Raw genomic sequence first — 52,298 nt, 5'->3', positions numbered from 1 at the left:
GGACGTGGCCGGCTCGAACCGGCGACCGGCGGTCAGCTCCCGTCGGCCCGTTCCAGCACCCGCTCGGCCTGCCGGATCTGCGGGGCGTCTATCATCTCGCCGTCGACGACGAACACGCCGCCGTCGGCCGCGGACTCCGCCGCGAGAATCCGCTCGGCCCGGGCGACGCGGTCGGCGCTCGGCGTGAACGCGTCGTTGATGACTGCCACCTGTGCGGGGTGGACGGCGAGTTTCCCGTCGTACCCCAGTTCGACGGCTCGTTCGGCCTCCGCGCGGAGGCCGGCGTCGTCGGTGTAGTTCGGGAAGTGCGTGTCGATGGGCGAGACGCCGGCGGCCCGCGCGGCCAGCACCACGTGCTGGCGGGCGTGTTCGACCTCGCCGCCCGCCGGCGTTCGGGTGGCCCCGACGTCGGCCGCGAGGTCCTCGGCGCCGAACAGCACGGCGTCAGTGGCTTCGTGGGCGGCGATGGCCTCGGCGTGGAGCACGCCCGCGGCCGACTCGACGAGCGCCAGTGTCGGGCAGTCGACACCAGCCTCGGAAAGAAGCGTCCGCAGTCGTGTCACGTCGTCGGCCCCGCCGGTCTTCGGGAGCAACACCGAGTCCGGCCGCGCTGTCGAGAGCGCCACCCTCACGTCCTCGGTCGCCCCGGAACCGACCGGGTTGACGCGGACACACACCTCACAGTCGGTGGCGCCGACGTCTCCCAGCGCGTCGCGGACGACCTCGCGGGCGGCCGGCTTCCGGTCGGGGACCACGGCGTCTTCGAGGTCGAAAACGACGACGTCAGCGTCGAAGCGGACTGACTTCCGCAGCTTCTCGGGGTCGTCCCCCGGCGAGAACAGGATGCTTCGGCGCGCCATGTCGGCCGTTGGGCGGGCGCCGTGGTAAGTGGTGTGTTCCCACACCGCTAAGGTCCGGGGGTCCCTCTCGTCGGTATGGGCGGGCTGTACTACGAGGAGTTCACCGAGGGCGAGACTATCGACCACGACCGGCGCCGGACGGTGAGCGAGAGCGACAACCAGCGGTTCTGTGACCTGACCATGAACGGGCAGCCGCTCCACCTGGACGCCGAGTTCGCCGCCGAGACGACGTTCGGCGAGCGGGTTGTCAACGGGCTCTACACCCTGTCACTGGCCGTCGGGCTGACGATACCGGAGACGACCGACGGCACCGTCGTCGCCAACCTCGGCTACGACGGCGTCGAACACCCCGCACCGGTGTTCCACGGCGACACGATTCGGGCCGAGACCACAGTGCTGGACAAACGGCTCACGAGCGACGAACAGCGTGGCGTCGTGCGGATGCAGGTCGACGTGTACGCGCGCGAGGGGACGCTCGTCTGTACGTTCGAGCGGACGGCTCTGGTCGAGCGCGCCGAGGCGTAGGGCCGGCTCAACGCCCGAGCAGCAACGTCCCGTTGACGCAGACGGCGACCACCCACGGGATGGCCACTCCGAGGGGAATCGTCGGCGCCTGACGCTCCGGCACCAGTTCGCGAACGACGCCGGCCAATCCCACTACCCCCACTTTGAGCGCGGCGAGAGCGCCGATGCCGAACGCCTCGATGAGGTGCCGTGCGAGCGGGTTCCCCTCGCGGAGCCCGTACTGGAGCCCCAGCTGTGTCAGGTAGACGTCCGCGACCAGCGCCGCCGCGACGACGACCCACAGCTCGCGCTCGACGCTCGCCAGCAGATCGAGTGCCCGACGCCCCACCGTCTCGATGGTCCCGTGACGGACCGTGCGGTCAGATAGCCACATCTCACGTCCCCGGACCACCCCCTTCCGTGCCGCTGTGGCCCTGTTATTTCAGGCTTTTTCCGGCATCAAATAACTGTTCCGATACCGTCGGACACCGGCCCCGACAGCCCCTTCGGCGGCCGGCGGCTAGAGCGTGCTATGATGCCACCACTCCGGCGGCGCTGTCCGCGGTGTGGCCACCGGGACTGGACGACCCGGTTTCCCGTCGACACGGACGAGGGCGAGCGCCGCGTGACGTGTCCGGCCTGTGGTCACCGGTTCGAGCCCGCCGAGCGACCCTGGCTCCTGTGAGCTACAGGATGGTCCCGTGTTTCTTCTCGGGTCGGTCCTTCTCGACGGTCTCGTACAGCTCGAACCGGGCGGCCAGCTCGGCCCGCAGGTCGCCGGGCGGGACGATTTCGTCGATGACGACCTCGCTCGCCATCCGGTGGGCGTCGATGTCCTCGCGGTACTGTTCGCGCAGCTCCCGCTCGCGTTCGGCCCGCTCCTCGGGGTCGTCGATGGCGTCGAGCTTGTTGGCGTAGACGGCGTTGATAGCCGCTTCGGGCCCCATGATGGCGATTTCGCCGCTGGGCAGCGCGAGCGTCGCCTCCGGGTCGTAGGCCGGGCCGGACATGGCGTAGATGCCGGCGCCGTAGGCCTTCCGGACCACCACGCACTGTTTCGGGACCGTGGCGGCGGACGTGGCGTAAATCATCTTCTTGCCCGCCTCCAGGATGCCCTCCCGTTCGACATCCGAGCCGGCCATAAACCCGGGCGTGTCACAGAGATACAACAGCGGGACGTTGAACGCGTCGCACTTCCAGACGAACTCGGCGGCCTTGCGGGCGGCGTCCGGAAAGATGGCCCCGGCGCGGTGGGCGGGCTGGTTGGCCACGACGCCGACCGAGCGGCCGTCGACGCGGGCGAAGCCGGTGAGTATCTCCCGGCCGTATTCGGGCTGGAGCTCGAAGAAGGAGTCCCCGTCGACGACCCGCTCGATGACCCGGTGCATATCGTACCCCTTGTTCGGTTCCTGCGGGACGACGCCGTCGAGGCCGTCGGCCGGTTTCGACGGCTCGACCGGGTCGGCGGTCGGCGGTCGTTCCTCGCAGTTGTCGGGCAGGTAGCCGATGAGCGAGGCCACGAGCTCGCGGGCGTGGGCCTCGTCGTCGGCCACGAGGTCCGCGCTGCCGGAGTGGCGAGCGTGGACGTCCGGCCCGCCCAGTTCCGCCAGGTCGACGTCCTCGCCGGTGACCATCGCCACCATCCGCGGGGAGGCGATGGCCAGCGCGCTCATCCCCCGCACCATCACCGTGAAGTCCGAGAAGACGGGCGTGTAGGCCGCGCCGGCGATACAGGGGCCATACAGCACGCAGATCTGTGGGACGACGCCCGAAATCCGCGAGTGGTTGAAGTAGAACTTCCCGATCCCCTCCCGGTTGGCGAAAAAGCCCCGTTGCTGGTCGATGCGCCCGCCGGAGGAGTCGACGAGATACAGGGCGGGGCGACCGGTCTTCAGTGCGCGCTCCTGCAGTCTGATGAACTTCTCGACGCCGTGTTTCGCGACGGAGCCCGCTTTCACCGTGAAGTCGTTGGCCCCGACGTGGAGCCTGCGTCCCGCCAGTGTCCCGGCGCCGGTGACGAGCCCGTCCGCGGGGAGCCGGGTGTCCGGGTCGTACTCGTCCACGTCGGGACTCGACCCGTGCCAGCTGTCGAAGTTGGCAAAGCGCCCGTCCTCGAAGTCGAGACCGTCCTCGCCGAACCAGTGTTCGAGCCGGTCCCGGACGAACAGTTTGCCCCGGTCGGCGAGGCGCTCGCGGTACTTCTCGGGCCCGCCGCGCTCGATGTCGGCGATCTCCTCGCGGAGTCGGCGCTCGCGGTCGGTCGGCGCTGGCTCCTCGGCCGCCGGTGTCGACTCCGTGTCGTCCGTCTCGGCAACCTCCCGCACGAGCTCCGGCTCGTCGCCGTCGCCGACGTACACCTCGACGGTCTCGCCGACGTGTTCGGCGACGGCCGCGGCGATGGCGGTGGCCTCGTCGCGGGTGGCGTCGGCGGCGATACGCACCTTCATACCGTACCACACGGTCCGCGGGGTGACAGGTGTTCCCCCCGAACCGGGTGATTATCATCGGCTGTAATGGTGCCGGGCCATTGATAGTCAGTGGCGAGCAACTGGACCGTATGCGAGGGGGCAGCCGGCACCGAGCGCCACCAGCGGACCGGCGGGTTCGAGTCGCCGGCTGGCTCCTGTTATCGCTCCTGTGTCTGGTGCTTGTGCTTTCGAGTAGCGGCGCTGTGTCGGCGGCCGAGACACAGGAACTCGACGCGGAGAACGACACCGACGCGCCGGAGTGGACCAACGCCACGATGGCCGGGTCGACGGAAATCGAGCTTACCTTCACCGATAACAGCACCATCGACCGGCAGTCGGTAACGGCCGGTGATTTCGCGCTCAGTAGCGGGAGCGTCTCGAACGTCACCGTCGACCCGACCGGGGACGGCGCGACCGTCACGTTGCTCCTCGGCGAACGGCAGAACGTCGACAACGTCACGGTCAGTTTCGCCGACGGCGGCGCCATCGCCGACGGGGCCGGCAACCGACTGACCAGCGGCACGATGACAGTGACCGGCATGGACACCCTCGTTCCGGATTTCAGGTACTTCGTGCTCACGCGGCTCAACGACTCCACCGTCGAGGTGCGTCTCGCCACGACGGAGCCGCTGTCCGGGCTCCGACTGGCCGTCACCGGGCCGGCCGAAGACCGGCTCACGATGGCGAATTTCACCGCCGAGGACGACTCGAACACGAGATTCAGGACCCGCTACACCGTCCCGGAGTACGGCGCCTACAGCTTCGTCTGGGAACGGGCGATCGACCGGAACGGCAACATGCGCGTGCTGTCCCGGATGCGGCAGTTCCGCTACGAGGACTCCGCGCCCGACATCGTCCTCGACGGCCCGGAGACGACGACGGTCGGGACGGCCGTGAACTTCAGCGCCGCCGAGACTGTCGATACCGACGGCATCGAGAGCTACCGGTGGTACATCGACGGCGGTACGCTCCTCACTGGGCCGTCCGTCCATGTGGCGTTCGCGACGGCGGGGCGCCACGACATCACCCTGGAAGTGACCGACAGCGAGGGCCACACGGCCGTCGCGACCAGACAGCTGACCGTGCGAGCGACCGCTGACGAGCCCAGCGCCGTCACCGTGGTGCGACAGAACGCGACCCACGCGACCGCGACCGTCGAGGGGACCGGCCTCGTCCAGCAGGTCAGAGCCCGGAACGGCTCGCTCGTCGAGGGCGGCAACGTCACGCTCGACCGCCTCAGCGCGGCCTTCCCGGCCAACAGGTCGCTCTCGCTCGGGATGGCGGCCAGCGACCGGCCGCCGGCGTCGTTCGACGGCCCGTGGTTCGGGCTGTTCTCGGTCGACCACGCGGTCCCCGCGAACCGGGTGAGCGTCAGGTTCAGCGTGAACCGGACGGCCCTGAACCGGACCGGCGTGGCCCCCGAAGACGTGGTGCTGTCCCGGAACGCCGACGGCTGGACGCCCCTGACCACGTCGGTCGTCGGCCGGACGGAGCGCGGAGTTACCTATCAGGCCACCGCGCCGGGGCTGTCCCGGTTCGCCGTCGGAGCCAAACGGGGGACGGATAGCGAGAACCGGACGGGCCAGACCGACGCCACGGCGACCCAGCCCACGGACGAAGGAGCGACCGAGTCCGACGGGACCGCGGCTGCCAGCGACGCCGGCGGCCGGCCGGACATCGCAATCACGAACGTCAGCCTCAACGCGACGGCACCGACCACCGGCGACGCCGTTCGCATCACCGTCACCGCCGAGAACCGGGGAACCGCCGACGGGAGCTACCCGTTCAGCGTCCGGCTCGACGACAGCAGCGTGGCGACCCACGAGATAGCGGTCCCGGCCGGCGAGACGCGGACCCGGAGCTACGTGCAGAACCTCTCGACGGCGGGGGAACTCGTGGTGGGCGGGCAGTCGGTGACAAACGTCAGCGAGGCGGGCGGTGGCGGGTCACTGCTGCCGGGCCCGGTCGCCGGCCTCCTCTCGGGACTCCCGAACCCGCTTTCGCTCTGGCCGAGCGGCATCGTCGGGACGATACTGGGCGCGCTCGTCGGGCTCCTCGTCGCCGTCTACAGCGTCCTGAAGGCGCTGGCGATATATCTCGGCTACTGAAAACCGGCGTTACTGCTCGACCGACGACTCGATGCGGTCGATGAGCGAGTCGTTGCCCAGATACAGCGGCGTCCGCTCGTGGAGTTCGTCGGGTTCCGTCCCCAGCAGCGACTCGTCGCCGTTCGAGGAGCGCCCGCCCGCGGACTCGACGACGTAGGCCATCGGGTGGCCCTCGAACTGGAGCCGGAGCTTCCCCTCGGGACGGGACTGGAGCGCGGGGTAGGCGAAGACCCCACCGTAGGTAAGCACCTGATTGATGTCGGCGACCATCGCGCCGCCGTAGCGGAGCTTCAGCTCCTCGCGGATGGACTCGGCGACCGGCTCGAACTCGTCGGTCCACGAGTCCACGCCGCCGCCGAAGCCGAAGACGGTCGGGTCCTCGGGGACGGTGACGTCGTTGTCCACGAGGCGCCGGTCGCCGTCTTCGAGCAGGTACTCCCGGACGCGGCCCTCGCGGGCGACGACCATCGAGGTGACCGGCCCGTAGACGACGAAGCCGGCCGCGACGAGGTTCCGCCCGCTGGTCGGGGGCTGTTCGCTGTACACCGAGAAGATACTCCCCATACCGCTGTTGGGTTCCAGGTTGGACGACCCGTCGAGCGGGTCCATCGCGACGTGGAGCCGACCGGTCGAGGTCGTCACGTCCTCGCGCTCCTCGCTGGCGTAGCTCGCGACGCCGTCGATGGCGAGCAGCCGCTCCTCGAACAGCTCGTCGGCCCGCAGATCGGCCGCCAGCTGCGCGTCGCCTGTTGGGTTTACCGACTCGCTGTGGCCGCGCTCCGTGAAAATCGCCGTCCGCACGTCGGGGGTTGTTTCCGCGATAGTGTCGATGACCTGTGCGACCGTAGCGTCGGCGTTTGTGGCCGAGACGTCGAGTGATTCGCTCATTGATGGGATGTGTGGTGGTACCCGGGACGTTCGGGCAGTGGTCGTCGGTGACTGCGTCGTTTCTCCGTTCAGGCCCCCACCATAAGTATCTTTAGACTGACATTTACTACAGAGCGAGTTAATATTTGTTACCGCTGCCGTCGGTGTGTTATTGCGTTCTATATAACTTCCTCTCACTGAATGGTCAGAATTCATATGTGTCACTGTCCGGCAGTACGCTTACGCACGTGTCCGGCAGTACGCTTACGCACGGGCCAGCCCTACCGGGCGTATGGAACTCGACGATATCGACACCGTCGGCGTCGTCGGTGCGGGACAGATGGGCGCCGGTATCGCACAGGTGGCGGCCGTCGCGGGGTACCGCGTCGTACTGCGCGACGTGGACGAGCGACTCGTCGCCGACGGGTTCGAGTCCATCGAGGAGAGCCTGGCCCGGGTCGTCGACCGCGGCGACCTCGACCGGGCGGCGGCCGACGAGGTCCGGGACCGCATCACCGGCACGACCAAGCTGGACGCCCTGGCCGACGCCGAGGTCGTGGTCGAAGCCGTCACCGAGGACCTCGATGTCAAGCAGTCGGTGTTCGCGGACCTGGCAGCGACCTGTGACCCCGAGACGGTGCTTGCGACCAACACGAGCACGCTCTCGATAACCGGCATCGCGAGCGTCGTCGACCGCCCCGAGCGGGTCGTCGGGCTGCACTTCATGAACCCGGTACCGGTGATGGCGGGCGTGGAGGTCGTCGTCGGCGAGCACACGAGCGCGGAGACGGTCGGCCTCGCACACGAGTTCGCCGCGGCGCTGGGCAAGGAGACATGGGAGGCCGACGACAAACCGGGCTTCGTCGTCAACCGCGTCCTGCTGCCGTGGATAAACGAGGGCATCCGGGCCTACGACGAGGGTGTCGCCGAGAGGGACGACGTGGACCGCGGCCTGCGGCTGGGGACGAACGTCCCGATGGGTCCGCTCGAACTGGCCGACCACATCGGGCTGGACGTGGTGCTCGACGCCAGCGAGACGCTCCGGGCGGAACTGGGTGACCGCTACAGGCCGGCCTACCTCCTCAAACGGAAAGTGGAAGCGGGCGACCTCGGGAAGAAGACCGGCGCCGGGTTCTACGAGTACGACTAGGGCGGCCCGTCGACGCGAGAGCCAGCTCCGACCGGGACGACAATCCGTCTCAGTCGCTGCCGCCGCTCGTGTGGGGCGATTCGCCGTATTTGAGCTGGAAGTACGTGAAGATGAGCGGGATGATGACCGCGAGCCCGGCGCCGAAGCCGACGTAGTGGGGCTGGATCGGAACCCCCGCTTCGTGTGGGTCCACCTCGACCGGCCCGCCGCCGCCCGCGGCCGCTGTCGGATACTCCTCGCCGACGACGACCGAGCCTTTCATTCCCAGTCCCAGGTGGGGGTCACAGTAGTAGTTGAAGATGCCGTCTTCGTCGAACGTGAACTCGTAGTTGACGCCGGCGTTGGCGACCGCTTCGCCCGAGTCCAGCGGCCCGCCACCGTCGGAGACGACGTTGTGGCCGCCGCCTTGGCCCGTCCACTCCCACTGGACCGTCGCGCCGTTGTCGACGTGGACGGCGGGCGGGCCGAAGCCGAAGGCGCCGCCGTTGGCCTGGACGCCGACCTCGACCGTCGTCGAGTCCTGTCCGGTCGCGTCGACCGTGTCACCCGGCCCGGAGAAGTTGTCCACGTCGTCGAACCAGTCGCCGTAGTCGGGCGCCGTCTGGCCGCCACCGCCGCCGCCTGCCTCTGTCCCCTCCGCCTGCCCAGCCGCCGTCCCCGACGCCGCTGCGAGAGTCGCGGCGCCAGCGGTCCCACCCGCTGATTGCAGAAACGTACGTCTATTCATAATACCCACATATAGAAGCTCAAATCGCATAAGTGCGACAGTTTCTAGAGTGGTTGGGTTCAGTGAATTTTCTCGACTGCGGGAGACCAGAGGCCGCCGCCGACCGTCTCGGAACGCCGGCCCGACAGATGACCGTGGACCGGCAGCCCGGGCGACCCGCTATCGCTGGCTACGTCTCGGGCACTCACTCGCCGAGGCTCTCGCGCAGCCACTCGAACTGCTCGCGGAGCCGCCGCTCCCCGGCCTCGGTCAGTGAGTACTTGTCGGCGATACCGTCGGTCCGTGCGGTGACGAACCCCGCGTCCGCCATCGCCTCCAGCGCTCCGTAGAAGCTCTGTGAGTCGATGCGGGTGTCGTACCGCCGTTCGAGCCGCGTCTTGAGCCGCTGGCCGGTCAGTTCGCCGTCGTCGGCCGCGGCGAGGAGCACGCAGATGTCCCGCCGCCGGCCGCTCCGGAGCCACTTCGCCATACCGGGCCCACGTGTGGGACCCCCTCGGGTGTTTCGACTCACGCCGACCCACAGCGGTACGTGCCCAGCCGCTCCCGTTGGACAGTCTCGGACCCGTCGAGAGCGGTCCGTTCGCTCATGTGCCACAGCTGTACGTCGGTCAGTTCGCTGTCGTGGGTCCGGTCCCAGCGCACACAGAGGTACCGGGCCAGCGACTCGCGCAGCCGCGGCTCGCGCTTGGCGTCGGCGAAGAACTTGCGCCATCGCTCGTTGCGGTGCACGGCCGCGGGAGCACGCCGGCGTCGGCGTAGAAGGCCCGCGCGTCGGGCACCCGTCGCGCGAGGTCGACGAGCACGACGAGCGCCAGCGCGACGCGGAAGGCCGCGAGTGCCCGTCGGTCGACGGCCAGCCGGCGGGCGATTGTCGCGCGCAGTGCCGCGACGCGTTCAGTCACGCTACCGCGACTCACACCGGTTGCGGACATAAGTCTTCTACCGCGTACCGACAGCTTTCATTTCGTCCGGTCCTAACCCCGTCCAATGGCAGAGACCGAAGCGACGGCCGACGGCATCACGGCGCGCTACACCGAGACCGAGGCGGAGCGGCTGCTCACCTTCGAGGGCGCGAACGGCGGAGCGGCCATCGCCCAGAACGTCGAGGGGTACGCGATGTTGAAGGTCCGGCCGAGCGCCGACGGCGACGAACTGGAACGCTACTACGGGTTCGACATGGCGCTCGACCACGCCGCCGAGCTGCTGGGCACGTCTCCGAACTCGCTCCCGGTCCCCGAGGCGGCCAGCGACATGGGGATGTGAGACCGGGTCGTGTCGGAGCGGCGGCGACTGCACCGGGGCAAGAGTGAAATCGGACGACGTGGTAGCCGTTGGCATGAGCGTCGAGCGCGAGCAGGACGAACGCACGATTCGCTGTCTGGTCGCGAAGGTCGGGCTGGACGGCCACGACCGGGGCGCCCACGTCATCGCCCGCGCGCTGCGGGACGCGGGCTTCGAGGTCATCTACTCCGGGCTCCACCGCTCGCCCGACGAGGTGGTGCAGGCCGCCGTTCAGGAGGACGTCGACGTGGTCGGCATCTCCATCCTCTCGGGGGCCCACAAGACGCTGGTACCGAGGATTCTCGACGGGCTGCGGGAGTACGACGCGTTCGACGACCGGCTGGTGCTCGTGGGCGGCATCGTCCCCGACGACGACCAGGCCGAGCTCCGCGAGCTGGGCGTCGACGAGATTTTCGGCCCCGGCGCGTCGATGGACGAGATGATAGGGTACATCCGCGAGCAGGCCCCCGATCGATGAGCGAGCTCGTCGAGGCCCTGCTCGCCGGGAAACACAGCGCCCTCGCGCGGGTCATCACGAAGATAGAGAACCGCTCGCCGGGCTACCGGGACGTCGTCTCGGCGCTGCATCGACACACCGGCCACGCCGAGGTCATCGGCGTCACCGGCAGTCCGGGCGCGGGGAAGTCGACGCTCGTGGACAAGGTGGCCGCCGAGTACCGCGACCGGGGCCACACCGTCGGCGTCATCGCTATCGACCCGTCCTCGCCGTATTCGGGCGGGGCGGTGCTCGGCGACCGCATCCGGATGGCCTCGAACGCGGGCGACATGGACGTGTTCTTCCGGTCGATGTCCGCCCGCGGGTCGCTTGGCGGCCTGTCGACGGCGACGACTGACGCCGTGACCGCACTGGACGCCTTCGGCAAGGACTACGTCGTCGTCGAGACGGTCGGCGCGGGCCAGAACGAGGTCGACATCGTCCGCACCGCCGACACCGTCGCCGTGCTGGTCCCGCCGGGGAGCGGCGACGACGTGCAGATGCTGAAAGCGGGCATCCTGGAAATCGGCGACGTGTTCGTGGTCAACAAGGCGGACCTCGACGGTGCCGACAGGACCGTCCAGCAGCTGCGCGAGATGTTGCAGGGCCGCTCGACGGCGGGCCACCACGGCGCGTCGGGCACCGAGGTCGCCGGGACGACGGAGGACGGTGGTGCCGCGGAGGACGGCTGGGAGCCGCCCATCGTCGAGACCGTCGCCAATCGGAGCGAGGGCGTCGGGGAGTTCCTCGCGGCGCTGTCAGACCACGGCGACTATCTGGACAGGACCGGCGGGCGCGAGCAGCAGGCCCGGGACCGGTTCGCCGCCGAGATACGGACGCTGCTGCGCGAGGACGCCAATCGGATGGTCGCCGCGGAGCTGGACCGCGGGGGCGGTCTCGACGCCTACCTCGACGCCGTCATGGCCCGCGAGACGGACCCCTACACCGTCGTCGACGAGGTGCTCGAACCGCTGCGGGACTGTCTGGACGGGCGGTCCGAACACGGCGAGTGACGCGCCGTCTCAGTGGACCTGGTGCTCCGCTTCCTGCTTGATTTCTTCCGTGAGCGTCTTCTCGTCCGGGTCCCGCTGGTCGGTCTCCGGGAGGTCGAACTTCAGCCCCTGAACGTACTCCGGCCGGCCGCCAGCCTCCTTGCGCGCGTATATCTCGGTGTATGCTTTCCGAGCCTCCCCGACCGTCTTCTCGCCCGCGAGGATATCGTGGGCCAGATTGAGCGCGAGGAAGTTCGCCGGCTCCCCGTGGCACTCGGCGGACAGTTCGCCGCGTGTGCGTCGGACGGTCACGCTCCCGTCGAACTGACCGAGGTCGTCGTACCGGTCCGGGTCGACGGCGTAGTCTATCGCCTGTTCGAGGTAGTCCGTGTGCTGGGCCGGGAACTCGTGTGAGACGCCCTCCCGGTACAGAATCGAGTACTTCCAGGGCCCGTTGTCGAACCAGATGAGGCGGCTCTCTGTCGCCTCGTTCGGCGCGCCGTACGTCTCCATGACCGTGTGTGCGACCGCTGTCGGGTCGTCGGGCCAGTCGTCGAGCACGTCCTCGACCTGGTCCCGCGGGACAGTGGTGTCACGTGCCATGGCCGTGGCTTTCCCAGCGGACGGTAAGGCTGCGTTGCCAGCATACGCAGGCCCTGACCGAACAGCAGCGCCCGAGTGGCGCCGCCAGAGCGGCGCTTGCAAGCAGGAGACACTACGGGCGCCGGGCTCAACTGTCTCTGGTATGCAAAGCGTCGTCCATCTCGTCTCGGCCGACGAAACCGAACAGGAAACGGCTCTCACTATCGCCCAGAACATGCTGGACGACGAGAGCGGCAGTATCGACGACGTCGCCGTCGTCGTCCAGGGGCCGGCCATCACGGCGGCCAGCGCGGAGAGCGAGCACAGCGACGAGGTACAGTCGCTCCTTGACGCAGGCGTCTCGGTCAGGGCCTGTCGCAACACGCTGGCGGCGACGGACATGGACGAGTCCGCGCTCGTGGACGGCATCGAGACAGTCCCCGAGGGCGCCGTCGAGGTGACGAGGCTGGAAGACCAGGGGTACGCCTACCTCCGTCCCTGACCCGCGAGTGGCGCCCCTCGCCCCCACGTATAAACAGGCCCCGGCCCCTACGGAGTGGTATGAAACTCCGCAACGCGCTCGGTGTGGCGGTCGGTGCGGTCGGCGCAACGGCGCTCGCGAATCGGGCCCTCCGGTCGCGGGCCGGCGACTTCGAACCGTTCCTCCCCGGCGAGCAGCGCACGTACCGCTGGCGGGGGTTCGACGTGGCTTACACCGAGGCCGGCGACCCCGAGGACCCCGACCTCGTCCTCCTGCACGGTATCAACGCCGCCGCGTCGAACCACGAGTTCCACGCCGTCTTCGAGCGGCTGGCCGAGGAGTACCACGTCGTCGCCCCGGACCTGCCCGGCTTCGGTCACACCGACCGGCCGCCGCTGCTGTACTCGGCGTCGCTCATGACGACGTTCGTCCGCGACTTCCTCGCCGACGAGAGCGAGAACGCGACGGTCGTCGCGTCGTCGCTGACCGGTGCGTACGCGGCGATGGCCGCCCGGGAGGTCGACGTCGCCGAGCTCGTCCTCGTCTGCCCGACCGACACCTCGATGGGCGACAGGAGCGTCCCGCGGCGGTCGCTGCTGCGAGCGCCGCTGCTCGGGACGGCCCTCTACAACCTCATCGTCTCGAAGAGCTCCATCCGGTATTTCCACGCCGACCACGGCTACTACGACATGGACAACCTCACCGACGAGGTCGTCGACTACGAGTGGACGAGCGGCCACCAGCCCGGCGCCCGGTTCGCGCCGGCCTCGTTCGTCTCGGGCTTTCTCGACCCCGAGGAGAACCTCGGCGACGTGCTCGAAGAACTGGACGTCCCGATAACGCTCGTCTGGGGCGAGAACGCCGACATCACGCCGCTGTCCGACGGCCGAGTGCTGGCCGACGAAGCGGACGCCACGCTCGTCGTCTTCGGCGACTCGCTGTTGCTCCCCCACGTCGAACACCCCGAGGAGTTCGTCGACGTGGTCCGTGGCGAAGCGGCGACCGTGGACGTTACCGGATAAGTGGCCGTGAGCAGCGGCTGCCGTAGCACCGTTTCAGACCGTCGCGAAACCGGGACCGCCGCTACCGCGGTCGGAACACCACGGCGCGCTCGCCGGTCGTCTCGCGCTCGCCGACCTCGATACCGACCACGTCGGCCATCGACACGTCCTCGGGGTCGACGCCGCGGACGAGGCCAGTCACCGAGACGGGACCGAAGTCCGCGATCGCGGTGACGTAGGGCGCGTCGTCCTCGAACTGCGGCGTGGCCACGGTAATCGTGGTGTGGGTCGCGATCTCGCCGCTGTCGGGCAGCGGCTCCTCGCGGAGTTCGCGGGAGCCACAGTCGGGACAGACCCGTCGGGGCGGGAGCCAGCCGTGGCCCTCGTCGCACTCGACGTAGTACCCCTCGCCCGCCTCGATGCTGTCGAGCCAGTCGTCGTACTCGCCGTTGCGGGACGTTTCGGTCATTCTCGCACCTCCAGAACGTGGACGGTGGTAGAGGCGACGGTCCCGCCGGCGTTGTGCGCGACGCCGACACGGCCGTCCGGGACGGCGTCCGCTCGCGGATGGGTGCCATCGAGCACCCACGCGATGGTCGCCAGCTGGGCGACGCCGGTCGCGCCCACGGGGTGGCCCTTGGCCTTGAGCCCGCCCGAGAGGTTCACCGGCATCTCGCCGTGGCGGGTCGTCACGCCCTCGGTCGCGGCGTGGATACCCTCGCCGGGGTCGAACAGGCCCAGCGACTCGATGGCCAGCACCTCGGCGATGGTGAAGCAGTCGTGGACCTCGGCGACGTCGACGTCGCCGGCCTCGATGCCGGCGTCGGCGTAGGCCTCCTCGGCGGCCTTCTCTGCGGCCGGCGTTCGGGCGAGGTGTGGGCGGTCCTGCAACGCGAGGTTGTCGCCGCCCTGTCCGCTGCCCGAAATGACGACCGGCGCGTCGAGGTCGTGTTCCGCGGCGTATTCCTCGGTCGTCAGGACGGCGGCGGCCGCCCCATCGGTGATGGGACAGGAGTCGTACAGGCCAAGTGGCGCGGCGATGGTCGGTGCCTCCATCGCTTCGTCCAGCGTGATTTCCGACTGAATCTGGGCGTGGTCGTTGACCAGCGCGTGTTCGTGGTTCTTGACCGCGACGTGGCCCAGGTCCTCGTGGGAGCCGCCGTACTCCGCGAAGTACGCCCGTGCCATCAGCGCGTAGGCCCCGGGGAAGGTCATCCCGGCCCGGACCTCGTAGAGGTCGTCCGCGGCGATGGCCAGCGCGTCGGTCGCCGCCGCGGTGCCGATGTTGGTCATCCGCTCGGCGCCGCCGACGACGACGACCTCGCTCTCCCCGTTTCGCAGCGTCTTGACGGCCTCTCGGACGGCGGCCCCGGCGGAGGCGCAGGCGGCCTCCAGCCGGGTCGCCGGGGCGTCGATACCGATGGCTTCGGCCATCAGCGGCCCCTGGTGGCCCTGATGCTCGGCGAGTTCGCCCATGAAGTTCCCGTAGTACAGCGCGTCGACGTCCTCGGGTTCGACCCCCGACTGGTCGAGCGCTTCGAGTCCGGCGTCCGCGAAGAGGTCGCGACCGGTCCGCTCGGGATGCTTCCCGAACTGTGTGACACCGGCCCCCGCGATACGTGGGTCTGGCATTACCTCGGCGTGTGTTCCGAATACTTAAATGCTTGCCGCCATGCGGGGTTCTGCCACGATTTTCGCCGCCGAGAACCGCAAGACAGCGCTACACCAGTTGGAACCCCTGTGATTTCACACGGCGGCATCTCTACCTTCGAGGGCGATATGTCAGTCGACTATCTCGGCGATTCGCCGCGGTTCGCCGGACAGCGACGGGTCGGGTTCGACTATCTGGAGCACTTCGTGGTCGGTCACGTCCGGGTAGGACTTCTGGGTGGCGTCCTCGATGAGCGTCTTCTCCAGTCTGAACTCCGTGCCGTCGTAGACGACGTCGACGCCCTGGTCGTCGAACGAGAGAACGGTCATGGGCAGCGGTAGGCGGTGTTCGGATAAAAGGCTCACGAGGGGAGGACAGTTACCCGCAGACGCGCGTCAGACGTGCGTCAGACGGCCGTCGTGCGCGCCCTCAGGGTTTAAGACCGTCGAAACGAGTATTGGGTCTGTGCAACTCGGCTCCGACCCGCTCTCCGAACTCTCGATTCCCGACGGCACGACCGTCGAAGAACACGACCTCGTCACCGACGGGGACGTGGTCGTCGGCGGCCAGAGCACGGTGGAGTTCGGCGTCCGCGGGCGGTCGGTCATCGCGGACGAACGCGTGCGTTTCGGCGGGCACATCGAGGCCGAGGGCGACTGCCGGCTGGACATGTGGTGTGACGTGGCCGACAACGTGCTGGTCGGCGAGGACGCCTACATCGGCGAGCGCGTCCACATCGGCGGCGAACTGCGCGTGGCGGGCGACCTCGACATCGGCGACGACGTGGACATCGAGGACGGCTTCGAGGCCAACGGCTGGATCGTCATCCGGAACCCGATGCCGACCATCGTCTTCCTCTTTGTCTACCTCTCGCAGCTCCTGCGTATCGGCGAGGACGAGGCCGCCGAGGAGGTGCTGAGCGAGATGCTGGGCGACGACGAGGACGGGACCGAACCGCTCTTGATTCCCCGCGGTGCCAGCGTCTCCGACGACGCATGGCGCGTCTCGACCCCCGCGGTCGTGGGCGACGACTGTCGCCTCCACGGGAACATCCGCGCCCAGTCGCTCGAAGTCGGCCGTGACAACATCGTCTTTGGCAGCCTGCGGGCTCGCGAGGACATCGCGCTCGGCAAGGGGAGCGAGATCAAGGGCGACGTGACGACACGCGACGGCGACGTGCGCATCGGCCCCGGCGTGAAGGTGTGGGGCGACATCTCCGCCGACACCGTTGCACTCCACGAGAACGCCACCATCGACGGGAAGATACGCGCGAGCGAGGAGATGCGAACGCACACCGAAGAGGTGCTGGACCGGCCGGACGAGGACGCCGAGGCGATGGCCGAGATGGCCGACGAGCTCAACGGCGGACAAGACGACCAGTCGGCGGCACAAGGGACCGCCGACAGTGACACTACGGAGTCGGACGACGAACGCGCGGACGGAGACGACGCGACGGCGGCCGACGACACGGACGACGAGCGGGCGGCCGAGGCGGAGTAGACCGAAACCCCCTTTTCCCGGAGTGCGGTAGCTGGTAGCATGCTCTCTATCGCGCTCGCCGGCAAACCGAACGCCGGGAAGTCTACCTTTTACAAAGCGGCGACGATGGCGGACGTGGACGTGGGGAACTACCCCTTCACGACCATCGACGCCAACCGCGGCGTGAGCCACGTCCGGACACAGTGTCCCTGTCTCGCGCGCGACGAGCGGTGTGGCGACGACAACTGCCGAGCGGGCAAGCGCTACGTCCCCGTCGAACTCATCGACGTGGCGGGACTGGTCCCCGGGGCCCACGAGGGTCGCGGACTGGGGAACCAGTTCCTCGACGAACTCACGAACGCCGACGTTATCCTGAACGTCGTCGACGCCTCCGGCGGGACCGACGCCGAGGGCGAACCCGTCGAGGTCGGCGAACACGACCCCGTCGAGGACGTGGATTTCGTCGAGGAAGAGATGGACCTCTGGCTCGCGAGCATCGTCTCCCGCAACTGGGAGTCCATCGAGCGCCAGTCCCGCTCGCCCGACTTCGCGCTGGAGGCGTCGCTCGTGGACCTGCTCGCCGGCGTGGGCGCGAGCGAACTCGACGTGGCCCGCACGCTGCGGGAGCTGGACTACCCCGAGGACCCCATCGCGTGGACCGACGCGGACCGCGAGGCGCTGGCCCGGGAGATCCGCGAGCGGACCAAACCCATCGTCGTCGTGGCCAACAAGGCCGACATCGCGCCCGAGGGCAACGTCGAGCGACTCCGCGAAGCCGCCGACATCGTGGTTCCGGCGACCGCCGACGGCGAACTCGCGCTGCGAAACGCCGCGACGGCCGGCGTGGTGGCGTACGACCCCGGCGACGCGGACTTCGAAATCGTCGGCGACGTGAGCGACCAGCAGCGACAGGGCCTCGATAGGATTCGTGCGGTGATGACGGAGTTCGGCGGCACCGGCGTCCAGGGCGCGATGGACACCGCCGTCTACGACCTGCTCGACCGCATCACCGCCTATCCGGTCCAGAACGACACCAGGTGGACCGACGGTCAGGGGAACGTCCTCCCGGACGCCCACCTGCTCCCGCGGGGCTCGACGCCGAAAGACCTCGCCTACGCCGTCCACTCGGACATCGGCGAGGGCTACACCCACGCCGTCGACGCCCGCGAGCAGCGGCGCGTCAGCGACGAGACCGAACTCGAAGAAGGAGCGGTCATCAAGATTATCTCGGACGCGACCTGAGGGGCGGTCCGTCGCTACGCCGACGGGACGGCGGTCACAGCGGGACTTCCTCGGAGAGGGGCGGCGCGTCGACCCCGAAGGTTTCGAGGATGCGGTCGGCCGCGTGGCCGTCGCCGAAGGGGGACTCCCAGTCGTTGGGGCCGTCTCTGACCTCGAACGCCGCGGCGACGATGCTCTCCGGGGTCGGGTCAGCGAGCACGTTCGACCCCACCGCCAGCGTCTCGGGCCGTTCGGTGCTCTCGCGGACGGTGACACACGGTGTTTCGAGGACACAGGTCTCCTCCTGAACCCCGCCGGAGTCGGTGAACACTATCGACGCCTCGCTCTCCAGACGGAGGAAATCGAGGAAGTTCAGCGGGTCGACACACCGTATCTCCTCTGGCACGTCGAGGTCGTACTCGTCGATGTTCTCCGCCGAGCGGGGGTGGACAGGGTAGACGACGGGCACGTCGGTGTGGGCGCCGTAGGCCCCGATACCGTCGAGGAGCCCCTGGAACCTGTCGGGGTCGTCCACGTTGGCGCCCCGGTGGGCAGTCATCAGCGCGAAGGGCTCGTCCGCGACGCCCAGTTCCGTGAGCACGTCGCTCTTCGTCCGGGCCAGACGCTCGTGTTGCTGGACGGCGTCGACGACAGTGTTGCCCGTCACCTCGATTCGCTCGTCGGGAATCGCTTCCCTCCGGAGCTGGTCTGCCGCCTCGTCGGTCGGGGCAAACAGGTGGTCGGCGGCGTGGTCGATGAGCACCCGATTGAGCTCTTCGGGCAGTTCCCGGTTGAAGCTCCGGAGCCCGGCCTCGACGTGCCCGAGGACCGCGTCGCGTTTGCTCGCGACGATACCCCCCGCGAACGCGGAGTTCGTATCGCCCTGTACGATGACGATGTCGGGAGCCTCGCGCTCGATGACGCCCCCCAGCCGGGACACCATCTCGCCCGTCTGAGCCGCGTGGTCCCCGGACCCGACTTCGAGATTGTACTCCGGTTCCGGCAGCTCCAGGTCGTCGAAGAAGACCCCGTCGAGGCGCTCGGAGTAGTGTTGACCCGTGTGGACGACGGCGTACTCGACCTCGGCGCGGTCGCAGGCTCTGATTATCGGCGCGAGTTTGACGATCTCGGGACGCGTTCCGAGCACGAAGACGATTCGAGGCGTCATGGGAGTAACGAGCCGCCGTTTGTCTATTTGTAATGCGCTCTATATCAGCAACAGACGGAATGGGCGAAAGATATCGCCCGATAGCGCCGTGTTCACTGCAGGGTACACGGCGTCTACGTCAGTTCAGTGTCACTATACGGAGAGATACACACCGTCTCGGTGTAAGTTGCGTACCAGTAACTCCAGTGACGTGTCACCCGAGACATGTTCCGAAGATATCTGAGAGTCGGAGAGGCGTCCGACGGATGCCACTGGTACGTACCTATCTGTACGCGGTAACGACTCACTACCACTGTAGCAATACCCGGATAGCTTCGACTGTGAACTGGTAGCGATGTACCCGGAACTGCGCCCCTTCTGATATCGGTCGTATCTGTCAACGAGTTCGACCGAACTGGTAACTAAACACAAGTATCATATACACACTCCGTATTTACCTGTGGACTGCTGGTAGTGAAATGTTCGTAGCTTACCGTAGCTGGTAACAATGGTTAATTAAGCGCCTACTAACCGTCGGGTTGCGAATGGACGATACTAACGAGCAAACGAATGGTAGGCTTACCGCGCTACTCGAACGAGGAAATAGGGTCATAACCGGAGGAGATTCCGGACAGAACACGGAGGAGGAAAACGCTAGCGTGTTGCTGGACCGGCGCTCGTACCTCGCGGCTGCCGGCGCCACCACGGTGGCTCTGGCGGGCTGTGCGGACCTCGGTGCCGGGTCAGCGGTCCAGCCGGTGTCGTCGTTTGGCTACGGGGGCGAACCGGTGTTGCGCCAGTCGTCGTCGCTGTCGGTCTCCGAGGCGGAACCGAACGACAGCGAGGGCAGCGCCAACGCCATCAGCATGGGGGCGACGGTGGCCGGCTCGCTCACCGCGAGCGACAGCGACTGGTACACTATCGAGCTCTCGACCGGCGACGACGTCGCAATCGAGTTCAGTCGGAGCGCGACCACGGGCATCACCGCCGTGATACTCTACGACCCGGCGGGGGAGTTCAGCAACCTCAGATACGTCTCGACGGACCAGCCGGTCACGGTGGCCCAGACGGCCGAGACGAGTGGGACCTACTACGTACAGGTCGTCGACACGCAGGACAGCGACGGCGACTACACGCTGACCGTCGGCAACGGGACGGAGGCCACGCCGACGCAGACGGCCACGCCGACACCGACCGAGACGGCCACTCCCGAGCCGACCGCCACCCCGACAGAGACCGAGACGGCCACGCCGACAGAGACCGAGCGTAGCGACGACGACTACGGCGAGCAGGGCTACGGCGACTACGGTTACGGCGGCATCTCCGCGTAAGGACAACGAGACTCCGACCGTCGGCGCGACGTTCGTCGCGACCGATTCCGGAGTGACTGCTCGTCGACAGCGGTCTCCGGACCCAAAGCGGGCCGCTCAGGGCTCGCTGACCCGTGAGCGGAACCGGTCCTTGTCGACGAAGACGTGGTCGTGATACCGCAGGAAGTAGACGCCCGCGTCGTACCCGTCCGAGCGGGGGACTCTCTCTCCCAGCGCGTCGCGGACGAGCAAGTCGAGTTCGTTGACCCCCGCTTTCACCGTGAGACACGCCGTCGACGAAAAGCGCGGGTTGATTTCGATAGTGTAGGGGCGGCCGTCGTCGTCGACGATCTGCTGGACGTTCATCGGCCCGCGTGGCGAGAGCGACTCGAAGAGCTCCCGGCACGCGTCCCGTACGGCGTCGTGGCTGCGGGTCACGCCTTTCACCGTCGACCCCTGTTTCTCGATGGCTTCCTTCGGCACGACCGCGAGGAGCCGGTCGTCAGTCGTCGCGACGACGCTCGTCGTATACTCGGTGCCCTCGACGAACGATTGAAATACCACCTCGTCGTCGGACCTGTCCGTCTCGTCGAGCGCACGGTCGAGCTCGGCCGGGGTCGCCACCCGCCGGATACCGCGGCTCCCGCGGCCCCGCCTCGGCTTCCGGACGAGCGGATAGGCGTGTTCGGGTATCGACTCGGCCTCGCTGGCGAGCCAGGTCTGTGGGACGGCGTGGCCGGCGTCGTCGAGCTGCCGGTAGGTGGCGTACTTGTCCAGGGCCATCCCGACGACGGCCGGTCGCGGGGCGACCGTCGGGACCGCCTCCGGGAGCGTCCCGAGTTCGGGGAGTTCCTCGTCGACGGTGGGTACCACCACGTCGACACCGTGGTCCTCGATGACCTCCCGCATTACACGGCCCCACGCGTCGTCACTGGCGGGCGGAATCTGACGACCGTCGTCGGCGAGATACAGCCCGGCAGCGTCGGGGTCCATATCCACACCGACGACGTGGTGGGCCGTGGTCTCCTGGAGCGCCCTGACGGCACCGATACCGCTTGCACCACCGACGCCGGTGACGAGAACAGTCGGCATGCGCGGTGGTCCACGGGTGAGGGGTTTCAATATGCACGGATTTCACCCGGAGCGTGGCACGTAGCGGGCGCGTACTTTTCGTTCGCGGGGACGTTCGATACCGCGTACTTGCCACCATGGTCCACGCAGTGTGTTTCGACCTGGACGGGACGCTGTTCGACGACCGACAGTACGCCAGAGCGGGGCTGGAAAACGCCGCGTCGGAACTGGCGCGCCGGACTGGTGTCGACCTCACCGAGGAACTCGTCGAGGCGTACTTCGGGCGGGGCCGGCGGACGGCGACGTTCGACGTCGTGCTCGCGGAGGCCGGGCTCTCCGAGGACCACGTGCCGGCTCTCGTACGGGCGTATCACGACTCCGAGGGGCCGCTGGTCCCGTACCGGGACGCCGTCGAGACGCTCGACTCGCTGCGGACGGCGTACGACATCGGCGTCATCACGGGCGGGACCAACGGTCGCGGGAAGCTCGCCCGACTGGGACTCGACGGTCACGTCGACGAGGTCATCGTCACGGCGGACCGGGAGGACTCGAAGCACGCACCCGACCCCTTCATCGAGATGGCAGCGCGCTTCGGGGTGTCACACGACGCGATGGCGTTCGTCGGTGACCGCCCCGAACTCGATTTCCCCCAGCCAAATCGACTGGGGATGACCACAATCAGGCTCCGGCGGGGCCACTACGCGAGTGCGGCCGCTCGCGGCGACGCCGTCCCCGATATCGAGGTCGACTCGCTGGCCGAGGTCCGCGAGGCGATACCACGGCTCGACCGCTGACTCAGCGGCTGCCGTAGAAGTCGGACTTGTACATGTTGTTGATGCGGATGACCTGAAAGGCCTCGGCGTACGTCGAGTTGGCCTGTCGTCCCCGGAACCGAGCGAGTCCCTTCATCGCCTCCGCTTCGAGATACTTCTTTTCCTGCTGTGACCTGTGTGAGCGTATCGCCTCGATCTTCCCCTCGATGACCCCCTCTGGCACGGAGTTGTAGTACTGCGGCGCGAAGGACGACCGCGTCGATGGAGCCTCGAAGGCGAGCACCTGATTGATGTCCCGCGAGGCCGTGATCGACGCTTTCGCGGCGCGGCGATGGTCCTGATGGGTGTCCTCCTCGGCGTGGATGTAGACGCGGTCCGGATCAATCGCCGAGAGCTTCGCTTCGAGTTCGTCCACAGTGTCCTGGTTGTACGGGACCTCAGTGTCCTCGTATCCGAGAAACTGGACGTCGTCGACGTCCAGTATGCCGGCCGCTCGCTCGGCTTCGGCCCGTCGCTGTTCCCGCTCGGCGACCTTTCCCCCTTTTGTCAGAATTATGAATCGAACGGTGTCGCCTCGGTTTCGATGGACCGCGATCGACGCACCGGCCCCGATCTCTATGTCGTCGGGGTGTGCCCCAATGGCAGCAACTTTCATCGATTAACACCACTGTTTTGCGCTCTGTTGTTATTATTTTGTTACCACTGGTAATTTGACAATTCCCGCTGAGATGAGTGAAGCCACCAGCTGCTGTCGGACTCCGAACGGTGCGTCGGGGGCCGAACGAACGGGGCGTCTCGCAACGGTCGGCGTCCGACGGGCGGGCACAGACGGACTGTCGGTGATAGCAACTGACTCCCTATAACGGCAGTCAGAGGCGGTAAGGCGTCGTTACAGCCGGTATCGGACGGCATGAGAATCCGAAGCGACGGGATAACAATGGGGAGTGTCATCTAAGCTCGCCTTATCCGGAGTTTCGTTCAGCCGAGCGATCTCTGGACCGAAAGCAAATGATTCGTACACACAATCGCGCCAGTAAGGTTACTAATACACAGGTAGCGGGAGGAGGCCGCCCCCGCGGGTCGACACACGCAGCGGCCGAAATATCGACGCTTCCCGCCGGGGTCGATGCAGCGCTGCTGGGGGGGAGTTAAAATGTACGAAGAGACGTCTCTCGGGGTGGTAATTCCAGCGTACAACGAAGCGGGGTTCATCGGTGACGTCATCGACAGCGTGCCGAACTACGTGAGTGCGGTGGTCGTGATAGACGACCACTCCACCGACGGGACGTGGGAGGAAATCCACGAGCACATCGGGGACACGCGTTCGAGAGTCACCGGCGAGACTGCGAGGAAAAGCCGTTCGGACGGCGGAACGAGAACGATGGCCGCCGCGGAGCCGCCGTCCGAGTTCGACCGCCGGACGGTCACGGTCCGCCACACGACCAACCGAGGGCGTGGGGCAGCGATAAAAACGGGGTACAGGATAGCACAGACGATGGAACTCGACGTCGTGGCGGTAATCGACGGTGACGGGCAGATGGACCCGGCGATACTGGACAGAATCGTCGACCCCGTCGTAAACGACGAGGCGGACTACGCGAAAGGGGACCGGCTCGTCAGCCCTCGCCACTGCCGGGAGATGTCTCGCTGGCGGCTGTTCGGGAACACGCTGTTGACGTGGCTGACGAGAGTCGCGAGTGGAAAGTGGGGGGTGCGGGACCCACAGAACGGGTACACGGCGATATCGGCGGAAGCGCTCGACGCGATCGCCATCGAGGAGCTCTACGAGGACTACGGCTTTCTCAACGACCTCCTCATCAGACTCGACGCGAACAACATGGAGGTCGCGGACGTCGCGATGCAGGCGGTCTACAGCGACGAGACGAGCGGTATCAGGTACCGGCATTTCGCGCCGAACCTCTCGTTGCTGTTGCTCAGAGGGTTCGTCTGGCGACTCTGGTACAAGTACGTCGCGTCCGGCCAGTCCGATCGGCCACCGCACTCACAGCCGTCGTAGGAACAGTCGTCCCCTTTCGGTGGCGAGCGGCCGCGTAACTGGGTAGCAACCACAGTCGAACCGGCGGTCAATTCGGGTTATATCCTCTCTAACAAGGTAGAACGGTAGTAACACCTCAACCGAGTGGTATGAATGGAGCCAAAATCTAACTCGCAACGTCAGGAACCGACCGGTGACACCGACGAGGAGGGCGATGCGACGTATCTCTGTCGGGTCTGTCAGCGGCGGATTCCCCCGACCGCTGACCCGCAACGGCGCGAGGAACTGGTCCACCGGGAGTGTCTCGCAGAGCTACGGTGTGGCATCTCGCTCGGTGACCCGGGCACTCGTCACAGCCTCCGGACGCGGGACCACGACACCGGGTAGAGGGTCGGGAGGCTGGGGTGACTACCCCAGTGGCCGGAACCACACCGCAGCGACGAGCACAGCGAGGAAGAGATACGACCCCCGGATGAGCAGCATCGTCGCGAGTTTCGCCTCGGCACGGTAGGCAACCGCGAGGACGACCCCGAACACCACGGCTCCGCCGGCGGCGGTCGGCGGAATCCCGGGCAGGGCCAGCGCCAAGCCGACCACGCCGACCATCGCGGCGACGAACAGCGAGAGAGCGAACTGTCTGGCCCGCCGGGGGCCGAGGACGACCGCGACGGTCCGCTTCTGGATGGAGCGGTCGTAGTCGTAGTCCGTCTCGTCGTCGATGATTTTGATGCCGGTCAGCATGAGCAAGAAGACCGCGGCCAGCCCGAGCACCTGCGGCCCGACGCTCGTCGCCTGCGCGTAGTAGCCGCCCAGCAGCGCGAGCGCGATGCCGCCGGGATACCCCATCGTCGCGCCCACGGTGTTCAGGTCCAGTTGCGGGGCGTGCGTGTAGCCGATGACCCACGTCGGCGCGGTCACGAGCGCCGCGAGCGGCGAGACCAGCAGCCACAGGCCGACCGTACAGGCCAGAAAGCCGGCCGCGGCCCCGACGAGTGCGCCCCGACAGCCCCCGACGGTCAGCGGGTGGTCGTCGTCCTCGCCCCGGACGTGGAAATCGACGTAGCCGTCCTTGACGTGAGCGGTGTAGACGGCGAAGAACATCGCCAGCGCGTGGAGGCCGGCCACGGCGAGGTCGACGCTCCCCGCCAGCACGGCGCCAAAGAGCGAGGTCGCGAGCGGCGGGAGCATGAACACGGGGTGGACCTGCGAGGCGAGTGCCTTGCTGGCTCCGACGACGCCGGACTCGTGTCGGGCCACTGCCATGGCTGTTTCGAGGGACGGCAGCGTCAAAAAGTCTCGTACGGTACGTCCGGGTACGTCTCGGTTACCGACCGACCCCTACCGCCAGTTGTCCCGGTCGAGCACGAACGGCGAGATGTGCGAGGCCAGATCCCGGGCCGCCTGCTCGCTCGGGCTATGTAGTTCGCCCGACACCGGTCCCGCCTCGCCGCCGACGCCCTCCGTCTCCGAGATGGGGTCGGTGTTCGTGGGGTAGGGCCGCCGGGAGCGCACCCGGTCCCGGAGTTTCTGTAACGCCCGCTGTGAGAGCTGCTGGTCGAGCTGCTGGAGGTCGTATTTCACGATGTAGCCGCGGGTGGCCCGCCGGATGGCGATGACCGGCTGACCGCGGTCGCGACAGCGGTCCCAGATGGCCTGTTGCTCGTCGGTCGTCGCGTACACCGGGACGTTCGACGGTGCGAGATGGTCCATTGAAACCCGGTAGCGCGTGAAGACGTATCGGTCCTTCGCCTAGCAGTGGTTGCCGACGGGAGACGGAGCCAGAACCGCCGGAGAGCCCAGCGTGTGGCCGGTCGGGCGGGTGGACCCTTCCGGCGGTCGGGCGAACCGACCTGTGGCGAAGTCGGGAGAAACAGCTATCGAAGGGTCGTGTAACTCAGGGCGGCGATGGCGACGAACTGCAGGCCCCGCAGTATCAACACGACCTTCTGGACGCCGGGGTCGCCGCTGTAGAAGCTGGCCATCGAGAAAAAGAAGTAGATGGCCATCGCGTTCTCCGCGAGCATCGCGACGGCAAAGAGGACGAGCCCGCCGACCAGCCCGGTGCCGAAGGTGCTGTAGTTGCGAATCCAGACGCCCACGAGCGGGAGCAAGAGCAGTGTGTTCAGCCCCGCGAGCACCACCGCAGCGGTGATGAGCGGTCCCATCGCCATCAGCGGCTCACCCCGGCTCGCCGCCGGCCCGTCGGTTGCGCGTGTGCACCGGTCATGTGTCCATCTGCTCTACGATGTCCTCGAAGGTGTCCCGGTACGTGTCGAACCGGTCGGTGAGGAAGTACAGTTTGGCGTACGATTCGTCGCCGGATTCGACGATGTCGTGGTCTTCGAGTTGCTCCATGTGGTGGCGAACGGTCTTGTACCCGACGTCGAGCTCGTCGGCCAGCTCGTTGGCGTTTTTCGGTCTGTCGGTGAGAGCGTCGATGATACGCGCCCGGTTGGCACCGCCACGTGTCGCCGTCAGAAGATACCAGAGCGCTTTCTCCATCCCTCTCCTTTCGGTGCTCTTCGTGGCCGTACTAAATAGTTGGCGCTCCCCGCCCCGAGTGTCGGCGTCCCTGCGTTCGGTGTCATTGAGGGTGACCACAGCTCGTTCACTCGCGTCGAGGCGAGCCGACTACAAAACAGTTCTTCGAACTCTCTTCCAAATTGGGGCCTACTCCAGAGCGGCGGTCGCCTCGGCCATGATATCGATGGCCTCGCGGAGCGTCTCGGTGTCGGTGGCGTAGGAGATGCGGGCATAGCCCGCGCCGTTGGCCCCGAACGCGTCGCCCGGGACGACGACGACGCCGCGCCCTATGACCTCGTCGACCCACCCCTCGGGGACCTTCGGCATCGCGTAGAAGGCGCCTTTCGGTGTGGGACACTCCAGCCCCATCTCCTCGAAGCCGTCCAGCAGGATATCCCGGCGTTCCCGGAACGCCTCGCGCATCTCGGCGACGGCGTCCTGTGGCCCCGACAGGGCGGCCTCGGCGGCGTACTGGGCCGGCGCGGAGGCACAGGCCTGAGCGTACTGGTGGACCCGGAGCATCCGCTCTACCCGTTCCGTCGCGCCGGTGACCCAGCCCAGCCGCCAGCCGGTCATCGAGTAGGCCTTCGAGCAGGCGTTGACGACGACCACGTTGCCCGAGTCGTCGAACGCCGCCGGCGAGCGGTGCTCGCCCTCGAACACCTGGTGTTCGTACACCTCGTCGGAGATGCAGAGCACGTCGTGTTCGTCGGCGATACGGGCGAACTCGCGCATGTCCTCGGTGGACTGGACGGCCCCGGTCGGGTTCGCCGGCGAGTTGACGACGAACGCCGCGGTGTCGTCCGTGATGGCGTCCTCGACCGCCTCGGGCGCCATCGTCAGGTCCTCGCGCAGGCCGACCGGCTCGGGCGTCCCGCCGGCGAGATGGGTCAGCGCGTCGTAGGAGACGAAGCCGGGGTCCGGGAAAATAACCTCTTGGCCCGCATCGACGTGCGCCTCAAGCGCGATGTGTAGCGCCTCGCTCCCGCCGGAGGTAGCGATGATGTCCGCGGGGTCCACGTCGAGGCCGTTGTCCCTGGCGTGTTTGTCGGCGATGGCCTCACGGAGTTCGAGCGTCCCCTTGTTCGACGTGTAGGCGTCGACCTGCCCCGACTGGATAGCCTCGACCGCGGCCTCGCGGGCGTGGTCGGGGGTCGGGAAGTCGGGCTGGCCGAGCCCGAGGTTGATAGCGTCCTCGCCGGCGGCCTCGAACACTTCGCGGATACCCGAGATGGACACCGCTTCGACGCGACTTGAGAATCCTATCATACCACCTCTGGGGGCGGCCGGGCCGATAGTTCTTGCCGATTGGGCGGCACGGTCCCGGACAGGGGGTGTCAGCATTCGGCGTTCGGGACCGCCTCAGCCCGGCACCGTATCCGCGACACGGACCAGTTTGACGTTCCCGCTCCGGTCGAGAGTGACCCGATAGCCGATATAAGAAAACGAGAGAGACATCTGGGCGGCCGTCGACGGCGGCGTCTTGAACAGCGTCTCGACGACGTGTTCGACCTCGTTGTACAGCGAGGGGAGGTCCTCTATCTGACAGCCCTCGAAGTCGGCGATTGTCTCAAGGAGGTCGTACTCCGCGGTCTCGGGGTCGGGTGTAATCTGGCTGCGAACAGTGCCGGCCTCGTTTTCCGTCCCCTCTCGTGCGTTTTCCTTCTGTGAATCAGACATCAGACGAGATAGCCGGCGGGGCGTTACAAGCGTAGTTCCGAGCTACGTGCCAGTTTCCATACCGTCGCGGGCGGGCCTACCGCCTCAACGACATCGCTAACGCGCCCCCGCCGCCAACGCTCACTCGCGTTGCCGCCGGGCGGGCCTACCGCCTCAACGACATCGCTAACGCGCCCCCGCCGCCAACGCTCATCGCCACGACGCCTCTGTCGTAATCCCCGTGTTCCATGGCGTACAGCAGCGTCGTCGTGAGGATGCCGCCGCTGGCGCCGATAGGATGGCCGAGCGCCACCGCGCCGCCCAGCGGATTGTGCTTGTCGGCGGGGATGTCGAGTTCGTCGGCGACGTACACCATCTGTGCCGCGAAGGCCTCGTTGAGCTCGAAGTGGTCCACGTCCCCGACGCCGATGTCGGCACGCTCGAAGAGGGCTTCGAGCGCGTCACAGACCGCGAGCGAGAACTCCGCGGGGTCGCGGTAAGCCACGGCGTACTCCTCGACGTGTGCCATGGGACCGACGCCGGCCGCGTCGGCGGTCTCGGCGTCGGCGAGCAACACGCCGCCGGCGCCGTCCGAGAGCTTCGAGGCGTTGCCCGCGGTGATGGTCCCGTCCTCGCCGAAGGCGGGGGGCAGGGCCGCGAGGTCCTCCATGGTCGTCTCGGGACGGGGGCCCTCGTCTTCCGTGACCAGATGATCCCCGACGTCCACGGGGACGACCTCCTGCTCGAAGGCGCCCTCGGCGATGGCCTCGCCGGCCCGGTGGTTGCTCCGGCGGGCGTACTCGTCCTGTGCCGCCCGGGAGATTTCGAAACGCTCGGCGATGCGGTCGGTGAGCGTCCCCATGTGGGCGTCGAGGTTCGCGTCCCACAGCGCGTCGTGAATCATCGAATCGACCAGCGTCGTGTCGCCGTGGCGCCGCCCCTCGCGCAGCTCCCGGACGAGATACGGCGCGTTCGACATCGACTCCATGCCGCCGGCGATAACGACGGACGCCCGGCCGGCCTCGATGCGGTCGACAGCGTTCGTGATGGCCCGCAGGCCCGACCCGGAGGCCTCGTTGGTCGTCGTCGCCGGACAACTGTCCGGGAGCGGGGAGTCGACGACGACCTGTCTGGCGGGCACCTGGCCGACGCCGGCCTGAACGCAGTTACCCAGACAGACCCAGTCGACGAGTTCCGGGCCGATCCCGCTTCGGTCGAGCAGTCCCTCGGTCACCGCGAGGCCGAGGTCGGTCGCCGACCGGTCGGCGAGCGCGCCCAGTAGTTCCCCGTGTGCGGTTCTCGCGCCGTCCACGACGACCACGTCGGTCATACTCTGACATGTCTCTGTAGCTACAAATACTGTCGCCCCGTAGCAGCGGCTTACTCCTCGCGGCTCGCAGTCCGCAGCTGTTCGACGGCGCTCTCCAGTCGCCGCAGCGTCGCGTCCGCGTCGGTGTAGCCGCGGTCGTACTCCTCGTAGGCGGAGTCGGCCTCGGAGAGGAACGATTCGACTGCCGACGACAGGTCCGCTGAGCTATCGCTCATAGCAGTCGGGACGGCCCGCGGATAGAAAACCCCCTCACTTCGCCACGTCGTAGCTCACCGAGGCGTCGGTCAGGGCGTCGGTGACCCGACCGATGGTGTCCTGCGTGGCGACGACGACGGCGTCGAGCCCGCGAGACGCGGCATCGGCGGCCACCTCGCCCGGCGCGAAGTACGTCGTCGGCTCGACGCCGGCGTCCCGGAGCGCCGAGACGGCTTCGACTCCCGCCGCGGTCACGATGGGCACGTCCTCGCAGGTCGCCGCGATGTCGGCGCCGGAGTCGGCCGGATCGGTGCGGACCGTCGGCACCTGCACGACGCTGACGTGACCGGGTTCGAGGTCGATGACCCCCTCGAAGCCGGTGACGCCGACGACCTCACCGCTGTCCGCGCTGGTCGTGCTCACGCCCGTCGCGACGCCCTCGTCGCCGGGCGCGGCGTGGAGCAACCCCTCGGAGAGCGACAGCGACACCGTCTCGCCCACGTCGATGTCGGCGTCCGCGATCGCGGCGTCCTCCTGTACGCTACCGAGGATGTCGTCGGTGACGTGGTCGACGAACCGGCGCATGTCTGTCGCGGACTGGAACACCCAGTCGACGCCCTCCTTGGTGACCCGATAGCGCGACCGGCCCTCCTTCTCGACGAACCCCTCCTCCACCAGGTCCCGGATGTACTCGCTGACCGCCTGACTCGTCACGCCGACGGCCTCTGCTATCTCCCCCTGGCTCACCGCGGGCTGGCGGTCCGCGATCTCGACGAGGATGCGAAACCGCGTCGCGGCGCGCTTGTTCTCGAGGACATCGACCATACAGAGGGTTCGGTAGTCCCGACATAAAAAGACCGCCGCCTAGTACCAGTGTGAAGCGTGGGAACTGGGTCTGAGAACTGGAACGTACTCGTCATTAGAATTTCAGACAGCCAGAAAGCCCCGCTGAGCTAAACTCGGGGGCTCGCTGCGCGCTTCCCTCACTACGTTCGGTCTCGGCCGAAAGACGCCTTGCGTCTTTCGTGATCACGAGAGAGCTCCGCTCTCTCGGACGACAGTGCTTGCGTCGCCCACCTTCGTTTAGCCCAGCGCCCCTTTCAGTCCACCCGTATCTGGTTGCCCAGCCGGCATGGGTGGACTGAAAGGGGACGAACCCCGACGAAGTAAGCACCGAGCGGAGCGAGGCGCGCAACGAGTCGCCGGAGTCCAGACGGCAGGGGCTTTCTGGCTGTTCTCGATGGAAACAACACCAACCGCGTTTGCTAGGTGCGTCATCGGTATGTAGCCCGAGCCCCCACACCACCCCAATGGAACAGACGTACGACGGCCGGGGGCTACTCGTGGGCGAGACGCTGGTCGTCGCGGACTGCCACGTCGGCCGGGGAACCGGTGGGGAGTTAGAGTTCCCGGTCGGCTCGGGGACCGACATGGTCGAGCGGTTCCGCGGCCTCGTCGAGCGCCACGACCCGGGCGAGGTGGTGCTCGCCGGTGACCTGTTGCACTCCTTCCGGACGGTGCCACGGACCGTCGCGGACACGGTCGCGGGGCTGCAAGCAGCCTGCCGTGAGGCCGGGGCCCGCCTCGTCGTCACGCCAGGGAACCACGACACGATGCTCGATTCGGTGTGGGACGGGCCGACCGAGCGGGAGTACCGCGTCGGCGACACCGTCGTCCTGCACGGCCACGAAGCGCCCGAGAGCGAGGCCGACCGCTACGTCGTGGGTCACGACCACCCCACCATCGAAATCGAGGGGCAGCGCCGCCCCTGCTATCTGGTGGGCGAGGGGCAGTACCGCAGCAGCGAGGTCGTGATGCTCCCCTCGTTCAACAAGCTCAACGCCGGGGTGCGGGTCAACAGCATGTCCGCGGGCGATTTCCAGTCGCCGCTCGTGACCGACGCCGACCGGCTGGCCCCCGTGGTGTGGGACGAGGCCGCTCGGGAAACCCGCGAGTTCCCGCCGCTGGGCGAGTTCCGGCGGATGTTATAGCTGTCACCAGTCGGCACGTATCGGTCGGTGCGTTCGGTCGCATAGCTGACAGCGCGTCGACAGCAAATGGCTCCGCCTCCCTGACCAGCTGGACTGCCGTCGGCGCCGCTCCGGACGACACCTGTGACAGGTCCGGTAGGTATTTGAGCTATCGCGGCGGAACTGCGAACATGATTCAGACCGGACCGGCACTCGCGCTCATCGCGACGACACTCATCTGTATCGTGCTCCTGTACTTCGCGACCATCAAGTACGTCTCGGACGTGCTGCTCGACGACGAGCACGACGACCACGGCGACGGCGATCACGCGGCGTAATCGCGCTCTTACTGCAGTAACTCGGCGGCCACGCGCCCGCTCTCCAGTGCGCCCTGAATCGACGACCAGCGGGTGTAATCGCCGGCCAGCGCGACCGGTCCCGCGGGGGCCTCCGGGTCGGGGAGCGCCGTCCGGAACCCCGGCGGCTGGGCGAACTGCGCCAGCGGAACCCGGTCCGTCCGCAGAAGTTCCAGCGAGTCGAAGCCGGCGGCGGGGTACCACGAGGAGAGCGCGTCGTAGACGTCCGCGGCCAGCGTCTCGTCGTCGGCCGACTGGCTCCCGAGGAAGGTCGCGCTGTACAGCTCCATCCCTTCGGGCGCGTACTCCGGTGCGACGGTCGACAGCGGCGCGACGGTGTTCGGCCGGTCGTCGGCGGCGTTGAGCACGATGCGCTTGCCCATGCTCGGGGCCTTGCTCGTCGGCAGGGAGAAGTACTGGGTGACACAGCCGAGCGTCTCCGTCGGGATGGTGTCGGTCTGGGTCAGCTCCGCCGCCGTCGCCGGGTCCGTCGCGACGACGCAGCTCTCGGCGGCGATGGTCTCGGAGCCGGTCCCGACTGTCACCCTATCGGCTGCGGCGTCGAGCGTCCGCACGCCCCGCCCCGTCTCGATGGTCGCGCCCGCCGCCCTCGCCCGGTCGGCGAGCTGGTCGGGCATCGCCTGCATCCCCTCGGCCGGGACGAATATCTCGCCCTCCGAGAGCATCTTGTAGGTGTACTCGAAAACCGCGCTGTCGGTGCCAAGCGAGCGGTCGAGCGTGATACCGCCGTAGAAGGGGGCGGCGAAGCGCTCGACGAACCGCTTCGAGAAGCCGCGGTCGGCGAGGTACTCCCTGATCGACTGCCCCCCGCCGTCCAGCAGCGTCTCCGGGTCCTTGCCGGCGAGTTCGCGCTGGAGCTTGAACACGCGGAGCTTGTCGGCGGTGCGAACGTCGCGGTTGAACACCGTCTGCGGGGCTGCCGTCGGGTTCCGCAGCGGGTCCGACAGCACCGAGCGGTGGTTCGGCCGGGCGATGGTCGCGCCCGGCGTGAACGGGCGCGGCGAGAGCGCTTCGACGTCGAGTTCGCGCCTGACCGCGGGGTACGCCGAAAACAGCACCTGAAAGCCCCGATCGAACGTGTAGCCGTCCTCGTGGGCCGTCCTGACACGTCCGCCCACCCGTTCGCGGGCTTCCAGTAGCGTCACGTCCCGTCCGGACTCGGCGAGGTGGCGGGCCGCGACTAGCCCGGCGAGGCCGCCACCGACGACCACGGCGTCTGTCATGGCCGTCCGTTCGGCCGCGGCGTTCAAGAGCGTGCTGGAACAGACCATACGACACTTGAAGCTGCCATCCCGAATGCGAGTCATGCAGACGATAGCGGCAGTCCGTGGCCTCTCATGTACGGCGTGTGGCGAGTCGGCCGACCCCGGTGTCGGGCGCTGTCCCGACTGCGGCGGCGTCCTCGCTCTGGACTACGACGCCGACGACATCACGTCGGCGGCGGACGCACACCCGCTCCCGTCCGAGGCGACGGTGAGTATCGACGAGGGCGCGACGCCGCTCGTGGGCGTGCCGGAACTCGCCGACGAACTCGGCGTCGACCGGGTCGCCGTCAAGGACGAGGGGCGCAACCCGACGGGCTCGCTCGCCGACCGAAAGCTCGCACTGGCCGTCTCGGCGGCCGTCGCGGCGGGCGCCGACCGCGTCGGGACGCCCTCGACCGGCAACGGCGCCCAGTCGGCGGCTGCCTACGCCGCCCGCGCCGGCATCGACTCGAAGGGCTTTGTCCCCTCGCGGTGTCCGTTCCTCAACAAGGCGATGGTGAACGTCCACGGCGGCGACATGTACGTCGTCGAGGGCCGCTACGAGGACGCCGTCGAGGCCTTCGCTGACAGCGACGAAGCGTTCACCTCGGTCGCGCCCGGCCACCCCTTCCGCGTCGCCGGCGGGACCGCCCTCGCGCTGGAGCTGCTCGCCGACCGCGAGTGGGCCGCTCCCGACGCGGTCGTCCATCCGACCGCCCACGGCGAGACGGTCGTCGGGCTCCAGCGGGGTTTCGCCCTCGCGGTGGACGCCGAACTCGCCGACGCCGTTCCCCGAATCTACGCCGCCCAGCCCGAGACGGCGGCCGCTATCGCCGAGGCGGCCGTCGATGGCGCCGCCGAACCGGTGCCGGTCGACCGCCCCGACACCATCGTCGGCCCGCTGGAGGTGCCCGAGCCGGCCGCCGGGGCGGCCGCTATCGACGCCCTCGACGCGAGCGACGGCGGCGGTGTCGTCGTCCCCGACAAAGCGGTTCTCCAGGCGGCCGTCGACGGCTGCGAGCTGGGGCCGGAGGTCGGTGCGACCGGCGGCACGGCAATCGCCGGTGCCCGTGAACTGGCCGAGCGTGACGCCTTCGAGACCGACGACGACGTGGTGCTTGTCAACCCCGTCGCCGGCAGCAAGGAGGCCGACCTCCTGCGCTCCCATCTGATGAGTCAGGGGATGTGAGCCGGCGGCCTGCAGGTGCGAGCGAACGTGTTGGGGATACAGATTTCCCCCTGGACGACGCGTTCGGCGTATGGTACCCGACCGCCCCGACGACGCCTCGCCGCTCGACCGCTACTTCTGGGCCCGTCACGCCAACCCGAAGAGCGGGTGGTCACGCGTCGCCACCATGCCGCTGCTGATGGCCTGCATCTACCGCCGGAACTGGCGCGGGCTGGCGCTGACGCTCGCCTTCGTCCTCCTGAATCCAGTCCTGTTCTCACCGCCCGAGGACGACAGCGCGTGGATGACAAGAGTGGTGTACGGCGAACGGCTGTGGACCCGGGAGTCCCACGGGTGGCTGAGCTATCCGGAGATCCTGAACGTGGGCAACGGGCTGGCTGTGGCCTACGCACTGTACGCCGCGGTCAGGCAGCGACCCGCCGAAACCGCGCTGGCGACGGCGCTGTCGATGACGCTGAAGCTCTGGTTCGTCTCGGAGATGGTCCACCGCTACGAGAACAGGGCCGAGTGAGTCAGGCCGCGTGCTGTTTCGCGAGCGTGTAGGCCTCCCGCACCCGTTTGAACTCTTCCTCGTCGCCGCCGTGGTCCGGATGGACCTGCTTGACCCGGTCCCGGTAGGCGGATTTCACCTCGGCCAGCGTCGCCGACTCCCGCAGCCCCAGCTCGGCGAATGCCTGTCTGGCCGGGTCGGCCGGGGGCTCCGGTTCGGGCTCGGGGCCGAGCGACACCTCGGGCGTCTCGAAGGGGAGCCGCTGGCCCAGATAGGCGCCCGGCATCTCGTGTTCGACCAGCACCGGCGTGGTGGGCGAGCGCTCGATGCGGTAGTACGCCCGCGCGTCGAAGGTGATGGCGACGTCGCGTCTCGGCAGGTAGAAGGCGACGTGTTGGCCCGCCACGTAGTGGTTCTCGGCGAACTGCTCGTCGATGGCGTCGAGATACTCGCGAATCTCGGTGCGGCGGCGTTCCTCGCCGCCCTCGCGCAGCCCGCGTGCCTGTCGCTTCGCGGGGAACAGCCGGCCGGCGACGAGAAAGAGGACGGCGACGAACAGACTGCCGGCTATCCCGAGGAGGAGGCCAAACACCAGCCACTCCGGTAGCGCACCCGGGTCTGCCTGCACGGGAGGGCGTTGGCGCCCGGTGAGTAAGAAACGTCCGCTTCTATCCGATGTAGCGCAGGTCTTCGTCGGCCGGCGACGGGGCGTTCTGTTCCTCCATCTGCTGGATCTTGCGCACGACTTCCTCCATCTCGTCGGCGCGCTCCTCGAGCGATTCGTACTCCACCTCGAAGCCGACGACCTCCTGGAGAATCTCCAGAACCGCCTGTGCGCTCTTGGGGTCGACCAGATAGCCGGAGGTCTCGCCCATCAGACAGGCCGCGGGGGTGTCCCGGCGCTCGCTCAGGCCGAGCAGGAGGCCCGAGACGCCGACGATGCCGCCGGCGGGTTCGTCCTCGCGGAACTCGACGCCGGCCTCGGTGAGTCGGTCGCCGAAGTCGTCGGTCGTCGTCGCCCCGAGCACGTCGTACTCCTCGACGAGTTCGCCCGTCGGGACGCCGCCGAGCGCGTACACCTCCTCGACGCCGAAGTCGGCGCCGATGTCGAGGAAGGTCGTAGTGAGGCCGTAGTGGCCCTCGTTGTCCTGTGCCTGATGGTCACCCGTGAGCACGAGCATGTCCCGTCCCTCTTCTGGGGTGACGGCGTGGAACTCGGCACACGCGAGCTGGGTCCGCCCGTCCTCGACACTGACCTGCGGGGGGAAATGCGTCGAGTACACCCGCCGGACGAGCTCGCTGTCGAGCTCTTCGAGCAGGTGCTCGGCGGCGAGTTTCCCGACGTGGCCCACGCCCGGCAGCCCCTCGACCAGCACCGGCTCGTCGAGAGCCGGGTCGGCGAGTACGTCGATGTCGAATTCGTCCATACGCCCTACTGCCGGCGTCGGCGCTTAAGTGAACGTCGATACTCGCCGTGTGGGTCGGCCGGGTCGAAAGGCGCCGGGGCGCTGTTTACGGCCTCGGCTCCGCAGTCGGGACACGTCGAAGAGAGGGTGTACACCGGGCGGTCGTGTTCGGCCCGCCAGGCCGAACACACCCGGATGTCCGATTTCATTCGTCGTCTTCGTCGCGGTCGCGGTGGAACTGGGCGCTGCCGCCTTCGGCCTCGACGACCGAGCGGGCGCGGGCGGCGCTCTCTTCGAGTTCGCCCTCGGCGGTCTTGTAGTCGGGCGCCTGTACCTGAATGCGGTACTCCGGGGAGCCGACGTAGGTGACTTCGAGCTGAATCTCCTCGGGCACTTCGCCGTTACCCTCAGCGGCCTGCAGGGCCTCCTTGATGACGTCGACGCCCGCGCTGTCGGGACACGTCAGGTCGACGTAGCCCGTGACGTTGACGTAGGGCACGGAGACGTTGTCGCGGGCCGTCTCGACCAGCGACTCGACCGCAGACTCGTCGAGCCCGGTGTCTTCGAGGGCCGACTCGCCGTGGATGGCGGCGGCCTCGAAGCCGTCGTACAGCGAACCGAACTCCGAGAGCAGGGCGTTGGCGATGTCGCTGTACTCCTCGTCGGCGATGTCCTCGCCGAAGGCCAGCTCCATCCAGTTGTCGGCCTTCTGCTCGTTTTTCCACTCCTGAATCTTCTCCTTGCGCTGGTGGTCGTTGACGTCCTTGATAGAGAGGTCTATCTGCTGGGCGCTCTCGTCCACTTCGAGCACCTTCGCGACGACCGTCTGGCCCTCGCTGACGTGGTCACGGACGTTCTTGATCCAGCCGCTCGCGACCTCGGAGATGTGACAGAGGCCACGCTTGCCCTCGTACTCTTCGAGGTCGACGAAGACACCGAAGTCCTCGATTTCGTCGACCTTGCCGACGACGAGTTCGCTCGGTTCTGGCCAGCCGCTGTATTTCATGTTACCGGGCCTCGACGACGTCGGTCACTTCGCCTTCGATGATGGCCTTCCCGCCCGTCGGGGTGGCGAGCGTGTGGCCACAGACGGCACACGCGACTTCGCTCGCGGCCTTCTCGAAGATGGTCTGTTCGTTCTCACAGTCCGGACAGGCGACGGTGATGAAGCTTCCTGCCATGGTTACTCCTGGAACTCCAGTCGGCCTGCGCGCCATCCCTCTCGGAGGTGGGCCTTCCCACAGTCCGAGCAGATGTACTTCAGGTCGGTCTTCTTCGTGGGCTTGTCCCCACCGGGGACCTTCGAGAACTTACCTTTGTTCCCGATACCGGTCCCGCGCCGCTTGCGCTGGCGGTCGTTGACCTTTTTCATACCGGACGAGCGGCCCGAGCGGACCTTCTCGACCTCGTGTTCGTTGTGCTCGTTACAGTGCGGACAGTACGTGTTGAAACGTCGCGGCATCTCCATAGATATCGACCTTACGGGCCGCTTTGATTTGGGTGCTTAAAACCCCGACGGTTCGGCTTCCATCCGTCACCCGCGACGGTCCGCCGAACCCCTTGCCAGCGGGGGACCGGTCACCGCGTCGTCGGGGTCCGAATCGACGAGTCTCAGCGCTTCGTCGACCGTGACCGAGAGCGTGTCGCCGCCGAGTGCCACGGTGAGGGTGATTCGCCACGGGTCGGTCGAGTCGACGGTCAGGTGGTCGTCGGTCACACACCAGTCGAGCCGCCAGTAGGGGGTGGCCCCGAGGTCGATGCCGTGGTCGCGATGGAACGCCACGAGCGCGGGCTGGTCCAGCAACGCGACGCCGATGGGCGAGCAAAACGAGTGGAGACACTGGGCACAGCTGTACTCGACACGGAGGTCGGCGTCGAGACAGCACTCGCCGGCCCGGGCGATGGCCGTCCGTATCCGCCCGCTGCAGGCCGGACAGACGCCGTCCCTGGCGAGGCTGTGTCGATGTCGAACGCGACGGTCGAACGCGGCGAGGACCTCGCTGTCGTCACGGCCGAGGAGGCCGCCGGGAGGGAACCCGTACTCCCCGTGGGCCCGTCCACACGCGGGACAGTCGACGGCGAGGTGTTCGTCGTCGTAGCTCGCCACCAGCGTCTCGCCACACTGGGTACAGGGGTCGCCGGTCTCGAACGACTCCGGGGCCGGGTGGGCGTTGAACGAGCCCGCGACCACCGCCCTGACGACGTTCTCGCCGGCCGTCCTGAGCTCGTACCCCCCGTCTCGCTTCCGGACGAAGTGACCGGTGAGCTGGTTCAGGTGGTAGTTGAAACGCGCGCTCGTGTCGGTCTCCGACAGTTCGTACAGCGTCGAGAACTGGACGGGAGGGTCCTCGGCGTGCCAGAGGGCTTCGAGAATCGTCATCCGGGTCTCGTCCCCGACCAGCGAGAACGCCTCGGCCGGGCCGAGACAGTGGTCGGACCGATGAGCGAGCGCGACGGCCTCCAGCCTGTGCATACCGCCCGGTTGTGTCAGCAGCGGCTAAAGGGTTCGCCCAACGGCGTTTTTGTAAATCGTCTGTCGTGTCGTCGCTCACCGCTGGTCGGTGCGGAGGACGAGCTTCCCGCGGACGTGTCCCGTCTGGCTTCGCTGGTGGGCGGCCCCGGCGTCCGCGAGAGACCACGTCTCGCTGACGGTCGGTGTAACCTGCCCCGCGTCGATGCGGTCGCGGATGCGCGCCAGCGCGTCGGGGTCCGGTTCCACGCTGAACCAGTCGACGGTCCCGTTCCGTTCGGATCGGGCCCGGGCGACGACGTCGTCTCCCGGCGGCTCCGGGAGCGTAACGATACGGCCGTTCTGGTTCAACACGTCGACGGAGCGGTCGAGCGTGTCACCGCCGACCGCGTCGAGCACGAGGTCGACGCCGTCCACGGCGGTCTCGAACGCTCGCTCGCGGTAGTCGACGAACTCGTCGACGCCGAGGTCCCGGAGGAACGCCTCGTTCCGCCCGGAGGCCGTACCGACGACGTGGGCACCGACCTCGTCGGCGAACTGGACCGCCATGTGACCGACGCCGCCGGCGGCGGCGTGGACGAGCAGGCGCTGGTCGGGGGTCAGGTTGCCCGCCTCGAAGAGCCCCCGCCACGCGGTCAGTGCCACCATCGGGACGCCGGCGGCGGCCGTGTGGTCGAGCGACTCCGGTTTCGGGACGACGTCGTCGGCCGGGACGGCCGCGTACTCGGCGTAGGTGCGCCCCGGGTCGGGCATCCCCACGAGCCCGAACACCTCGTCGCCGGGCCCGAACGCCGTCACGTCGTCGCCGACTGCTTCGACCGTCCCCGAGAGGTCCCAACCGGGCACGTACGGGAGCGAGGGGTCGAGCGCCTCGTCGGCGTACCCCTCCCGTACCATCCAGTCGATGGGGTTCACACCGGCGGCCCGAACGCGAACGAGTAGTTCGTCGTCGGCCGGCTGTGGCCGGGGAACCCTCTCGTAGGTCAACACGTCCGCGTCACCGTACTCGTGGACGCGAATCGCGCGCATCTGCCGGGTCGTCTCGTCGGTCGGGGTGTCAGTCATGGACATCACCGATGTCACCGCTTGGCCGTGGCTGGTCGGCGAGTTCGGGGTAGCGCGCGACGCCGGCGTAGTCGGCCAGTTCGCGGCCGAGGCCCCGGACCCGCTGTGCGATGTCGTCGTCCGCGATACCACCGTCGGTAATCACCGCGTGCGAGTCCGGGACGGCGACCTCGGTCGGCAGCGTCCAGGCGTGTAGCGTCCGGCAGACGGTCCGGAGATGGATGAGCGCGGAGCCGGGGACGGCGCCGGCGGCGACTTCGAGCAGGCCGACGGTCGTGTCCGCGAACTCCTCGCGGCCGCAGTAGTCGAGGGCGTTCTTCAGCGACCCCGAGTAGGAGCCGTGGTAGTTCGGCGTGCCCAGCAGGACGGCGTCGGCGCGGTCGACGCGCTCGCACAGCCGGTCGGCGTCCGGAGGCGTGCCGTCGGTAGCGTGGAGGCTCGGGAGCGTGAGGCCCCGGAGGTCGACGAGGTCGGTCACCACGCCGCTGTCGCCGGCGGCGGTGAGTGCCACGTCGAGCGCGATGCGGGTCCGGCTCTCCTCGCGGAGACTCCCACAGAGGGCGAGAACCCGTGGTGTGTCGCGTTCTGGCATCGACGCCTCGTACGACGGCAACCCACTAAAAATATCTGTAAAATTAGGTTTTGTAAGCGGGTTTGCCAAAGCAGCCTTTCGTCCGTGGACGGTGGGGACACGGCGGATACGGGACCGGACGGCGACGCGGTGGTCGGCCCCGAAGCCGCGATACGCCGCTTCGAAGTCACTAAGTGCGCCGTTTGCCAAGTCTGGGGTATGAAAAAGCTCATCATCCGTGGCGACCCCGGCCTCCGGAAGGGCGGCCGCATCGAGTACGACGGCGAGGCGTACGAGGTGTTCGCGGTCGCCCGCCAGGGCGACTGGCACGGCCCCGACCGGGTGCAGCTCTGGTGTACCATCGGAAGCGAGGACGAAGAGGAGACCTTCCGGACGCAGGAGTACATCCCGATGCATCTGGACACCGACAACGTCGACGCCGAGGCCGTCACCGTACTGCGAGAACGCGCCGAGGCCTGATTTTCAGAGTTCGCTTCGGTCGACGCGGTAGATAATGACCGTGCCGGAGCGGTGGATTTCGGTCACGGCGTCGAGACGGTCGACCGAGATAACCCCGTATCGCTCCCGTTCGGCGGGCCCGTTGTAGATGTACTCCACGTCGTACGTTTCGAGGAGTTCGCGTTGCGCTGCCGGTTGCCCGGTGTAGATGGTTCGGACGTCGGTGACGCGCTCGTCGTAGATGCTGTCGTTTCGGTACTGGGCCTCGTGGTGCCAGCCGGCCACCGTCGGGATACCAGTCAGACTCGACGGGGCGCTCGCGCCACTGCCCTCGGCGGGCTCCCAGAAGTAGCCGGCCGGCGCCGCGGTGACGATGTTCGGCCGGCCGTCGATTTCGCGGTCCATCCAGCGGATCGCCTCCGCCTCCCCGGCGTGGGCGTCGTCGAGATACGCCATCCCGTCGAGGGTCGGCTCTCCGCCCCGACCGACGTGGTTCGGCAGCGCGATCGCGCCGTACACCGACGTCGAACAGACGAGCACGACGACGAACAGCGTCGTCCCGTTCTTGACCAGCCGGCGCGTCGTCTCGCCGTCCGGACGCCAGCGCGTCAGCAACCACGCTAGCACCGGGCCGACCGCGGCCGACCACAGCACCCACACCTGCATGTACGTCTTGAACACCGTGTTCATCCGCCCGACGTTCTCCTTGATGAAGACGAACTCCACGAGGACGACCAGACCGGCGCCGGCCACCAGCAGCACCGTCTCGAAGCCGACGGGGCGCTCGCCGCCGTCGGCAAGCGCCGGGAGCGGGCCGGAGGACTGTCCGCCGGTCGGCGAGCGGGCGAACAGCCACGCGCCGACGAGCAGCGGGACGACGAGGCCGACAGCGGCCAGGTCGACCACTGTGCCGACGGCGACGACACCGAGAAAGCCCGCGCCGACGAGGCGCGCGCGTCCGGTCCCGACGGTCCGGCCGATCTGTGCGTACAGATACAGGCCAAACGGCGCGAGGAACAGCCCGTGTATCGCCACGAGCTCCATGAGGCTGCTTCGGTCGGGGAGGACGGCGACCTCGCGGCCGCTGCCGACGCCGAACCAGAAGGGGAGCGACCAGAGCAGCCCCAGCGCGACCACGCCGACGGCGACGGCGACCGCGAGCCCGATGCGGCTCGCCTCGGCCGGCGCTCCCTCGACCGGGAGCGGGTCACGGAGCGACGCGGGCAGGAGCGTGGCGGGGCTGGCCGGCGCCATGGCGACGGTCACCATCGCGAGCCCGGCGACCGACGGGAACGACCACGTGTTCGTCACCGCCATGAACCCGGCGACGGCGGGCAGGGCCCCGAACAGCAGCGCCAGCCGCCGTCGGCGCTCCTCGGCCGGCGTCTGGTAGTAGCTGAAACACAGCGCCGCCGCGAGAATCAGAAAGCCCGTGCTCATCATGTGAGCGTGCAGGTCGCCGTTGAGCCAGGCGAACAGGGGGAACTCGTTGACGCTGTACCCCCTCGCGGGCGTGTACGTGGCGAAGTCCGCCGGGTCGTCCGTGATGACGCGGCTGGCGTCCCAGAAGTAGAACTCCTCCGGGCCGAGCGCGAGCCCGCTGAGTTCGTAGCCGAAGGCCCCGGCCAGCGACCGGGCGACGCCCTCGGGCAACAGGTAGATGAGCCCGCGGACCGGCGTCGTGAGGTTGCTCGCGACGCCGACGAAGAACGCGGAGAGCCCCGCAGCGAGCCGTCGGGGGACGTTCCGGTCGGCGGCGACGGCGCCGGCCAGCCCGTAGACGCCCGTCACGAGCGTGGCGTAGAAGCCGGCCAGCGCGAGGTTGTAGGCGTACTGGCCCGCCGTCCCGGTCAGCCGGGTGAGAATCGCCGTCAGGAGGTGGCCGCCGTAGTAGTAGGCGACGGGTTCGCCGGCGAACCACATGTCCTCCGGCGGGAGGGTGTCGGCCCGCAGCAGCGACTGCACCAGACCGAAATCGAGGAACTTCTCGCCGGCCAGCGGGGAGATAGCCGGGTCGAACGCCCGGATACCCACCACGAAGAGGAAGGCGAGAGAGAACACGGCGGCGACTTCCCCGAAGGCGCGACTGTCGACCGGCTCACGGCGGCGTGCCACCGCGACGGCGGCGACGACGAGGGCGACCAGCCCCAGCCAGACACCGCCCGTCAGTGAGACCCGACCGACGAAGTAGGTGACCAGCCAGAGGACCGTGAGTGCGAGCGGCAGCCCGAACGCCACACCCCGCTTTGCGAACCGCGGAAACAGGGCCGACGCGACTGTCGCTCCGACGTAGCTTAACAGCAGATAAAGGGCGAGCCAGAGGATAACGAGACCGTACTCCATCAGTCAGTAGAGTTACGGGAAGGCGTATACGTTTTTTGATTCAGCCGGCCAGCGCCGTTCCGAACGGTTTTTACTCACCGACAGTACAAGGTGATACGATGTCGTCGACCGTCGGTGTCGTCGTCCCCGCGTTCCGCCCAGATATCCCCGAGCTACGGCGTTACGTGACTGCCATCGTCGAGACGGTGGCCCCCGAAACCGTGGTCGTCGAACTCGACGCACCGAAAGACGGTGTCGTGGCACAGCTCGGCGACCTCCCGGCGGTCGTGGAGACGGTGCCGTACCGGCGCGGCAAGGGGGCCGCGATCACCGCCGGCTTCGAGCACCTGGAGACGGACGTGCTGGTCTTTGCCGACGCCGACGGGTCGACACCGGTCGACTCGCTCGCCGACGTCGTCGAGGAAGTGCGCTCGGGCTCGGCCGACCTCTCGGTTGGCTCCCGGCGCCACCCCGACGCGTCGGTGGCCAGCCACCAGACGTTCGCCCGGCGGTTCCTGGGCGACGGGTTCGCGTGGCTCGCCGGAAATCTGCTCTCGGTGTCGCTGTTCGATTACCAGTGTGGCGCCAAGGCCATCACCGCCAGCGGCTGGGGGCAGGTCCGTCAGCACCTGTACGAGCCGGGGTTCGCGTGGGACGTGGAACTGGTCGCCATCGCCGGCGCGCTCGACCTCCGCGTGACCGAGGTCCCGATACGGTGGGAGGACCGTCCCGGTTCGACCGTCTCCCCGGTCAGGGACTCACTGGCCCTGTTCAGGGCCCTGCTCGCGTCCAGACACCGCGCGAAACAGCTGAGCGACGACCGCCTGCACACGGCCATCGCCGCGCGCCGTGAACAGCCGACCGCCCTCGTCGAACGGGACCGATGAGCGTCGGCGACCGCCTCCGCGGACTGGTCCCCGACCGCTTCGAATCGCTGGTGTCGGGCGTTCGGTTCGGACAGTTCGTCTCCGTGGGCGTCATCGGCTTCGTCTGTGACACGGCGATGTTCGTCTTCCTCACCGAAGGGCTCGGCATCCTCCGCGAGGTCGGCCTCATCGTCGGCATCGAGACGGCCATCCTCGTGATGTTTCTCGTCAACGACAACTGGACGTTCGCCGACGAGCGGTCCGACGAACGGGATTCGCTCGGCCGGCGCTTGCTGCGCTCACACGCCGTCCGCATCGGTGGCGCGACGACGCAGTTCGTCGTCTTCGTCACTATCTACCGGTTCCTGTTCGTCTCCCTGTCGATTTCCGGTATCGACCTCTGGTCGCTGTTCGCCAAAGCCGTGGGCGTCGGCATCGCTATGGTGGTCAACTACGTCTTCGAGAGCATCTTCACCTGGGAAGTCCATCAGGGCGAGTCGCACTAGCGCGTTACAAACTCACGGACGGCAGCCGAATCACAAGTCTTAATGAGGGGACTCGGGTATGAACAGGTAGCGGGATGGGATAGCCAGGAGATTCCGGCGGGCTCATAACCCGCAGATCGGTAGTTCAAATCTACCTCCCGCTACTCCCCTCGGGCGGCTTACATCTCTCACGAAGTTCAGTACTCCAAGAGAGTGCAGGGCCTCGAAAGTCGTCTTTTGAGGCTTCTTCTATCTGCGTACCTGAGAGTGCCAGCCTCATTTTTAAATACCACTACGGGCACAATCACTCTCGTTGGAGTCATTCAGGCCAATTGCACGCCGATATGACTCCAGCGCTACTGTCCAAGAGCACGCCCGAAACTGCCGTATGTAGCACTGCTGTCGGCGACAGCGTACCTCACGAAAACCAAGCCTAGTGGCCAATCGGCTCTACTGCATCCACAGGGGCAGAGGAGTTCTCCAGGCTCAGACTATCCGTCGCCGTGTGCGTCCGTCACCACGACCTCGCCGTCCTCGACGAGGACGTTGATGAGTGTCTTGGCGTCGTAGCCGGCGTCGTCGAGCCTGTTCTGACCGTTGTCTTTCTTGATGACACAGACGATGTCACAGATGTCGGCGCCGATATCCTCCAGCGCGCCGGTCAGCGCCGCCAGCGTCCCGCCGGTCGAGAGCACGTCGTCGAGGACGAGCACGCGGTCGCCCTCGTAGACGTCGTTGACGTACATCTCGTTCTCGGAGTAGCCGGTGACCTGCGACAGGGCGACCTCGCCGTCCAGCCCGTACTTGCGCTTTCGCACGACCACCAGCGGGATGTCGGTCATCAGCGACACCGCCGTCGAGAGGTGGATACCCATCGCCGCCGGCGTGACGATCTTGTCGACGTCGTCCAGCTCGGCCTTGCGGATTATCTTGATGACGATCTCCCGCAGCAGCTCCGGCCGCAACATCGGCACGCCGTCGCTGATGGGGTGGACGAAGTAGTGATAGCCGTCTTTCTCGATGATCGGCGCCTCCAGGAGCGATTGCTTGAGTTTGTCCATGCGAGGGGTTCTGTGAGGGGGCACTAAAGTTCGTCGTCAGCGAGTCAAACAGTGTTTGGTTTCGGAGAGAACTGTTTAGTGATGAAAAAGCCTCCGCGTCATTTGTAAAATCTCGATCTGTCCGTTACGAGTCATACTCGACGAAGATGAACAAACCGATCAGGACTGTGCCACTCGCTTCCCGAGTATCGCATCGACTGACGCTGAACTCGAGTCCGTTGCCTACCGTGAACGGCCGGCTGTCAGCAATGTTGTACACCGGATTCTGAAGCCGTAGGTTCTACTGTCGTCCTCGTTACCGCTGCCTTGAGAACAGTGTTATAAGGGCCGCTATACGGTGTGCTGCGTAGTGCTACAGTCACCGGCGCAAAAAATGAAAAATTAGGTGATTAGGAGATTAGGGCACTTCGTATGTCGCGAGGGTCGTACTGGTCTCTTCGTCTGCATCTTCCCAAACAACAGTGACGGTATCGCCTGAGCTGACGGAGCTAAAGTCAAGTTCCGCTGTCGATCCGGCAGTTACCGGATCACTGAAGTCAGTACTTACGGTAGCACCCTCAATCGATATTCGGGCTAAATCGATACTGTCTCCGCCATCATGCGTGACGGTGAATGTACTATCATCCGAATTATATTCCCATTCGAAGCTCGCTTGCGGTGTTTGCTGTTGTTGGTCACCTAGACCCAGAACGAAACTCGCGATAACGGCCGCGAGAATAACCGTAATTGCGACCATCAGGATGACTCCGATGACCGGCGATACTGCGTCGTCGTCGTGGAATAGGTTTTTTAGACTCATGGTTTATGCTCCAGGTGCTTCGTAGGTGGATAGCGTTGCGGTGTTTTCGCCCGACTCAGAGGCCCAAATGATACGAACAGTGTCGTCATTATCGATACCCACATCAGCACTAGTACCTGAATTGACAGTATCAATATCCGGCCCAGTGGAAGAGTCCTCGAACGACACCGTAGGACCGTCCCCATTGCCATCGTTCAGTGTTAGCTTGGCCCCATCAATATTATCTCCACTATCGTGGGTTACAGTAAGCACTCCATCACCAGACCCTGAGCCTTGGAGAGCCCCGCCACCAAAGTCGCCATTAGTGGTACCATCCAGACTTGAGTCATAATCAAAGCTCCAGCTTGCCTGTGGTGTTTCTTGGGTTGTATCCCCGAGTCCCAGCACGAAGCTCGCGATGACAGCAGCGAGGATGACGGTAATCGCGACCATCAGGATGACTCCGATGACCGGCGATACTGCGTCGTCATCTCTGAATAGCTTTTTCAGATTCATCGATTACGCCCCTGGTGCCTCGTAGGTTGCTAAGGTTGACGATGAATCTCCCGATTCTGCCGTATAGACAATTCGGATCGTATCGTCGTTATCGATACCGAAGTCAATGGACGTGCCGGCTGAGATATCGGCAGCATCCGAGATACCATCAGCATCCTGAAGATTCGGGCGTGATTCACTAGCGCCTTCTTGTTCGATAGATAAACGGTCTTCATTGATTGAATCACCGCCATCGTGTGTGAGAGTGAGAATACCCGTGTCAGATGCACTTGAGCCACTCATATTCCCTGCATCAGTGTTGAAATCATGATTAGCAGCAACACTTCCTGAACCATCTAGGCTCGAATCGTAATTGAAGCTCCAACTCGCCTGCGGCGTTGTCTGTTGTGTATCGCCCAACCCGAGCACGAAGCTCGCGATGACGGCTGCGAGGATGACTGTGATCGCGACCATCAGGATGACCCCGATGACCGGCGACACAGCGTCGTCGTCTTGTAATAGTTCTTTGATATCCATGGTTTGTGTCCTTGCCAACACACCGCGTTGTATCCAGGCATGCACCCGTAACCCGCAAGGTGGACCCCGTGGGTGTGTTGTCTACTCCCCATGTCGTGTCCAGACTTATACCCACCCTACGTTTCACGGATTCAACACCGCCTTGAACGTGGTCAAGAAGGGCCTGTACTGCCGGAATTCGGTTTCGAGACGGAGCCGGGGCTTTCAGGCGATTGGAAGTTGAATTATCACCGCTGATTGCCGGGCCGTTCAGGGCCGCTCGTCGCCGTCGTCGGCGAACTCGGTCAATGTCATCTCGCGGGCGACCAGCGTGTGATAGACGGCGGACATGGTGAGAACGATGGCAAACAGCGTCGTCCACACGAGCGGCGGGATGAGCGTAAAGGGGTAGACCCCGGCCCACAGCACCGTCACGACGGCGAGGCTGATAGCGCCGAAGGAGAGGTAGTACTCGCGCCACGGGAACTCGCCTTCGGGGACGATTTCCAGATAGACGGTCAGCTCTTCGGTCTGGTCCGTCGTTCCGATAACGCCCTCGTCGCTGTCGTAGTCGACGATGCCCACCTCGTCCATCTGTGGGAGGTGTGACTGCTGGAGCGTAGTGTAGACACGCTTGCGCTGGGCGCTCGTCACCGCGTCGGTGGGGCAGTCGTACTCCGCGGCGGCGACGTGGTCCGCCAGGTCACCGAGCGCGACCGGCCCGCCGTGCTGGCGGAGATACTGCAGGACGTGACGCCGGCGCTCGTTCTGGAGCACGTCGAATATCTCCTCGTTGGACAACCCCTCGCCCGTCGTCTCCCGTCGCAGCTGCTGGCTCATCCGACACGCTCACCTCGACCCCAAGGCTGTGCCATCCTACCACGGTGTGAGTCACAGTAGCTAATAATCCTGATGGTCGTCCGGGCAAATAAAATGCGACCGGTCGTTTCGGTCGCGCTCGGCGCGCTTCGAAATCGGATCGACCCGTCGTCAGGCATCGGGCCCGACCCAGCTCGCGACGACGGTCGACGACCCGCTTGTCGAGTGGACGACGCGGACCGTCGCGTCGGCGTCGACCGTGACGGACGCGCTCACCCCGGCGGAGATGTCCCCGCTCCAGGAGGGGAGGTCGCCCTCGCCCGCGGTTCCACCCGGAGCGGCTCGTATCTGGAGGGTCGACGCGTCGATGCTGTCGCCGCCGACGTGGGTGATAGCCAGCGCGCCGTCGTCGCCGCCGGTAGAGAGGTCCTCACTGCCGCTCTCGCCGGCCGCGTAGTCGAACTCGAACGACGCCTGCGGAGTCGTCGTGATGAGCGCGTCCTCGGCCCCCAGCACTGTCGCCCCGATAACGGCGGCGAGGAGGACCGAGATAGTTACCAGCAGAACGACGCCGATGACTGGGGAGACTGCGTCGGCATCGGAGCGAAAGTCCAGTCCCGTCATCATTGTGTCCCCAGACCGAATTGTTCGTATCTCGCTCTACTGTTATATGATTATTAGGAGCTGTAGAATAATTGTCGAGTGTGGCATAATACACCCGGATTCGTCGAAGGAGAAGCGCGACGGAAAGTGGCCATCCGGACCATAGCGGCCCGGTCAGCGGTCGGTGTTACAGATTGACCGTGGATTCACTGAGCACGGCACTGCTTCCACCGTCAGAGTCGGACCAGATTACGCGGATAGAGTCACCGTCTTGGATGGAGTCACTGCTCTCCGCAATAACGAATGTATCACCTGCGCTAACGGGGTCACTCGGGAAGATAGATCGGCTAGCTGTGACTTGCCCCGATTTGTAGTCGGTCCCATCTGCGTTGACGAAGTCAGCACCACCGATTTTGATTTGAACGTTCGAGGGCGCCACGTCGTCACCGCCGTCGTGCGTGATGTTTACCGTATCGGTAGTCGTGCCGCCCGGATCGTTGTTAGAGTCGAACGTGAACGTAGCCTGTGGTGCCTGATTGCTGAGTGAATCTCCGAGTCCCAGCACGAACGTCGCGATGACGGCCGCGAGGATGACTGTGATAGCGACCATCAGGATGACCCCGATGACCGGCGATACTGCGTCGTCGTCGTTGAGTAGTTGTTTTAGTTGCATTGGATTGAATAGGTGACCGGGACAGCGGGCGAATTCAGTGGGTAAGTCGATTAGCAGGCGTCGGACCGAAGCGTTGCTGAGCTCCCGTCTGATTGCCAAGTGAGCGGCGCCTGAGCGTCACCGAAAGACCCGACGATGATGTCTCCGGCGGAATACTGGTCAGGGCCACGCGTGTTCGAGGAGTCGTTTGCCAGAAACAGGTTGTTGCCGTCGAGTTCGTCCCCACCGTCGTGAATCAGTGAATCGCCGTCACAGCTGAAACTCGCCTGTGGCGCCTGATTGCTAAGTGAGTCGCCGAGTCCGAGCACGAACGTCGCGATGACGGCCGCGAGGATGACGGTGATCGCGACCATCAGGATGACCCCGATGACCGGCGACACCGCGTCGTCGTTTTGAAGCAGTGTTTTCAAATCCATGGTTGTGTCCGGCACGGTGGAACAGTGGCTGCCACGTGGGAACCACCTGTGTCCCAGTCGTGCCCTTGGCACAAAATCGGCGTATGAGTGTATAAAGGTACAGCACCAATTATCTGTTCTGAAAACACCCGTGCGAAATCAAGGGAGCAACAGCAGCGCAACTGTCACGAAGACGGCCAGTACGAGGATGCTAAAGCCGATACCGGCCCGAAGGGGGTTGGCGTCCTCGCCGCCGACGAAACGGTCGTATACGGTTTCAGGATTTGTAATCGAGTTGACTGCCGTCCGCGTCCCGGCGACTGTCGCCCGGTCGACGGCGGCATAGAGGTCGGTGACGCCGACGACGAGCCCGCGCGTGCCGTAGAACACGGCGGGGTTGTACAGCGAGTCGACGTCGGGGACACGTCCCAGCTTCGAGAGCGGTTTCTTCGTGAGATAGAAGCCGACCAGCCCGATGAGAGCCAGAGCGACACCTTCGACGACGTGGGGGACGGTGTAGGTCGTGTAGACCTCCTCGACCACGGCCGGGTCGGTCACGTCGAAGGGCAGCAGGGCGAACAGCGCGCCGTCGAACAGGCCGTAGAACACACAGAGTGCGGCGACCCCGACCATCGCGACGGCCTGTCCGCGGTTGGCGTCCTCGACGTCGCCGTCGTACTCCCCGTGGAAGAAGGCGTAGTAGCCGAACTTGATGAACGACATGAAGGTGCCGACCCCGCCAAGCAGGAGGAGCCACTCCAGTGTGGTCCACTCGTAGAGTGGGAGCGGTCCCTTGGCGAAGGTGTAGTGAGCGCCGTCGATGACGATACCCTTGCTGACGAAGCCGTTGAAGCCGGGGAAGCCGGCAATCGACAGCGCCGCGACGGTGAAAGACCCTGCCGTAATCGGCATCTGGCGGGCCAGCCCGCCGAGTTTCTTCAGGTTCTCCTCGCCGGTGCGGTAGACGACGACGCCGGCGGTCATGAACAGCAGCCCCTTGTAGAGGATGTGGTTGAACACGTGGGCGAAGGCGCCGGCCTGCGACAGCGCCGTCCCGATGCCGACGCCGGCTATCATGTAGCCGACCTGGGACTGGATGTGATAGGAGAGGAGCCGGCGCATGTCGTTCTGGAACAGCGCGAAGGTCGCGCCGAAGACGGCCATCCCGCCGCCCATGTACGCGATGGCGACGTGGCCGTCCGGGAAGGCCCGATACATCCCGTAGACGCCGGTCTTCGTGGTGAACACGCAGAGGAAGACGCTGGCGGCGATGTGGGGTCGCGGGTAGGTGTCGGGGAGCCAGGCGTGGAGGCCGATGAAGCCGACGTTGACGCCGATGCCCACCGCTGCGAGCGCCGCGGGCAGGCCCGGTGCGATACCGGCCGTCTCGGGTCCGCCGGGGACCGAGCCAAAGAGGAAGGTGCCTTTGATAGCGTAGTTCTGGAGGATGGCCGCCATCAGCAGCGTCCCGCCGATGCCGTGGAAGACGGCGTATCGGAAGCCGGCCCGGACCGCCTTCCCTCGGTAGTGCCACACCAGCAGCGTGCTCGTCACGGCCATCAGCTCCCAGAAGAACAGCAGGGTGAGCCAGTCGCCGGCGAACACCGCGCCGAAGCTGGTGGCGACGTAGGAGTAGGCGAAGGCGGTCTGGACGCTCTCGGCCTCGCTGGCGTAGGAATACAGCACCGCGGCGATGCCGATGATGCCGAAGATAATCCCCATCAGCCGGGAGAACTCGTCGACGTTCAACAGGACCGTCTCGAAGCCGAGGAACATCGTCTCGTCGAGGTACGCACCCGAGGGGACGACCCACGCCCAGGCGAGCGCCGCCGCGGAAGCGACGATACCGAGGGCGTGCCCGGCTTTGCGGGGCAGAAACGCGATGAGGACGGCCACGGCGAGCAGAGCGACGCCGGGCGGGACCATCGTCAGGGGCCCCGCCATCAGAGCGCCACCCCCGGGAGCCCGACGACGACGGTCTCGACGATGCGCAGGAAGACCGCGAGCCGGGGCGCGATGCCCAGCGCCAGCGACAGCGTCGCCGCGGTCAGGATAGGCCCGAGCATGAACCAGGTGCTCTCCTGCCCCTGCCAGCCACGTCGGTCCCAGCCGCCCTCCGGTGGGCCCCCGTGGTGTTCGACGTCCTCGTGGCGCTTGCCGAGGTGGTCGACC

66 protein-coding genes and 1 tRNA gene (1 of these 67 only partly in view) are annotated in these 52,298 nt (G+C 66.8%); 23 read left to right on the top strand and 44 right to left on the bottom strand.

Features of this window, described 5'->3' with window-relative positions:
- Positions 1-32: 32 nt before the first annotated feature.
- A complete protein-coding gene (locus NDI56_RS02990; protein ID WP_310917941.1) occupies positions 33-860 on the bottom strand; it encodes an HpcH/HpaI aldolase/citrate lyase family protein in 828 nt (275 codons plus the stop codon).
- 75 nt (positions 861-935) lie between these two features.
- On the opposite strand from NDI56_RS02990, the gene NDI56_RS02985 reads away from it, so the two are divergent.
- Positions 936-1,385 (top strand): MaoC family dehydratase, encoded by a 450-nt coding sequence (locus NDI56_RS02985; RefSeq protein ID WP_310917940.1) that lies wholly within the window; start codon positions 936-938, stop codon positions 1,383-1,385.
- Positions 1,386-1,392: 7 nt separating this feature from the next.
- Here NDI56_RS02985 and NDI56_RS02980 read toward each other — a convergent pair whose 3' ends face one another.
- On the bottom strand, positions 1,393-1,758 hold the full coding sequence (locus tag NDI56_RS02980; protein WP_310917939.1) for a DUF5658 family protein: 366 nt from the start codon (positions 1,756-1,758) through the stop codon (positions 1,393-1,395).
- 138 nt (positions 1,759-1,896) lie between these two features.
- Between NDI56_RS02980 and NDI56_RS02975 the strand changes: the two genes are divergently transcribed.
- A complete protein-coding gene (locus NDI56_RS02975; protein ID WP_310917938.1) occupies positions 1,897-2,049 on the top strand; it encodes a hypothetical protein in 153 nt (50 codons plus the stop codon).
- A 1-nt stretch (position 2,050) separates the two neighbouring features.
- Here the strand turns inward: NDI56_RS02975 and NDI56_RS02970 are convergent, their stop codons facing one another.
- Positions 2,051-3,811, bottom strand: coding sequence for an acyl-CoA carboxylase subunit beta (locus NDI56_RS02970; protein ID WP_310917937.1), 1,761 nt, complete (start codon positions 3,809-3,811; stop codon positions 2,051-2,053).
- Between the two features lie 224 nt (positions 3,812-4,035).
- Between NDI56_RS02970 and NDI56_RS02965 the strand changes: the two genes are divergently transcribed.
- Entirely contained in the window at positions 4,036-5,940 is a 1,905-nt protein-coding gene (locus NDI56_RS02965; RefSeq protein WP_310917936.1) for a PKD domain-containing protein, read from the top strand.
- A gap of 9 nt (positions 5,941-5,949) precedes the next feature.
- On the opposite strand, the gene NDI56_RS02960 is transcribed toward NDI56_RS02965, so the two are convergent.
- Positions 5,950-6,828, bottom strand: coding sequence for a class 1 fructose-bisphosphatase (locus tag NDI56_RS02960; protein ID WP_310917935.1), 879 nt, complete (start codon positions 6,826-6,828; stop codon positions 5,950-5,952).
- Between the two features lie 271 nt (positions 6,829-7,099).
- Here NDI56_RS02960 and NDI56_RS02955 point away from each other — a divergent pair, with 271 nt between their 5' ends.
- The gene (locus NDI56_RS02955) at positions 7,100-7,957 is read left to right on the top strand and encodes a 3-hydroxyacyl-CoA dehydrogenase family protein (RefSeq protein ID WP_310917934.1); all 858 of its coding nucleotides are present in this window, start codon (positions 7,100-7,102) and stop codon (positions 7,955-7,957) included.
- 49 nt (positions 7,958-8,006) lie between these two features.
- Here NDI56_RS02955 and NDI56_RS02950 read toward each other — a convergent pair whose 3' ends face one another.
- The 3 genes from NDI56_RS02950 to NDI56_RS02940 form a co-directional block, all read right to left on the bottom strand.
- A complete protein-coding gene (locus NDI56_RS02950; protein WP_310917933.1) occupies positions 8,007-8,684 on the bottom strand; it encodes a halocyanin domain-containing protein in 678 nt (225 codons plus the stop codon).
- Positions 8,685-8,868: 184 nt separating this feature from the next.
- Positions 8,869-9,153, bottom strand: coding sequence for a PadR family transcriptional regulator (locus NDI56_RS02945; RefSeq protein ID WP_310917932.1), 285 nt, complete (start codon positions 9,151-9,153; stop codon positions 8,869-8,871).
- A gap of 38 nt (positions 9,154-9,191) precedes the next feature.
- Positions 9,192-9,413, bottom strand: coding sequence for a hypothetical protein (locus NDI56_RS02940; RefSeq protein ID WP_310917931.1), 222 nt, complete (start codon positions 9,411-9,413; stop codon positions 9,192-9,194).
- A 258-nt stretch (positions 9,414-9,671) separates the two neighbouring features.
- Between NDI56_RS02940 and NDI56_RS02935 the strand changes: the two genes are divergently transcribed.
- From NDI56_RS02935 to meaB, 3 genes are all read left to right on the top strand, one after another.
- On the top strand, positions 9,672-9,947 hold the full coding sequence (locus NDI56_RS02935) for a DUF7111 family protein (protein ID WP_310917930.1): 276 nt from the start codon (positions 9,672-9,674) through the stop codon (positions 9,945-9,947).
- Between the two features lie 73 nt (positions 9,948-10,020).
- Entirely contained in the window at positions 10,021-10,443 is a 423-nt protein-coding gene (locus NDI56_RS02930; RefSeq protein ID WP_310917929.1) for a cobalamin B12-binding domain-containing protein, read from the top strand.
- Positions 10,440-11,474: a methylmalonyl Co-A mutase-associated GTPase MeaB gene (gene meaB, locus NDI56_RS02925; RefSeq protein ID WP_310917928.1), complete on the top strand. Its 1,035-nt coding sequence runs from the start codon at positions 10,440-10,442 to the stop codon at positions 11,472-11,474. The genes NDI56_RS02930 and meaB overlap by 4 nt, the downstream gene beginning before the upstream one ends.
- A gap of 9 nt (positions 11,475-11,483) precedes the next feature.
- Here meaB and NDI56_RS02920 read toward each other — a convergent pair whose 3' ends face one another.
- Positions 11,484-12,056: a hypothetical protein gene (locus NDI56_RS02920; RefSeq protein WP_310917927.1), complete on the bottom strand. Its 573-nt coding sequence runs from the start codon at positions 12,054-12,056 to the stop codon at positions 11,484-11,486.
- Positions 12,057-12,198: 142 nt separating this feature from the next.
- On the opposite strand from NDI56_RS02920, the gene NDI56_RS02915 reads away from it, so the two are divergent.
- On the top strand, positions 12,199-12,537 hold the full coding sequence (locus NDI56_RS02915) for a DsrE family protein (protein WP_310917926.1): 339 nt from the start codon (positions 12,199-12,201) through the stop codon (positions 12,535-12,537).
- 59 nt (positions 12,538-12,596) lie between these two features.
- Positions 12,597-13,538, top strand: coding sequence for an alpha/beta fold hydrolase (locus tag NDI56_RS02910; protein ID WP_310917925.1), 942 nt, complete (start codon positions 12,597-12,599; stop codon positions 13,536-13,538).
- Between the two features lie 61 nt (positions 13,539-13,599).
- On the opposite strand, the gene NDI56_RS02905 is transcribed toward NDI56_RS02910, so the two are convergent.
- The 3 genes from NDI56_RS02905 to NDI56_RS02895 all read right to left on the bottom strand — a co-directional run bounded on the left by NDI56_RS02905 (position 13,600) and on the right by NDI56_RS02895 (position 15,497).
- A complete protein-coding gene (locus NDI56_RS02905) occupies positions 13,600-13,986 on the bottom strand; it encodes a Zn-ribbon domain-containing OB-fold protein (protein ID WP_310917924.1) in 387 nt (128 codons plus the stop codon).
- Positions 13,983-15,149 carry a thiolase C-terminal domain-containing protein gene (locus NDI56_RS02900; protein ID WP_310917923.1) on the bottom strand — a complete coding sequence of 389 codons (1,167 nt, stop codon included), beginning with the start codon at positions 15,147-15,149 and terminating at the stop codon, positions 13,983-13,985. Before NDI56_RS02900 ends, NDI56_RS02905 begins: the two co-directional genes overlap by 4 nt.
- Positions 15,150-15,299: 150 nt before the next feature.
- Positions 15,300-15,497, bottom strand: a complete 198-nt coding sequence (locus NDI56_RS02895) for a DUF5800 family protein (RefSeq protein WP_310917922.1) — start codon at positions 15,495-15,497, stop codon at positions 15,300-15,302.
- Positions 15,498-15,633: 136 nt separating this feature from the next.
- Between NDI56_RS02895 and NDI56_RS02890 the strand changes: the two genes are divergently transcribed.
- Positions 15,634-16,668: a polymer-forming cytoskeletal protein gene (locus tag NDI56_RS02890; RefSeq protein WP_310917921.1), complete on the top strand. Its 1,035-nt coding sequence runs from the start codon at positions 15,634-15,636 to the stop codon at positions 16,666-16,668.
- Positions 16,669-16,707: 39 nt separating this feature from the next.
- A complete protein-coding gene (locus NDI56_RS02885) occupies positions 16,708-17,889 on the top strand; it encodes a redox-regulated ATPase YchF (RefSeq protein ID WP_310917920.1) in 1,182 nt (393 codons plus the stop codon).
- Positions 17,890-17,923: 34 nt separating this feature from the next.
- Here the strand turns inward: NDI56_RS02885 and wecB are convergent, their stop codons facing one another.
- Positions 17,924-19,036, bottom strand: coding sequence for a non-hydrolyzing UDP-N-acetylglucosamine 2-epimerase (wecB, locus tag NDI56_RS02880; RefSeq protein ID WP_310917919.1), 1,113 nt, complete (start codon positions 19,034-19,036; stop codon positions 17,924-17,926).
- A gap of 638 nt (positions 19,037-19,674) precedes the next feature.
- Between wecB and NDI56_RS02875 the strand changes: the two genes are divergently transcribed.
- Positions 19,675-20,346 (top strand): hypothetical protein, encoded by a 672-nt coding sequence (locus NDI56_RS02875; RefSeq protein WP_310917918.1) that lies wholly within the window; start codon positions 19,675-19,677, stop codon positions 20,344-20,346.
- A gap of 96 nt (positions 20,347-20,442) precedes the next feature.
- On the opposite strand, the gene NDI56_RS02870 is transcribed toward NDI56_RS02875, so the two are convergent.
- Entirely contained in the window at positions 20,443-21,417 is a 975-nt protein-coding gene (locus NDI56_RS02870; RefSeq protein WP_310917917.1) for an ATP-grasp domain-containing protein, read from the bottom strand.
- A gap of 116 nt (positions 21,418-21,533) precedes the next feature.
- Between NDI56_RS02870 and NDI56_RS02865 the strand changes: the two genes are divergently transcribed.
- Positions 21,534-22,190, top strand: coding sequence for an HAD family hydrolase (locus NDI56_RS02865; RefSeq protein ID WP_310917916.1), 657 nt, complete (start codon positions 21,534-21,536; stop codon positions 22,188-22,190).
- A gap of 1 nt (position 22,191) precedes the next feature.
- On the opposite strand, the gene NDI56_RS02860 is transcribed toward NDI56_RS02865, so the two are convergent.
- Entirely contained in the window at positions 22,192-22,824 is a 633-nt protein-coding gene (locus NDI56_RS02860) for a PIG-L deacetylase family protein (RefSeq protein ID WP_310917915.1), read from the bottom strand.
- Positions 22,825-23,322: 498 nt separating this feature from the next.
- On the opposite strand from NDI56_RS02860, the gene NDI56_RS02855 reads away from it, so the two are divergent.
- Together NDI56_RS02855 and NDI56_RS02850 are read left to right on the top strand one after the other, a co-directional pair.
- On the top strand, positions 23,323-24,186 hold the full coding sequence (locus NDI56_RS02855; protein ID WP_310917914.1) for a glycosyltransferase family 2 protein: 864 nt from the start codon (positions 23,323-23,325) through the stop codon (positions 24,184-24,186).
- Positions 24,187-24,318: 132 nt separating this feature from the next.
- A complete protein-coding gene (locus tag NDI56_RS02850) occupies positions 24,319-24,552 on the top strand; it encodes a hypothetical protein (RefSeq protein ID WP_310917913.1) in 234 nt (77 codons plus the stop codon).
- Between the two features lie 21 nt (positions 24,553-24,573).
- Here the strand turns inward: NDI56_RS02850 and NDI56_RS02845 are convergent, their stop codons facing one another.
- The 9 genes from NDI56_RS02845 to NDI56_RS02805 form a co-directional block, all read right to left on the bottom strand.
- Complete coding sequence (locus tag NDI56_RS02845; protein WP_310917912.1) at positions 24,574-25,428, bottom strand: UbiA family prenyltransferase; 855 nt, start codon at positions 25,426-25,428, stop codon at positions 24,574-24,576.
- A gap of 75 nt (positions 25,429-25,503) precedes the next feature.
- Positions 25,504-25,875, bottom strand: a complete 372-nt coding sequence (locus NDI56_RS02840) for a hypothetical protein (protein ID WP_310917911.1) — start codon at positions 25,873-25,875, stop codon at positions 25,504-25,506.
- Between the two features lie 164 nt (positions 25,876-26,039).
- Positions 26,040-26,336: a DUF8036 family membrane protein gene (locus tag NDI56_RS02835; RefSeq protein WP_310917910.1), complete on the bottom strand. Its 297-nt coding sequence runs from the start codon at positions 26,334-26,336 to the stop codon at positions 26,040-26,042.
- Between the two features lie 52 nt (positions 26,337-26,388).
- Positions 26,389-26,667 carry an ArsR/SmtB family transcription factor gene (locus NDI56_RS02830; protein ID WP_310918919.1) on the bottom strand — a complete coding sequence of 93 codons (279 nt, stop codon included), beginning with the start codon at positions 26,665-26,667 and terminating at the stop codon, positions 26,389-26,391.
- A gap of 168 nt (positions 26,668-26,835) precedes the next feature.
- Positions 26,836-27,957 carry a pyridoxal phosphate-dependent aminotransferase gene (locus tag NDI56_RS02825; protein ID WP_310917909.1) on the bottom strand — a complete coding sequence of 374 codons (1,122 nt, stop codon included), beginning with the start codon at positions 27,955-27,957 and terminating at the stop codon, positions 26,836-26,838.
- 93 nt (positions 27,958-28,050) lie between these two features.
- Positions 28,051-28,368, bottom strand: a complete 318-nt coding sequence (locus NDI56_RS02820) for a HalOD1 output domain-containing protein (protein ID WP_310917908.1) — start codon at positions 28,366-28,368, stop codon at positions 28,051-28,053.
- Between the two features lie 145 nt (positions 28,369-28,513).
- On the bottom strand, positions 28,514-29,677 hold the full coding sequence (locus NDI56_RS02815) for a thiolase family protein (protein ID WP_310917907.1): 1,164 nt from the start codon (positions 29,675-29,677) through the stop codon (positions 28,514-28,516).
- Positions 29,678-29,727: 50 nt separating this feature from the next.
- On the bottom strand, positions 29,728-29,892 hold the full coding sequence (locus tag NDI56_RS02810) for a hypothetical protein (RefSeq protein ID WP_310917906.1): 165 nt from the start codon (positions 29,890-29,892) through the stop codon (positions 29,728-29,730).
- A 34-nt stretch (positions 29,893-29,926) separates the two neighbouring features.
- Positions 29,927-30,697 carry a DUF7839 domain-containing protein gene (locus NDI56_RS02805; protein WP_310917905.1) on the bottom strand — a complete coding sequence of 257 codons (771 nt, stop codon included), beginning with the start codon at positions 30,695-30,697 and terminating at the stop codon, positions 29,927-29,929.
- Between the two features lie 485 nt (positions 30,698-31,182).
- On the opposite strand from NDI56_RS02805, the gene NDI56_RS02800 reads away from it, so the two are divergent.
- A complete protein-coding gene (locus NDI56_RS02800; RefSeq protein WP_310917904.1) occupies positions 31,183-31,863 on the top strand; it encodes a metallophosphoesterase in 681 nt (226 codons plus the stop codon).
- Positions 31,864-32,033: 170 nt separating this feature from the next.
- Positions 32,034-32,180, top strand: coding sequence for a hypothetical protein (locus tag NDI56_RS02795; RefSeq protein WP_310917903.1), 147 nt, complete (start codon positions 32,034-32,036; stop codon positions 32,178-32,180).
- 8 nt (positions 32,181-32,188) lie between these two features.
- Here NDI56_RS02795 and NDI56_RS02790 read toward each other — a convergent pair whose 3' ends face one another.
- The gene (locus NDI56_RS02790) at positions 32,189-33,442 is read right to left on the bottom strand and encodes an NAD(P)/FAD-dependent oxidoreductase (protein WP_310917902.1); all 1,254 of its coding nucleotides are present in this window, start codon (positions 33,440-33,442) and stop codon (positions 32,189-32,191) included.
- An 82-nt stretch (positions 33,443-33,524) separates the two neighbouring features.
- Here NDI56_RS02790 and NDI56_RS02785 point away from each other — a divergent pair, with 82 nt between their 5' ends.
- Positions 33,525-34,652 carry a pyridoxal-phosphate dependent enzyme gene (locus NDI56_RS02785; protein WP_310917901.1) on the top strand — a complete coding sequence of 376 codons (1,128 nt, stop codon included), beginning with the start codon at positions 33,525-33,527 and terminating at the stop codon, positions 34,650-34,652.
- A 70-nt stretch (positions 34,653-34,722) separates the two neighbouring features.
- The gene (locus NDI56_RS02780) at positions 34,723-35,163 is read left to right on the top strand and encodes a DUF6653 family protein (RefSeq protein WP_310917900.1); all 441 of its coding nucleotides are present in this window, start codon (positions 34,723-34,725) and stop codon (positions 35,161-35,163) included.
- 1 nt (position 35,164) lies between these two features.
- Here the strand turns inward: NDI56_RS02780 and NDI56_RS02775 are convergent, their stop codons facing one another.
- From NDI56_RS02775 to NDI56_RS02735, 9 genes are all read right to left on the bottom strand, one after another.
- Complete coding sequence (locus tag NDI56_RS02775; protein WP_310917899.1) at positions 35,165-35,770, bottom strand: J domain-containing protein; 606 nt, start codon at positions 35,768-35,770, stop codon at positions 35,165-35,167.
- Between the two features lie 40 nt (positions 35,771-35,810).
- On the bottom strand, positions 35,811-36,569 hold the full coding sequence (locus tag NDI56_RS02770) for a proteasome assembly chaperone family protein (protein ID WP_310917898.1): 759 nt from the start codon (positions 36,567-36,569) through the stop codon (positions 35,811-35,813).
- A 5-nt stretch (positions 36,570-36,574) separates the two neighbouring features.
- Entirely contained in the window at positions 36,575-36,757 is a 183-nt protein-coding gene (locus NDI56_RS02765; RefSeq protein ID WP_310917897.1) for an RNA-protein complex protein Nop10, read from the bottom strand.
- Positions 36,754-37,554, bottom strand: a complete 801-nt coding sequence (locus NDI56_RS02760) for a translation initiation factor IF-2 subunit alpha (RefSeq protein ID WP_310917896.1) — start codon at positions 37,552-37,554, stop codon at positions 36,754-36,756. The genes NDI56_RS02765 and NDI56_RS02760 overlap by 4 nt, the downstream gene beginning before the upstream one ends.
- A gap of 1 nt (position 37,555) precedes the next feature.
- Entirely contained in the window at positions 37,556-37,729 is a 174-nt protein-coding gene (locus NDI56_RS02755) for a 30S ribosomal protein S27e (protein ID WP_310917895.1), read from the bottom strand.
- Positions 37,730-37,731: 2 nt separating this feature from the next.
- On the bottom strand, positions 37,732-38,016 hold the full coding sequence (locus NDI56_RS02750; RefSeq protein ID WP_220587082.1) for a 50S ribosomal protein L44e: 285 nt from the start codon (positions 38,014-38,016) through the stop codon (positions 37,732-37,734).
- A gap of 66 nt (positions 38,017-38,082) precedes the next feature.
- A complete protein-coding gene (locus tag NDI56_RS02745; protein WP_310917894.1) occupies positions 38,083-39,021 on the bottom strand; it encodes a DUF7351 domain-containing protein in 939 nt (312 codons plus the stop codon).
- Between the two features lie 75 nt (positions 39,022-39,096).
- Positions 39,097-40,083 (bottom strand): NADP-dependent oxidoreductase, encoded by a 987-nt coding sequence (locus NDI56_RS02740; protein ID WP_310917893.1) that lies wholly within the window; start codon positions 40,081-40,083, stop codon positions 39,097-39,099.
- On the bottom strand, positions 40,076-40,675 hold the full coding sequence (locus NDI56_RS02735) for an NADPH-dependent FMN reductase (protein ID WP_310917892.1): 600 nt from the start codon (positions 40,673-40,675) through the stop codon (positions 40,076-40,078). The genes NDI56_RS02740 and NDI56_RS02735 overlap by 8 nt, the downstream gene beginning before the upstream one ends.
- 198 nt (positions 40,676-40,873) lie before the next feature.
- Here NDI56_RS02735 and NDI56_RS02730 point away from each other — a divergent pair, with 198 nt between their 5' ends.
- Positions 40,874-41,134: an HAH_0734 family protein gene (locus NDI56_RS02730; RefSeq protein ID WP_310917891.1), complete on the top strand. Its 261-nt coding sequence runs from the start codon at positions 40,874-40,876 to the stop codon at positions 41,132-41,134.
- A gap of 3 nt (positions 41,135-41,137) precedes the next feature.
- Here NDI56_RS02730 and NDI56_RS02725 read toward each other — a convergent pair whose 3' ends face one another.
- On the bottom strand, positions 41,138-43,456 hold the full coding sequence (locus NDI56_RS02725) for a DUF2298 domain-containing protein (protein WP_310917890.1): 2,319 nt from the start codon (positions 43,454-43,456) through the stop codon (positions 41,138-41,140).
- A 98-nt stretch (positions 43,457-43,554) separates the two neighbouring features.
- Between NDI56_RS02725 and NDI56_RS02720 the strand changes: the two genes are divergently transcribed.
- The 3 genes from NDI56_RS02720 to NDI56_RS02710 all read left to right on the top strand — a co-directional run bounded on the left by NDI56_RS02720 (position 43,555) and on the right by NDI56_RS02710 (position 44,950).
- Positions 43,555-44,322, top strand: a complete 768-nt coding sequence (locus NDI56_RS02720) for a glycosyltransferase (protein WP_310917889.1) — start codon at positions 43,555-43,557, stop codon at positions 44,320-44,322.
- Positions 44,319-44,807 (top strand): GtrA family protein, encoded by a 489-nt coding sequence (locus tag NDI56_RS02715; protein ID WP_310917887.1) that lies wholly within the window; start codon positions 44,319-44,321, stop codon positions 44,805-44,807. The genes NDI56_RS02720 and NDI56_RS02715 overlap by 4 nt, the downstream gene beginning before the upstream one ends.
- A 68-nt stretch (positions 44,808-44,875) precedes the next feature.
- Positions 44,876-44,950: transfer RNA gene (locus tag NDI56_RS02710), tRNA-Met, on the top strand.
- Positions 44,951-45,277: 327 nt separating this feature from the next.
- On the opposite strand, the gene hpt is transcribed toward NDI56_RS02710, so the two are convergent.
- The 10 genes from hpt to NDI56_RS02660 form a co-directional block, all read right to left on the bottom strand.
- Positions 45,278-45,847 carry a hypoxanthine/guanine phosphoribosyltransferase gene (gene hpt, locus NDI56_RS02705; RefSeq protein WP_310917886.1) on the bottom strand — a complete coding sequence of 190 codons (570 nt, stop codon included), beginning with the start codon at positions 45,845-45,847 and terminating at the stop codon, positions 45,278-45,280.
- Between the two features lie 397 nt (positions 45,848-46,244).
- Complete coding sequence (locus NDI56_RS02700; RefSeq protein ID WP_310917884.1) at positions 46,245-46,646, bottom strand: type IV pilin domain-containing protein; 402 nt, start codon at positions 46,644-46,646, stop codon at positions 46,245-46,247.
- A 3-nt stretch (positions 46,647-46,649) separates the two neighbouring features.
- Positions 46,650-47,141 carry a type IV pilin domain-containing protein gene (locus NDI56_RS02695; RefSeq protein ID WP_310917883.1) on the bottom strand — a complete coding sequence of 164 codons (492 nt, stop codon included), beginning with the start codon at positions 47,139-47,141 and terminating at the stop codon, positions 46,650-46,652.
- A 3-nt stretch (positions 47,142-47,144) separates the two neighbouring features.
- Positions 47,145-47,657 (bottom strand): type IV pilin domain-containing protein, encoded by a 513-nt coding sequence (locus tag NDI56_RS02690; protein ID WP_310917882.1) that lies wholly within the window; start codon positions 47,655-47,657, stop codon positions 47,145-47,147.
- A 249-nt stretch (positions 47,658-47,906) separates the two neighbouring features.
- Positions 47,907-48,476 carry a DUF7344 domain-containing protein gene (locus tag NDI56_RS02685; RefSeq protein ID WP_310917881.1) on the bottom strand — a complete coding sequence of 190 codons (570 nt, stop codon included), beginning with the start codon at positions 48,474-48,476 and terminating at the stop codon, positions 47,907-47,909.
- Positions 48,477-48,626: 150 nt separating this feature from the next.
- On the bottom strand, positions 48,627-49,082 hold the full coding sequence (locus tag NDI56_RS02680; protein WP_310917880.1) for a type IV pilin domain-containing protein: 456 nt from the start codon (positions 49,080-49,082) through the stop codon (positions 48,627-48,629).
- 163 nt (positions 49,083-49,245) lie between these two features.
- Positions 49,246-49,731 carry a type IV pilin domain-containing protein gene (locus NDI56_RS02675; protein ID WP_310917879.1) on the bottom strand — a complete coding sequence of 162 codons (486 nt, stop codon included), beginning with the start codon at positions 49,729-49,731 and terminating at the stop codon, positions 49,246-49,248.
- A 50-nt stretch (positions 49,732-49,781) separates the two neighbouring features.
- Complete coding sequence (locus NDI56_RS02670) at positions 49,782-50,147, bottom strand: type IV pilin domain-containing protein (protein WP_310917877.1); 366 nt, start codon at positions 50,145-50,147, stop codon at positions 49,782-49,784.
- Between the two features lie 138 nt (positions 50,148-50,285).
- On the bottom strand, positions 50,286-52,070 hold the full coding sequence (locus tag NDI56_RS02665; protein ID WP_310917876.1) for a Na(+)/H(+) antiporter subunit D: 1,785 nt from the start codon (positions 52,068-52,070) through the stop codon (positions 50,286-50,288).
- A protein-coding gene (locus NDI56_RS02660) for a proton-conducting transporter transmembrane domain-containing protein (protein WP_310917874.1) crosses the window boundary here: on the bottom strand, positions 52,070-52,298 show its 3' portion. 1,487 nt of this gene lie beyond the right edge of the window; the window shows 229 of its 1,716 coding nt (coding positions 1,488-1,716); the start codon falls outside the window, past its right edge; the stop codon is at positions 52,070-52,072. The genes NDI56_RS02665 and NDI56_RS02660 overlap by 1 nt, the downstream gene beginning before the upstream one ends.

This window comes from Halomicroarcula saliterrae, assembly GCF_031624395.1.
Taxonomy (GTDB): domain Archaea; phylum Halobacteriota; class Halobacteria; order Halobacteriales; family Haloarculaceae; genus Haloarcula; species Haloarcula saliterrae.
The sequence above is the reverse complement of the archived record's forward strand: the minus strand, read 5'-3'. Positions and strand labels throughout refer to the sequence as shown.

What these genes read in the sequence shown, in the direction of transcription:
- NDI56_RS02730 (WP_310917891.1), top strand. Translation starts at nt 40,874, where the DNA reads ATGAAAAAGCTCATCATCCGTGGCGACCCCGGCCTCCGGAAGGGCGGC.
- NDI56_RS02735 (WP_310917892.1), bottom strand. Translation starts at nt 40,675, where the DNA reads ATGCCAGAACGCGACACACCACGGGTTCTCGCCCTCTGTGGGAGTCTC.
- NDI56_RS02665 (WP_310917876.1), bottom strand. Translation starts at nt 52,070, where the DNA reads ATGGCGGGGCCCCTGACGATGGTCCCGCCCGGCGTCGCTCTGCTCGCC.
- NDI56_RS02830 (WP_310918919.1), bottom strand. Translation starts at nt 26,667, where the DNA reads ATGGAGAAAGCGCTCTGGTATCTTCTGACGGCGACACGTGGCGGTGCC.
- NDI56_RS02820 (WP_310917908.1), bottom strand. Translation starts at nt 28,368, where the DNA reads ATGTCTGATTCACAGAAGGAAAACGCACGAGAGGGGACGGAAAACGAG.
- NDI56_RS02715 (WP_310917887.1), top strand. Translation starts at nt 44,319, where the DNA reads ATGAGCGTCGGCGACCGCCTCCGCGGACTGGTCCCCGACCGCTTCGAA.
- NDI56_RS02905 (WP_310917924.1), bottom strand. Translation starts at nt 13,986, where the DNA reads ATGACCGAAACGTCCCGCAACGGCGAGTACGACGACTGGCTCGACAGC.
- NDI56_RS02950 (WP_310917933.1), bottom strand. Translation starts at nt 8,684, where the DNA reads ATGAATAGACGTACGTTTCTGCAATCAGCGGGTGGGACCGCTGGCGCC.
- NDI56_RS02810 (WP_310917906.1), bottom strand. Translation starts at nt 29,892, where the DNA reads ATGAGCGATAGCTCAGCGGACCTGTCGTCGGCAGTCGAATCGTTCCTC.
- NDI56_RS02690 (WP_310917882.1), bottom strand. Translation starts at nt 47,657, where the DNA reads ATGGATATCAAAGAACTATTACAAGACGACGACGCTGTGTCGCCGGTC.
- NDI56_RS02720 (WP_310917889.1), top strand. Translation starts at nt 43,555, where the DNA reads ATGTCGTCGACCGTCGGTGTCGTCGTCCCCGCGTTCCGCCCAGATATC.
- NDI56_RS02780 (WP_310917900.1), top strand. Translation starts at nt 34,723, where the DNA reads ATGGTACCCGACCGCCCCGACGACGCCTCGCCGCTCGACCGCTACTTC.
- NDI56_RS02755 (WP_310917895.1), bottom strand. Translation starts at nt 37,729, where the DNA reads ATGGCAGGAAGCTTCATCACCGTCGCCTGTCCGGACTGTGAGAACGAA.
- NDI56_RS02685 (WP_310917881.1), bottom strand. Translation starts at nt 48,476, where the DNA reads ATGAGCCAGCAGCTGCGACGGGAGACGACGGGCGAGGGGTTGTCCAAC.
- NDI56_RS02805 (WP_310917905.1), bottom strand. Translation starts at nt 30,697, where the DNA reads ATGGTCGATGTCCTCGAGAACAAGCGCGCCGCGACGCGGTTTCGCATC.
- NDI56_RS02675 (WP_310917879.1), bottom strand. Translation starts at nt 49,731, where the DNA reads ATGCAACTAAAACAACTACTCAACGACGACGACGCAGTATCGCCGGTC.
- NDI56_RS02955 (WP_310917934.1), top strand. Translation starts at nt 7,100, where the DNA reads ATGGAACTCGACGATATCGACACCGTCGGCGTCGTCGGTGCGGGACAG.
- NDI56_RS02695 (WP_310917883.1), bottom strand. Translation starts at nt 47,141, where the DNA reads ATGAATCTGAAAAAGCTATTCAGAGATGACGACGCAGTATCGCCGGTC.
- NDI56_RS02750 (WP_220587082.1), bottom strand. Translation starts at nt 38,016, where the DNA reads ATGGAGATGCCGCGACGTTTCAACACGTACTGTCCGCACTGTAACGAG.
- NDI56_RS02835 (WP_310917910.1), bottom strand. Translation starts at nt 26,336, where the DNA reads ATGGCGATGGGACCGCTCATCACCGCTGCGGTGGTGCTCGCGGGGCTG.
- NDI56_RS02790 (WP_310917902.1), bottom strand. Translation starts at nt 33,442, where the DNA reads ATGACAGACGCCGTGGTCGTCGGTGGCGGCCTCGCCGGGCTAGTCGCG.
- NDI56_RS02900 (WP_310917923.1), bottom strand. Translation starts at nt 15,149, where the DNA reads ATGCCAGACCCACGTATCGCGGGGGCCGGTGTCACACAGTTCGGGAAG.
- wecB (WP_310917919.1), bottom strand. Translation starts at nt 19,036, where the DNA reads ATGACGCCTCGAATCGTCTTCGTGCTCGGAACGCGTCCCGAGATCGTC.
- meaB (WP_310917928.1), top strand. Translation starts at nt 10,440, where the DNA reads ATGAGCGAGCTCGTCGAGGCCCTGCTCGCCGGGAAACACAGCGCCCTC.
- hpt (WP_310917886.1), bottom strand. Translation starts at nt 45,847, where the DNA reads ATGGACAAACTCAAGCAATCGCTCCTGGAGGCGCCGATCATCGAGAAA.
- NDI56_RS02740 (WP_310917893.1), bottom strand. Translation starts at nt 40,083, where the DNA reads ATGACTGACACCCCGACCGACGAGACGACCCGGCAGATGCGCGCGATT.
- NDI56_RS02855 (WP_310917914.1), top strand. Translation starts at nt 23,323, where the DNA reads ATGTACGAAGAGACGTCTCTCGGGGTGGTAATTCCAGCGTACAACGAA.
- NDI56_RS02785 (WP_310917901.1), top strand. Translation starts at nt 33,525, where the DNA reads ATGCAGACGATAGCGGCAGTCCGTGGCCTCTCATGTACGGCGTGTGGC.
- NDI56_RS02800 (WP_310917904.1), top strand. Translation starts at nt 31,183, where the DNA reads ATGGAACAGACGTACGACGGCCGGGGGCTACTCGTGGGCGAGACGCTG.
- NDI56_RS02885 (WP_310917920.1), top strand. Translation starts at nt 16,708, where the DNA reads ATGCTCTCTATCGCGCTCGCCGGCAAACCGAACGCCGGGAAGTCTACC.
- NDI56_RS02935 (WP_310917930.1), top strand. Translation starts at nt 9,672, where the DNA reads ATGGCAGAGACCGAAGCGACGGCCGACGGCATCACGGCGCGCTACACC.
- NDI56_RS02980 (WP_310917939.1), bottom strand. Translation starts at nt 1,758, where the DNA reads ATGTGGCTATCTGACCGCACGGTCCGTCACGGGACCATCGAGACGGTG.
- NDI56_RS02945 (WP_310917932.1), bottom strand. Translation starts at nt 9,153, where the DNA reads ATGGCGAAGTGGCTCCGGAGCGGCCGGCGGCGGGACATCTGCGTGCTC.
- NDI56_RS02845 (WP_310917912.1), bottom strand. Translation starts at nt 25,428, where the DNA reads ATGGCAGTGGCCCGACACGAGTCCGGCGTCGTCGGAGCCAGCAAGGCA.
- NDI56_RS02915 (WP_310917926.1), top strand. Translation starts at nt 12,199, where the DNA reads ATGCAAAGCGTCGTCCATCTCGTCTCGGCCGACGAAACCGAACAGGAA.
- NDI56_RS02760 (WP_310917896.1), bottom strand. Translation starts at nt 37,554, where the DNA reads ATGAAATACAGCGGCTGGCCAGAACCGAGCGAACTCGTCGTCGGCAAG.
- NDI56_RS02815 (WP_310917907.1), bottom strand. Translation starts at nt 29,677, where the DNA reads ATGACCGACGTGGTCGTCGTGGACGGCGCGAGAACCGCACACGGGGAA.
- NDI56_RS02865 (WP_310917916.1), top strand. Translation starts at nt 21,534, where the DNA reads ATGGTCCACGCAGTGTGTTTCGACCTGGACGGGACGCTGTTCGACGAC.
- NDI56_RS02860 (WP_310917915.1), bottom strand. Translation starts at nt 22,824, where the DNA reads ATGAAAGTTGCTGCCATTGGGGCACACCCCGACGACATAGAGATCGGG.
- NDI56_RS02680 (WP_310917880.1), bottom strand. Translation starts at nt 49,082, where the DNA reads ATGATGACGGGACTGGACTTTCGCTCCGATGCCGACGCAGTCTCCCCA.
- NDI56_RS02970 (WP_310917937.1), bottom strand. Translation starts at nt 3,811, where the DNA reads ATGAAGGTGCGTATCGCCGCCGACGCCACCCGCGACGAGGCCACCGCC.
- NDI56_RS02990 (WP_310917941.1), bottom strand. Translation starts at nt 860, where the DNA reads ATGGCGCGCCGAAGCATCCTGTTCTCGCCGGGGGACGACCCCGAGAAG.
- NDI56_RS02825 (WP_310917909.1), bottom strand. Translation starts at nt 27,957, where the DNA reads ATGATAGGATTCTCAAGTCGCGTCGAAGCGGTGTCCATCTCGGGTATC.
- NDI56_RS02910 (WP_310917925.1), top strand. Translation starts at nt 12,597, where the DNA reads ATGAAACTCCGCAACGCGCTCGGTGTGGCGGTCGGTGCGGTCGGCGCA.
- NDI56_RS02895 (WP_310917922.1), bottom strand. Translation starts at nt 15,497, where the DNA reads ATGACCGTTCTCTCGTTCGACGACCAGGGCGTCGACGTCGTCTACGAC.
- NDI56_RS02870 (WP_310917917.1), bottom strand. Translation starts at nt 21,417, where the DNA reads ATGCCGACTGTTCTCGTCACCGGCGTCGGTGGTGCAAGCGGTATCGGT.
- NDI56_RS02840 (WP_310917911.1), bottom strand. Translation starts at nt 25,875, where the DNA reads ATGGACCATCTCGCACCGTCGAACGTCCCGGTGTACGCGACGACCGAC.
- NDI56_RS02670 (WP_310917877.1), bottom strand. Translation starts at nt 50,147, where the DNA reads ATGGATTTGAAAACACTGCTTCAAAACGACGACGCGGTGTCGCCGGTC.
- NDI56_RS02920 (WP_310917927.1), bottom strand. Translation starts at nt 12,056, where the DNA reads ATGGCACGTGACACCACTGTCCCGCGGGACCAGGTCGAGGACGTGCTC.
- NDI56_RS02930 (WP_310917929.1), top strand. Translation starts at nt 10,021, where the DNA reads ATGAGCGTCGAGCGCGAGCAGGACGAACGCACGATTCGCTGTCTGGTC.
- NDI56_RS02795 (WP_310917903.1), top strand. Translation starts at nt 32,034, where the DNA reads ATGATTCAGACCGGACCGGCACTCGCGCTCATCGCGACGACACTCATC.
- NDI56_RS02770 (WP_310917898.1), bottom strand. Translation starts at nt 36,569, where the DNA reads ATGGACGAATTCGACATCGACGTACTCGCCGACCCGGCTCTCGACGAG.
- NDI56_RS02960 (WP_310917935.1), bottom strand. Translation starts at nt 6,828, where the DNA reads ATGAGCGAATCACTCGACGTCTCGGCCACAAACGCCGACGCTACGGTC.
- NDI56_RS02985 (WP_310917940.1), top strand. Translation starts at nt 936, where the DNA reads ATGGGCGGGCTGTACTACGAGGAGTTCACCGAGGGCGAGACTATCGAC.
- NDI56_RS02745 (WP_310917894.1), bottom strand. Translation starts at nt 39,021, where the DNA reads ATGCACAGGCTGGAGGCCGTCGCGCTCGCTCATCGGTCCGACCACTGT.
- NDI56_RS02725 (WP_310917890.1), bottom strand. Translation starts at nt 43,456, where the DNA reads ATGGAGTACGGTCTCGTTATCCTCTGGCTCGCCCTTTATCTGCTGTTA.
- NDI56_RS02700 (WP_310917884.1), bottom strand. Translation starts at nt 46,646, where the DNA reads ATGAGTCTAAAAAACCTATTCCACGACGACGACGCAGTATCGCCGGTC.
- NDI56_RS02765 (WP_310917897.1), bottom strand. Translation starts at nt 36,757, where the DNA reads ATGAAATCGGACATCCGGGTGTGTTCGGCCTGGCGGGCCGAACACGAC.
- NDI56_RS02975 (WP_310917938.1), top strand. Translation starts at nt 1,897, where the DNA reads ATGATGCCACCACTCCGGCGGCGCTGTCCGCGGTGTGGCCACCGGGAC.
- NDI56_RS02850 (WP_310917913.1), top strand. Translation starts at nt 24,319, where the DNA reads ATGGAGCCAAAATCTAACTCGCAACGTCAGGAACCGACCGGTGACACC.